Origin of the sequence: Paraburkholderia sp. GAS32, assembly GCF_050434225.1 — a bacterium.
Classification (GTDB): domain Bacteria; phylum Pseudomonadota; class Gammaproteobacteria; order Burkholderiales; family Burkholderiaceae; genus Paraburkholderia; species Paraburkholderia madseniana.
Map to the genome: position 1 here is coordinate 1 of NZ_JBNPVS010000025.1, position 57671 is coordinate 57671.

45 protein-coding genes and 1 tRNA gene (1 of these 46 running past the window's edge) are annotated in these 57671 nt (G+C 62.7%); 25 read left to right on the plus strand and 21 right to left on the minus strand.

The window, feature by feature from the left end:
* The first annotated feature begins 634 nt into the window (after positions 1 to 634).
* Genes bioA through bioB form a run of 4 tightly spaced genes read left to right on the plus strand, consistent with a single transcriptional unit; the run spans position 635 to position 5010 of the window.
* On the plus strand, positions 635 to 1984 hold the full coding sequence (gene bioA / locus P3T25_RS27120; RefSeq protein WP_429359734.1) for an adenosylmethionine--8-amino-7-oxononanoate transaminase: 1350 nt from the start codon (positions 635 to 637) through the stop codon (positions 1982 to 1984).
* On the plus strand, positions 1984 to 3168 hold the full coding sequence (gene bioF, locus P3T25_RS27125) for an 8-amino-7-oxononanoate synthase (RefSeq protein WP_171925117.1): 1185 nt from the start codon (positions 1984 to 1986) through the stop codon (positions 3166 to 3168). The genes bioA and bioF overlap by 1 nt, the downstream gene beginning before the upstream one ends.
* Positions 3165 to 3896, plus strand: a complete 732-nt coding sequence (gene bioD / locus P3T25_RS27130; RefSeq protein ID WP_429359736.1) for a dethiobiotin synthase — start codon at positions 3165 to 3167, stop codon at positions 3894 to 3896. The genes bioF and bioD overlap by 4 nt, the downstream gene beginning before the upstream one ends.
* A 34-nt stretch (positions 3897 to 3930) precedes the next feature.
* Positions 3931 to 5010: a biotin synthase BioB gene (gene bioB, locus P3T25_RS27135; protein WP_171925115.1), complete on the plus strand. Its 1080-nt coding sequence runs from the start codon at positions 3931 to 3933 to the stop codon at positions 5008 to 5010.
* A 94-nt stretch (positions 5011 to 5104) separates the two neighbouring features.
* Here the strand turns inward: bioB and P3T25_RS27140 are convergent, their stop codons facing one another.
* Together P3T25_RS27140 and P3T25_RS27145 are read right to left on the minus strand one after the other, a co-directional pair.
* A complete protein-coding gene (locus tag P3T25_RS27140) occupies positions 5105 to 6130 on the minus strand; it encodes a sulfate ABC transporter substrate-binding protein (protein WP_171925114.1) in 1026 nt (341 codons plus the stop codon).
* Between the two features lie 218 nt (positions 6131 to 6348).
* Entirely contained in the window at positions 6349 to 6951 is a 603-nt protein-coding gene (locus tag P3T25_RS27145; protein ID WP_266241916.1) for an RBBP9/YdeN family alpha/beta hydrolase, read from the minus strand.
* 292 nt (positions 6952 to 7243) lie between these two features.
* On the opposite strand from P3T25_RS27145, the gene P3T25_RS27150 reads away from it, so the two are divergent.
* The 6 genes from P3T25_RS27150 to P3T25_RS27175 all read left to right on the plus strand — a co-directional run bounded on the left by P3T25_RS27150 (position 7244) and on the right by P3T25_RS27175 (position 11524).
* Positions 7244 to 8185, plus strand: a complete 942-nt coding sequence (locus P3T25_RS27150) for a 2-hydroxyacid dehydrogenase (RefSeq protein WP_171925112.1) — start codon at positions 7244 to 7246, stop codon at positions 8183 to 8185.
* Positions 8186 to 8378: 193 nt separating this feature from the next.
* Positions 8379 to 9305, plus strand: a complete 927-nt coding sequence (locus P3T25_RS27155; RefSeq protein WP_266241917.1) for a hydroxymethylglutaryl-CoA lyase — start codon at positions 8379 to 8381, stop codon at positions 9303 to 9305.
* A 66-nt stretch (positions 9306 to 9371) separates the two neighbouring features.
* Entirely contained in the window at positions 9372 to 9893 is a 522-nt protein-coding gene (locus P3T25_RS27160; RefSeq protein WP_171925110.1) for a YbaK/EbsC family protein, read from the plus strand.
* A gap of 4 nt (positions 9894 to 9897) precedes the next feature.
* Positions 9898 to 10125: a DUF1289 domain-containing protein gene (locus tag P3T25_RS27165; RefSeq protein ID WP_154558823.1), complete on the plus strand. Its 228-nt coding sequence runs from the start codon at positions 9898 to 9900 to the stop codon at positions 10123 to 10125.
* Positions 10122 to 10607, plus strand: coding sequence for a MaoC family dehydratase (locus P3T25_RS27170; protein WP_171925109.1), 486 nt, complete (start codon positions 10122 to 10124; stop codon positions 10605 to 10607). The genes P3T25_RS27165 and P3T25_RS27170 overlap by 4 nt, the downstream gene beginning before the upstream one ends.
* Positions 10604 to 11524, plus strand: coding sequence for an MBL fold metallo-hydrolase (locus P3T25_RS27175; RefSeq protein WP_171925108.1), 921 nt, complete (start codon positions 10604 to 10606; stop codon positions 11522 to 11524). Before P3T25_RS27170 ends, P3T25_RS27175 begins: the two co-directional genes overlap by 4 nt.
* A 347-nt stretch (positions 11525 to 11871) precedes the next feature.
* Here the strand turns inward: P3T25_RS27175 and P3T25_RS27180 are convergent, their stop codons facing one another.
* The gene (locus tag P3T25_RS27180; protein WP_097391023.1) at positions 11872 to 12771 is read right to left on the minus strand and encodes a DMT family transporter; all 900 of its coding nucleotides are present in this window, start codon (positions 12769 to 12771) and stop codon (positions 11872 to 11874) included.
* 114 nt (positions 12772 to 12885) lie between these two features.
* Between P3T25_RS27180 and P3T25_RS27185 the strand changes: the two genes are divergently transcribed.
* A complete protein-coding gene (locus P3T25_RS27185; RefSeq protein WP_093644768.1) occupies positions 12886 to 13356 on the plus strand; it encodes an Lrp/AsnC family transcriptional regulator in 471 nt (156 codons plus the stop codon).
* A gap of 75 nt (positions 13357 to 13431) precedes the next feature.
* On the opposite strand, the gene P3T25_RS27190 is transcribed toward P3T25_RS27185, so the two are convergent.
* Positions 13432 to 14322, minus strand: a complete 891-nt coding sequence (locus P3T25_RS27190) for an alpha/beta fold hydrolase (protein ID WP_266241919.1) — start codon at positions 14320 to 14322, stop codon at positions 13432 to 13434.
* 323 nt (positions 14323 to 14645) lie between these two features.
* Between P3T25_RS27190 and P3T25_RS27195 the strand changes: the two genes are divergently transcribed.
* Positions 14646 to 15605 (plus strand): NAD(P)H-dependent flavin oxidoreductase, encoded by a 960-nt coding sequence (locus P3T25_RS27195; RefSeq protein ID WP_429359742.1) that lies wholly within the window; start codon positions 14646 to 14648, stop codon positions 15603 to 15605.
* Between the two features lie 136 nt (positions 15606 to 15741).
* On the opposite strand, the gene P3T25_RS27200 is transcribed toward P3T25_RS27195, so the two are convergent.
* The 4 genes from P3T25_RS27200 to P3T25_RS27215 all read right to left on the minus strand — a co-directional run bounded on the left by P3T25_RS27200 (position 15742) and on the right by P3T25_RS27215 (position 22746).
* A complete protein-coding gene (locus P3T25_RS27200) occupies positions 15742 to 19311 on the minus strand; it encodes a methylmalonyl-CoA mutase family protein (protein WP_429359744.1) in 3570 nt (1189 codons plus the stop codon).
* Between the two features lie 78 nt (positions 19312 to 19389).
* A complete protein-coding gene (locus P3T25_RS27205) occupies positions 19390 to 20328 on the minus strand; it encodes a LysR family transcriptional regulator (RefSeq protein WP_429359746.1) in 939 nt (312 codons plus the stop codon).
* 215 nt (positions 20329 to 20543) lie between these two features.
* On the minus strand, positions 20544 to 21632 hold the full coding sequence (locus tag P3T25_RS27210) for a porin (RefSeq protein ID WP_171925104.1): 1089 nt from the start codon (positions 21630 to 21632) through the stop codon (positions 20544 to 20546).
* A gap of 565 nt (positions 21633 to 22197) precedes the next feature.
* The gene (locus tag P3T25_RS27215; RefSeq protein WP_171925194.1) at positions 22198 to 22746 is read right to left on the minus strand and encodes a hypothetical protein; all 549 of its coding nucleotides are present in this window, start codon (positions 22744 to 22746) and stop codon (positions 22198 to 22200) included.
* 553 nt (positions 22747 to 23299) lie between these two features.
* Here P3T25_RS27215 and P3T25_RS27220 point away from each other — a divergent pair.
* From P3T25_RS27220 to P3T25_RS27260, 9 genes are all read left to right on the plus strand, one after another.
* Positions 23300 to 24328, plus strand: coding sequence for a bile acid:sodium symporter family protein (locus tag P3T25_RS27220; protein WP_171925103.1), 1029 nt, complete (start codon positions 23300 to 23302; stop codon positions 24326 to 24328).
* Between the two features lie 276 nt (positions 24329 to 24604).
* Complete coding sequence (locus P3T25_RS27225) at positions 24605 to 26458, plus strand: EAL domain-containing protein (RefSeq protein WP_429359749.1); 1854 nt, start codon at positions 24605 to 24607, stop codon at positions 26456 to 26458.
* Positions 26459 to 26686: 228 nt separating this feature from the next.
* Positions 26687 to 27673 (plus strand): LacI family DNA-binding transcriptional regulator, encoded by a 987-nt coding sequence (locus P3T25_RS27230; protein WP_154558835.1) that lies wholly within the window; start codon positions 26687 to 26689, stop codon positions 27671 to 27673.
* The gene (locus P3T25_RS27235) at positions 27670 to 28944 is read left to right on the plus strand and encodes an AGE family epimerase/isomerase (protein ID WP_429359751.1); all 1275 of its coding nucleotides are present in this window, start codon (positions 27670 to 27672) and stop codon (positions 28942 to 28944) included. The genes P3T25_RS27230 and P3T25_RS27235 overlap by 4 nt, the downstream gene beginning before the upstream one ends.
* Before the next feature lie 5 nt (positions 28945 to 28949).
* Positions 28950 to 29867, plus strand: coding sequence for a carbohydrate kinase family protein (locus P3T25_RS27240; protein WP_266241927.1), 918 nt, complete (start codon positions 28950 to 28952; stop codon positions 29865 to 29867).
* 134 nt (positions 29868 to 30001) lie between these two features.
* Complete coding sequence (locus P3T25_RS27245) at positions 30002 to 30232, plus strand: hypothetical protein (protein ID WP_154558838.1); 231 nt, start codon at positions 30002 to 30004, stop codon at positions 30230 to 30232.
* Positions 30233 to 30293: 61 nt separating this feature from the next.
* Positions 30294 to 30539: a hypothetical protein gene (locus P3T25_RS27250; RefSeq protein ID WP_074285658.1), complete on the plus strand. Its 246-nt coding sequence runs from the start codon at positions 30294 to 30296 to the stop codon at positions 30537 to 30539.
* 267 nt (positions 30540 to 30806) lie between these two features.
* On the plus strand, positions 30807 to 31778 hold the full coding sequence (locus P3T25_RS27255; protein ID WP_154558839.1) for an ion channel: 972 nt from the start codon (positions 30807 to 30809) through the stop codon (positions 31776 to 31778).
* 228 nt (positions 31779 to 32006) lie between these two features.
* On the plus strand, positions 32007 to 35594 hold the full coding sequence (locus P3T25_RS27260) for an indolepyruvate ferredoxin oxidoreductase family protein (RefSeq protein ID WP_429359755.1): 3588 nt from the start codon (positions 32007 to 32009) through the stop codon (positions 35592 to 35594).
* 121 nt (positions 35595 to 35715) lie between these two features.
* On the opposite strand, the gene P3T25_RS27265 is transcribed toward P3T25_RS27260, so the two are convergent.
* Both P3T25_RS27265 and P3T25_RS27270 read right to left on the minus strand, forming a co-directional pair.
* The gene (locus tag P3T25_RS27265; RefSeq protein WP_154558841.1) at positions 35716 to 36417 is read right to left on the minus strand and encodes a copper homeostasis protein CutC; all 702 of its coding nucleotides are present in this window, start codon (positions 36415 to 36417) and stop codon (positions 35716 to 35718) included.
* A gap of 111 nt (positions 36418 to 36528) precedes the next feature.
* Positions 36529 to 37797, minus strand: coding sequence for a sensor domain-containing phosphodiesterase (locus P3T25_RS27270; RefSeq protein WP_154558842.1), 1269 nt, complete (start codon positions 37795 to 37797; stop codon positions 36529 to 36531).
* A 383-nt stretch (positions 37798 to 38180) separates the two neighbouring features.
* Between P3T25_RS27270 and P3T25_RS27275 the strand changes: the two genes are divergently transcribed.
* The gene (locus P3T25_RS27275) at positions 38181 to 39836 is read left to right on the plus strand and encodes a Na+/H+ antiporter (RefSeq protein WP_171925098.1); all 1656 of its coding nucleotides are present in this window, start codon (positions 38181 to 38183) and stop codon (positions 39834 to 39836) included.
* Positions 39837 to 39927: 91 nt separating this feature from the next.
* Here the strand turns inward: P3T25_RS27275 and P3T25_RS27280 are convergent, their stop codons facing one another.
* The 7 genes from P3T25_RS27280 to P3T25_RS27310 all read right to left on the minus strand — a co-directional run bounded on the left by P3T25_RS27280 (position 39928) and on the right by P3T25_RS27310 (position 48213).
* Positions 39928 to 41235, minus strand: a complete 1308-nt coding sequence (locus tag P3T25_RS27280) for a solute carrier family 23 protein (protein WP_154558844.1) — start codon at positions 41233 to 41235, stop codon at positions 39928 to 39930.
* A 127-nt stretch (positions 41236 to 41362) separates the two neighbouring features.
* A complete protein-coding gene (locus P3T25_RS27285; protein WP_429359758.1) occupies positions 41363 to 42928 on the minus strand; it encodes a methyl-accepting chemotaxis protein in 1566 nt (521 codons plus the stop codon).
* 430 nt (positions 42929 to 43358) lie between these two features.
* Positions 43359 to 43973, minus strand: a complete 615-nt coding sequence (locus P3T25_RS27290) for a DUF2239 family protein (protein WP_429359760.1) — start codon at positions 43971 to 43973, stop codon at positions 43359 to 43361.
* 180 nt (positions 43974 to 44153) lie between these two features.
* The gene (locus P3T25_RS27295; RefSeq protein WP_429359762.1) at positions 44154 to 45665 is read right to left on the minus strand and encodes a sensor domain-containing diguanylate cyclase; all 1512 of its coding nucleotides are present in this window, start codon (positions 45663 to 45665) and stop codon (positions 44154 to 44156) included.
* Positions 45666 to 45872: 207 nt separating this feature from the next.
* Entirely contained in the window at positions 45873 to 46574 is a 702-nt protein-coding gene (locus tag P3T25_RS27300; RefSeq protein WP_266261481.1) for an NAD(P)H-binding protein, read from the minus strand.
* Positions 46575 to 46708: 134 nt separating this feature from the next.
* On the minus strand, positions 46709 to 47584 hold the full coding sequence (locus P3T25_RS27305; RefSeq protein ID WP_429359765.1) for an SDR family NAD(P)-dependent oxidoreductase: 876 nt from the start codon (positions 47582 to 47584) through the stop codon (positions 46709 to 46711).
* Between the two features lie 56 nt (positions 47585 to 47640).
* Positions 47641 to 48213, minus strand: coding sequence for a TetR/AcrR family transcriptional regulator (locus P3T25_RS27310; RefSeq protein ID WP_429359767.1), 573 nt, complete (start codon positions 48211 to 48213; stop codon positions 47641 to 47643).
* Positions 48214 to 48728: 515 nt separating this feature from the next.
* On the opposite strand from P3T25_RS27310, the gene P3T25_RS27315 reads away from it, so the two are divergent.
* Positions 48729 to 50408 (plus strand): methyl-accepting chemotaxis protein, encoded by a 1680-nt coding sequence (locus tag P3T25_RS27315; protein ID WP_429359866.1) that lies wholly within the window; start codon positions 48729 to 48731, stop codon positions 50406 to 50408.
* A 98-nt stretch (positions 50409 to 50506) separates the two neighbouring features.
* Here the strand turns inward: P3T25_RS27315 and P3T25_RS27320 are convergent, their stop codons facing one another.
* Together P3T25_RS27320 and P3T25_RS27325 are read right to left on the minus strand one after the other, a co-directional pair.
* Positions 50507 to 52717: a molybdopterin cofactor-binding domain-containing protein gene (locus tag P3T25_RS27320; RefSeq protein WP_429359769.1), complete on the minus strand. Its 2211-nt coding sequence runs from the start codon at positions 52715 to 52717 to the stop codon at positions 50507 to 50509.
* A gap of 2 nt (positions 52718 to 52719) precedes the next feature.
* The gene (locus P3T25_RS27325; protein ID WP_093644821.1) at positions 52720 to 53181 is read right to left on the minus strand and encodes a (2Fe-2S)-binding protein; all 462 of its coding nucleotides are present in this window, start codon (positions 53179 to 53181) and stop codon (positions 52720 to 52722) included.
* 186 nt (positions 53182 to 53367) lie between these two features.
* Here P3T25_RS27325 and P3T25_RS27330 point away from each other — a divergent pair, with 186 nt between their 5' ends.
* A complete protein-coding gene (locus P3T25_RS27330; protein ID WP_429359772.1) occupies positions 53368 to 54312 on the plus strand; it encodes an AraC family transcriptional regulator in 945 nt (314 codons plus the stop codon).
* A 132-nt stretch (positions 54313 to 54444) separates the two neighbouring features.
* Here the strand turns inward: P3T25_RS27330 and P3T25_RS27335 are convergent.
* Positions 54445 to 54581, minus strand: a tRNA-OTHER gene (locus P3T25_RS27335).
* Between the two features lie 89 nt (positions 54582 to 54670).
* On the opposite strand from P3T25_RS27335, the gene P3T25_RS27340 reads away from it, so the two are divergent.
* Complete coding sequence (locus P3T25_RS27340) at positions 54671 to 56035, plus strand: tyrosine-type recombinase/integrase (protein WP_429359774.1); 1365 nt, start codon at positions 54671 to 54673, stop codon at positions 56033 to 56035.
* Between the two features lie 516 nt (positions 56036 to 56551).
* Here P3T25_RS27340 and pglZ read toward each other — a convergent pair.
* A protein-coding gene (gene pglZ / locus P3T25_RS27345; protein WP_429359776.1) for a BREX-2 system phosphatase PglZ crosses the window boundary here: on the minus strand, positions 56552 to 57671 show its 3' portion. It continues 1076 nt past the right edge of the window; the window shows 1120 of its 2196 coding nt (coding positions 1077-2196); its start codon lies beyond the right edge, outside the window — the gene reads right to left on this strand; it ends in the stop codon at positions 56552 to 56554.

Sequence of the window (57671 nt, forward strand, 5' to 3'; positions counted from 1 at the left end):
CAGCACCTTAGGGTCTCGAAAGCACTTTATGGGATGCCGGTTGCGGCACGCGCAAAGCCGGGCGAAGACGGCGTATTTGAATTCTGGTTTGCCCATCATCGCATCCTCACCCTTGACCTGAGGAGCGAAAATCACTGACCATAAAGTGTCAATGATGTCCCCGCACGTCTGTCAACCATGTCCCCGGTCTATACACAGCCGGCAAAGAGAAGTAGGTGCCGCCCCGCACAGGGGCAACGCTAATAGACCACTAACAAATCAAGGAAAGGCCAACGCCCTAAGAACACAGACAAGACCGCCGAGCAGGCCAAAACCCTCGCCAAAAATCCGCCAAGCAGCCAGCAAACCCCAAATTCCCGCCCGAAGGGCCCAACTACTTTGACGTCGTCAACTCCCCCCATCAGCGGCCTTCAAACCAAAACAGAAACCACCTGCCGCGAACAGCGCCCAACCCCATCGCCGAAGGCAAAAACCACCCCTCCCCCCCTAGTGCACAGCGAGAAATAAACCGCTAATCTCGACCCCTCAAGCCTCCCCAAGGCCGCGCGCAGCGCAAGAAAAACCCCGCGCCGCGAATGAAATGGCCCTAAAAAGCCAGCCGTGCACCGGCAAAAAAAGCACCTCGGAGTACCTTTTGGAAAAGTCAGCATCCCCTGAAGACTGGATCACCCGCAGCCTGCGTGCCGTCTGGCACCCCTGCACCCAGATGAAGCACCACGAGCGACTGCCCCTAATCCCGGTCGCACGCGGTCAAGGCGCGTGGCTCTACGACCGCGCAAACAACCGTTATCTGGACGCGATCAGCTCCTGGTGGGTCAACCTGTTCGGCCATGCCAACCCGCGCATCAACGCAGCATTGAAAGACCAACTCGATACGCTCGAACACGCAATGCTCGCCGGCTGCACGCACGAGCCAGCCATCGAACTCGCGGAGCGCCTCGGTGCGCTCACCAACAACACGCTCGGTCACGCGTTCTTCGCGTCCGATGGCGCATCGGCCGTCGAAATCGCGCTGAAGATGAGCTTCCACTCGTGGCGCAATCGCGGCTTCGCGGACAAGCAGGAATTCGTCTGCATCGCCAACAGCTATCACGGCGAAACCATCGGCGCGCTCGGCGTCACCGACGTCGCGCTCTTCAAAGACGCCTACGATCCGCTCATCCGCAACGCGCATGTCGTCGCGTCGCCCGATGCGCGCCTCGCACAAGCAGGCGAAACCGCCGCCGACGTCGCGCGCCGCGCGCTCGATCAGGTTCGCTCGTTGTTCGAAGCACGCGCCACGAAAATCTCGGCGCTGATCGTCGAGCCGCTCGTGCAATGCGCAGCCGGCATGGCGATGCACGACGCGTCGTATATCGCCGGCCTGCGCGCGCTGTGCGATCAGTACAGCGTGCATCTGATCGCCGATGAAATCGCTGTCGGTTGCGGTCGCTCCGGTACGTTCTTCGCGTGCGAACAGGCCGGCATCTGGCCGGACTTCCTGTGTCTGTCGAAAGGGATCAGCGGCGGGTATCTGCCGCTCTCGATCGTGTTGTCGCGCGATGAGATCTTCGACGCCTTCTATCACGACGACATCGCCCGCGGCTTTCTGCACTCGCATTCGTACACGGGCAATCCGCTCGCATGCCGCGCGGCGCTCGCCACGCTCGATCTGTTCGCGAGCGACAACGTGCTCGCCGTCAACGCGCAGAAATCCGCCAGGCTAAAGGCCGCGCTCGCGCCGCTCGCCGAACATAAGCAAGTGCGCAATCTGCGACAGTGCGGCACGATCTTCGCGTTCGATGCAGTGATCGACGACGCTCAGCAAGCCAAAACATTCTCGCGCCGCTTCTTCGAAAACGCGTTGCAGCGCGAACTGCTGCTGCGCCCTATTTCGACCACGGTGTATCTGATGCCCCCCTACATCCTCGACGACGAAGAAATCGCGCTGCTCGCCTCGCGCGCACGCGAAACCTTCGAAGCCACGCTCGCGGAGACCCGCTAATGCATCTGCTCGACACACTCACCGAAGGCCTCAAGGAAATCGACGCGCGTGGTCTGCGCCGCCGTCGTCGTACCGCTGACACGCCGTGCGCCGCGCACATGACGGTCGACGGCCGCGCGATCATCGGCTTCGCCAGCAACGACTATCTCGGCCTCGCCGCACATCCGAAACTGATCGCCGCCATCGCTGAAGGCGCTGAGCGCTATGGCGCCGGCAGCGGCGGTTCCCATTTGCTCGGCGGCCACTCGCGCGCGCACGCGCAACTCGAAGACGATCTGGCCGAATTCGTCGGCGGCTTCGTCGACAATGCGCGCGCGCTCTACTTCAGCACCGGCTACATGGCGAATCTCGCGACGCTCACCGCGCTCGCTGGCCGCGGCACGACGCTCTTCTCCGACGCGTTGAATCACGCGTCGCTGATCGACGGCGCGCGTTTGTCCCGCGCTGATGTGCAGATCTATCCGCACTGCGATATGGCAGCCTTGAGCGCGATGCTCGATGCCTCGGACGCCGAAGTCAAAGTGATCGTCTCCGATACGGTATTCAGCATGGACGGCGACATCGCGCCCCTGCCGCGTCTGCTTGAACTTGCAGAACAGCATGGCGCATGGCTGATCGTCGACGACGCACACGGTTTCGGCGTGCTCGGTCCGCAAGGCCGTGGCGCGATTGCAGAAGCCGCGTTGCGCTCGCCGAATCTGATTTCGATCGGCACGCTCGGCAAGGCCGCGGGGGTGTCAGGCGCATTCGTCGTCGCTCACGAGACCGTGATCGAATGGCTCGTGCAGCGCGCGCGTCCGTACATCTTCACGACCGCGTCGGTGCCGGCTGCAGCGCATGCGGTGTCGGCGAGCCTGCGCATCATAGGTGGCGAAGAAGGTGATGCACGCCGTGCGCATCTGCAGAAACTGATCGAACGCACGCGCGCGATGCTGAAAGCGACACCGTGGCTGCCGGTCGATTCGCACACTGCCGTGCAGCCGCTGATCATTGGCGCGAACGATGCCACGCTCGACATCGCAGCCACGCTCGATCGTGCCGGTCTCTGGGTGCCGGCAATCCGTCCGCCGACCGTGCCCGTGGGTACGTCGCGGCTGCGCATTTCGCTTTCCGCCGCGCACTCGCAAGCGGATCTGGACCGGCTCGAAGCAGGCTTGCAACAACTCGGGGCGAAGGCGGCATGAGTAGCTCGAGTCAAAGCGCGCTGTCTCTGTTCGTCACCGGCACCGATACGGAAATCGGCAAGACGTTCGTATCCTCGGCGCTTTTGCGCGGTTTCATCCGTGAAGGCCTGCAAGCCGCCGCGATGAAGCCGATCGCCGCGGGCGCGTTCGAAGTGAACGGCGTGCTGCATAACGAAGACGCCGATCAACTCGACGCCGCGTCGAGCGTCCTGCTGCCGCCGGAGATTCGCACGCCGTATCTGTTGAAAGAACCGGCCGCGCCACACATCGCAGCTGCACTGGAAAATGTCACGTTCGATATCGATCACATCGTCGAATGCCATGCGCAGGCTTTGAAGCAAGCCGAGATCGTCGTGGTGGAAGGCGTCGGCGGTTTTCGCGTGCCGCTGACCGCCACGCAAGATACCGCCGACCTCGCCGTCGCGCTGAAGCTGCCGGTCGTGCTGGTGGTCGGCATGCGCCTCGGCTGCATCAGCCATGCGTTGCTCACCGCCGAAGCGATCGCCACGCGCGGCCTCATGCTCGCTGGCTGGGTGGCGAATCGTGTCGATCCGGACATGACGTTCCCCGACGAAAACATCGCTTCGATTCGCGAGCATCTTGCGCGTGAATACGACGCCCCCTTGCTCGGCATCGTGCCGCATTTGAGCCCGGCTTCGCCCGAGCTTGCGGCGGATCAACTCGACATCAACCGACTCCTGCAGACGCTGCGCCACGCGCAGCGCTAAAAACCCATTACATCCATCCATGAGGATTGACGACATGACGCAACTGAACATCGCTCCGACGCCAGCCGACACGGCCGCCGCCAACAATAACGCAGCAGCAGGCGCCAAGCCGGTGGCCAAGTGGCGCGTCGCCGACATCGTCGCGCTGTACGAACTGCCGTTCAACGACCTGATGTTCCGCGCGCAACAAACCCATCGCGAACACTTCGACGCCAACACCGTGCAACTGTCGACGCTGCTGTCGATCAAGACCGGCGGTTGCGAAGAAGATTGCGCGTACTGCCCGCAGTCGGTGCATCACGACACGGGGCTGCAAGCCGACAAGCTGATGCCGGTCGATGAAGTATTGGCTGCCGCCAAGGTCGCAAAGGAAAACGGCGCGACGCGCTTCTGCATGGGCGCGGCGTGGCGCAATCCGAAGGACCGACACCTCGAGCCGATCAAGGACATGATCCGCGGCGTGAAGGCGATGGGCCTCGAAACCTGCGTGACGCTCGGCATGCTGGAGACGCATCAGGCGCAAGGTCTGCGCGAAGCGGGTCTCGACTACTACAACCACAACCTCGATACGTCGCCGGAGTTCTATGGCCAGATCATTTCGACGCGCACGTATCAGGACCGTCTCGATACGCTGGAACGCGTGCGCGATGCGGGCATCAACGTATGCTGCGGCGGGATTGTCGGTTTGGGTGAATCGCGCCGTGAGCGCGCCGGCCTGATCGCGCAACTGGCGAACATGGAGCCGTATCCGGAATCGGTGCCGATCAACAACCTGGTGCAGGTGGAAGGCACGCCGCTGACCGGCACCGAAGCGATCGATCCGTTCGAGTTCGTCCGTACGATTGCAGTTGCACGTATCACGATGCCGCGCGCGATGGTGCGTCTGTCGGCAGGCCGCGAGCAGATGGACGAAGCGTTGCAGGCGCTGTGTTTCCTCGCCGGCGCGAACTCGATTTTCTACGGCGACCAGTTGCTGACTACCAGCAACCCGCAAGCCGAAGCGGACCGCAAGCTGCTCGAACGCCTCGGTATTCGCGCAGAAGCAGCGCAGCAGATGCCGTTGGATCAGAGCGGCTGCGAGCATGGCTGCGATAAGCACGCTGCGCCGAACTAAAGAACTACGTGTACGAAGCGCGTGTGGTAAATCGCGCGCACACGAAAAAGGCCACCTCGTTTCCGAGGTGGCCTTTCTACTTCCAGGCAGAGATTTACTTCTTGTCCACGATGATCTGATCGAACGTCCCGCCATCGGAGAAATGCGTTTGCTGTGCTTTCTGCCAGCTACCGAACATTTCTTCGACGGTGAAGGTCTTGATCGGCTTGAACTCGCCCGCGTGCTTCGCGAGCACGTTCTTGTCACGCGGACGCAGATGATGCTGGGCAATGATTTCCTGCGCAGCCGGCGACCAAAGATAGTCGAGATACGCCTGCGCTTCCTTGCGCGTGCCGCGCTTGTCGACCACCTTGTCGACGACCGACACCGGCGGCGCAGCCAGCAGGCTCACAGACGGATACACCGCTTCGAAATTGCCCGCGCCCACACCCGTGTCGATCAACGACACTTCGTTTTCGAACGTCACCAGCACGTCGCCGATACCGCGCTGCGTGAAGGTCGTCGTCGCACCGCGGCCGCCCGTGTCGAGAATCGGCACGTTCTTGAAGATCGCCTTTTCGAAATCGATCGCCTGCGCATCGGTGCCGCCGTGTTGCTTGCGATAACCCCATGCGGCCAGATACGCGTAGCGGCCGTTACCCGAAGTCTTCGGGTTCGCAATCACCACTTGCACGCCGGGTTTGGCGAGGTCGTCCCAGTCCTTGATGTGCTTCGGATTGCCCTTGCGTACGAGGAACACCATAGTCGTCGTGTACGGAGCGCTATCGTCCGGCAGACGCGCGCGCCAGTTGGCGGGTACCAGTTGACCCTTTTCGGCGAGCAGGTCGATGTCGTTCGGCTGGTTCATCGTCACCACGTCAGCCTGCAGTCCTTGCAGCACCGACAGCGCCTGCGCGCTCGACGCGCCATGCGACTGGCGAATCGACACGCTCTCGCCGCTCTTCTCTTTGTATGCCGTGATGAAGCCGGCGTTGATGTCCTTGTACAACTCGCGCGTCACGTCGTACGACACGTTGAGCAGCGACGTGTCTGCGTGCGCCGTCGAGATGCCGCCGAGCGCGAGCGTCATTGCCGTCATGCCGGCTGCCAGCCAGCGCGATGCCCCCGTCTTGCCTGCCATCTTGTCCCCGCCTATCGATGATGAAAACCTGTGGCCGCACAAACGTGCAGCGTGAAGCGGGATTCTAACGGATCGCTTACTGGTTCACTCGCGCTCAACTGCGCATTCAAGTCCTCCTTCGCTTCCTCGCTCAATGACGCGTTCAGTTGCGCGCCCGGGGACTCGATCGCTTGCCGGGCAGCGGTTGCCCAAACGCCAGGCGAAGCACTCGAACCCACTCAAACAAACGCGTGCTGCGCGACCTCGAAGGTCTCCTCGCGAAAACGCAGCGGTGCCGCGCAATGCACCAGCGTATCGACGAAATACTTGGCGCGCGGCCACGGGCCGAATCCCGCCGCCGTGTTGATGTGTCCTGCGTCGCCGAGATTGACGAATGCGCTACCGAAACGCTGCGCGAGATCGCGCGAACCGGCGAGCGGCATCCACGGGTCGGTTTCACTGCCGATCAGAATCGACGGCACGCCGAGACGCCGCGCGTCGAACGGTCCGGCGAAGGCGAATTTCTCCGGGCTGGCAGGCGCGACGAACAGCACGCCGACCACATCGTTCGCATACGACGCCTGCTGCAACGCGTGCGCAGTCGCAAGGCAACCAAAGCTGTGGGCGGCCAGCACGAACGGCCCGCGTTCACGGGCGAGCAGATCGTGCAGCGACTTCGCCCAGACAGCGACGTCCGGGGCGTCCCAGTCGGCCTGTTCGACGCGCAGCGAGCGCGCGAATTGCCGTTCGAGCCATGTTTGCCAGTGCGCGCCCTCGCTGCCGTGCAGGCCGGGAACGGTGACGAGCCGCGGCGGCCATGTCGATTTGGTGCATGAAAGCATGTCTGTCCCTCGCTGCCGGAATCCGGGAAATGATTGTCCCGCCGGGCGTCGCAAGGGCGAACCAAGTTTTTGTGCTTTGTTTATGGGGCAAATGCGCGGCCATGTCGCGGAGTAAAACCGCACGCCCGTGCGCAAACGCGCGCGATTCGCGGCGAAAAAGTAGAATGAAGCCTATCCGTAAAAGGAGGAGGCCCATGCCGCAAGCGTCGTCTGAAGCACCGCGGGCGTTGCAGCCGTTCTACCGGGCCTCTCCCGTCATCCGACTCGACAACGCACGCGCCTTCCGGACCGTATGAAAATCCTCTTCTACATGCCGCATTCCGACGCCGCCGCGTGGCTGCACGACTTCGCCCATGCGCTGCCGGAAGCCGATTTGCGCGAATGGCAACCGGGCGACACCGAACCAGCCGATTTCGCGGTCGTGTGGCGCCCGCCGCGTGAGATGCTGGCCGGCCGCGACAATCTGCGCGCGATCTTCAATCTCGGCGCGGGTGTCGACGCGATCCTCGGGCTCGAACACGAGCAGCCCGGCACGTTGCCGCGCGGCGCCCAGTTGATCAGGCTCGAAGATACCGGCATGGCGCTGCAAATGGCCGAGTATGTGACGCATGCGGTGCTGCGTTACCTGCGCCGTTTCGACGAATACCAGACGCTGCAAAGCGAGCGCCGCTGGGAAGTGCTCGATCCGCATCCGCGTGAGACCTTCACCGTTGGCGTGCTCGGCCTCGGCGTCCTCGGTACGCATGTCGCGCAAGCAGTCGCAGCGTTCGGCATGCCGGTGCGCGGGTATAGCCGCAGTGCGCGGCAAATCGACGGCATCACGACCTTCGCCGGTGAATCACAGTTCGATGCGTTTCTCGACGGCGTGAAAGTGCTGGTCAATCTGCTGCCGCATACGCCGGATACGGGCGACGTGCTGAACACGCGCACCTTCTCGAAGCTCGCGAAGGGCGCCTATCTGATCAACGTCGCACGCGGCGGGCATCTTGTCGAACAGGATCTGCTCGAAGCGCTGGCAAGCGGCCAGGTCGCCGCCGCGACGCTGGACGTGTTCCGCGAAGAACCGCTGCCGCCCGATCATCTGTTCTGGCAGGAGCCGCGCATCACGATTACGCCGCATATTTCCGCGCTCACCTTGCGCGAAGAGAGCGTCGCGCAAGTCGCACGGAAAATGACGGCGCTGATGCGCGGCGAAACGGTGAGCGGCGTGGTCGATATTGAACGTGGATACTAAGCGTGGATACTGAGCAAAAATATCGAGCACGGATTTTGAACACCACCGAATTCATCTGAAGGAGCGCCGCCACGCGCGGGCTCATTGCATGGGACCGGAGTAAGCGCTAAAGCGCAAACTCCGGTCGACCGCTTTGCATGGGACCGGAGTAATGCGCTAAAGCGCAAACTCCGGTCGACACAGGAGACTCATCATGGCCTTGCCCCAACGCGTCAAAATCGTCGAAGTCGGCCCGCGTGACGGACTGCAGAACGAGAAAGAATTCGTCCCCACCGGCATCAAGATCGAGTTGATCAACCGCTTGTCGGCGGCCGGCTTTCGCAACGTCGAAGCCGCGTCGTTCGTGTCGCCGAAATGGGTGCCGCAGATGGCTGACGGCGCCGACGTGATGGCCGGTATCGAGCGCCGCGTCGGCACGATCTACTCGGTGCTGACGCCGAATCTGCGCGGCTTCGAAGGTGCACTCGCTGCGCGGGCGGATGAAATCGTGATCTTCGGTGCGGCTAGCGAAGCGTTCTCGCAGAAGAACATCAATTGCAGCATCGCAGAAAGCATCGATCGGTTCGCGCCGGTCGCGCAGGCGGCGAAGGAACATGGCCTGCGGATTCGCGGCAGCGTGTCGTGTGCGCTGGGCTGTCCGTATCAAGGCGAAGTGCCGGTCGCGTCGGTAGTCGATGTGGTCGAACGTTTCGCGGCGCTCGGTTGCGACGAGATCGACATCGCGGACACGATCGGCGTCGGCACGCCGAAGCGCACGCGCGAAGTGTTCGAGGCGGTCACCAAGGTGTTTCCGCGCGAACGTCTGTCGGGGCACTTCCACGACACCTACGGTCAGGCGCTCGCGAACATCTACGCGGCGTTGCAGGAAGGCATCGAGATCTATCACGCGTCGGTAGCGGGGCTCGGCGGCTGCCCGTATGCGAAGGGTGCAACCGGCAACGTCGCGACCGAAGACGTGCTGTATCTGATGAACGGCCTCGGCATCGAGACCGGCGTCGACCTCGCGCAAGTTGTCGCGATCGGTGATTTCATTTCGACGTCGATCGGCCGGCCCAATGTCTCGCGCGCCGGCAAGGCGTTGCTTGCCAAAGCCCGCAGCGAGCAGGCCAACTGCGTTTGACGCGCGCCGCTCATTTGGCCATTCATTCCCGCACACATTTCGCCAAATCATTCAGGACCTGAAACGATGACGGATCACGCTTCCCTCGACTCCGACGATCTCGCCGCATTGCCTGACTCCGCACGCCGCGTCGCGCTGTTGTTGCGCGAACGCGGCCACGCTGGACGGATCGTAATGCTGCCGGAAACCGGCAAGACGTCCGCCGAAGCCGCGGCCGGCCTCGGCTGCTCCGTTGCGCAGATCGCCAAGTCGATCCTGTTTCGCCGCCGCGAAGACGACGCGCCGGTACTGGTGGTCGCGAGCGGCGCGAATCGCGTCGACGAAAAGAAGGTCGCGGCGCAAGTCGGCGAGATCGGCCGTGCGGATGCGAAGTTCGTCCGCGAGAAAACGGGTTATGCAATTGGCGGTGTTTGCCCGATCGGGCACGCCACCAAACCCGTCACGCTGATCGATGCCGATCTGCTGGAACTCGACAGCCTGTGGGCCGCCGCGGGTCATCCGCATGCCGTGTTCAATCTGACGGCGCAGGAACTGATTGCGTTGACGGGCGCACCGGCGATCGACGTGGCGCTGCGCGAGACAGCGTAAAGCCATGACAGCGGGCATCGATAACGAAGACGACGAGGCCGCCGTGCCGTCACCGTGCATCAGCGTGTGCAGGATGGACGCCTCGACCGGTTGGTGCGAAGGCTGCTTGCGCACGATCGACGAGATCGCCAGTTGGTCGTCGTTCGACGACGACGCGAAGCGCGCCGTCTGGGACGCAATCGAGGAACGCCACGCGGAGTTCATGGCAAAGCAGGCAAAGGCGCAGCGATGAACGCCGCGCCGCGCGTCGTAACGATCGGCGAGACGTTCAGCTCGACGCTCGAGCTATCGGCGGAATCGGTGAAGTCGTTCGCCACGCTCGTCAACGACTTCAACCCGTTGCATCACGACGACGCCTACGCCGCGCAAAGCCGCTTCGGCGGTTTGATCGCGTCCGGCACGCAACCCACCGCGTATTTCATGGCGCTACTGGCGACCTATTTCTCCACGTACGCGCAGCCGCTCGGCCTCGAGTTCGATATCAAGCTAAAGAAAGCCGTCCACGCGAACGATACGTTGACGATCAAGTGGCGCGTGCGCGACGCGTACTGGAAGCCGAGTCTGAACGGCGATCTGACGCATCTCGAAGGGAGCGTGGTGAATCAACGCGGCGACACCATGTTGATCGGCACGTCGACAATCCTGGTGATGCCGAAACCCGAACCATCGGCGAATGCGAACGCGAGCACAAACCCGGACACAAGCGCACCATGACCAACCTACCGGCATCGATCCGGGTCTTCGAACGCGGCTGGCTATCGTCGAACAATGTGCTGCTGGTCGATGACGCATGTGTCGCACTCGTCGATACCGGCTACGCGACGCACGCGCCGCAAACCCTCGCGCTCGTACAGCAAGCGCTCGGCGCGCGACCGCTCGATCTGATCGTCAACACGCATCTGCATTCAGATCACTGCGGCGGCAACGCGCTGTTGCAGTCGACGTGGCCGTGCCGTACCGCGATTCCCGCGTCCGAAGCCGACGCGGTGCGCGATTGGGACGAAAGCCGTCTGACGTTTCGCGCCACCGGCCAGACCTGCGAACGCTTCACCTTCACCGAGACGATCGCGCCCGGTGCGCAACTGCGGCTCGGCGCGCTCGATTGGCAAGTGCTCGGCGCACCTGGCCACGATCCGCATTCGTTGATGCTGTATTGCCCGGACGAACGCATCCTGATCAGTGCGGACGCACTGTGGGAAAACGGCTTTGGCGTGATCTTTCCCGAACTGGAAGGTGAAAGCGGTTTCGCCGAAGAACAGGCGGTGCTCGAAGCCATTGCGAAGCTCGACGTGCGGCTCGTGATTCCCGGCCATGGTTCGCCCTTCACGAATGTCGAGCAAGCGCTGGAACGGGCGTTTTCACGCGTTGCGTGGCTACGGGCCGATCCGGCACGTAATGCGAAGAATGCGTTGAAGGTGCTGATCGTGTTCAAGCTGCTCGAAGTCCGCGCGATGAGCTTCGACACCTTGCTGCGGATGCTCGACGATGCCGCCGCGATGCGCGCTGCCGCCACCATGTTCAAGCCGCGTGGCGAATGGCCCACATTGGTGCACGCGATCGTCGAGGAGTTGGCGGCCAAAAACGGGCCATTGGCGATCGATGGCGAGCGCATCGTCGCGCGCCAGGCTTGACGCGCACAGGGCTGGCGCGCGGGCGGCCGGCAACAGGCGGCGAGCAAGACACCAAAACCGTCGCCCCAAAAAGAAAGCCGCTCGACCATCAAGGCGAGCGGCGGAAATTCTGTCGGACGTGATCAGCGTCGATATGAATGATACGCGTGCCGGTTTTTCGATCGCATCAGTGATTTCCCTACAGAAGCTTGACACTGCCTTTTAAACCCGCATACAGACGACATTACGAAGCTTCGTAGTCGCGCGCGTTGAACGTCATTGGTCCGTCTATATGAACAATGCGACGCGCCAATTGCTCCGGAATCCGTACTATTGCCGGCTGATCCATCGGCATCCCAGCCATTCCATCAGGTCGAAGACAGGCGTTTCTGCGGCACGATCCGCCAGCCGAGATTCACGCCGGCGGCCGCGAGCAGGATCAGCACCGCACCGAGCACCTGAATCCACGCGAGCGTCTGTCCGAACGCAACCCGGTCGACGATGATCGCCACCACCGGATAGATGAAGGACAACGCGCCGGTCATCGAAGTCGGCAGCTTCTGGATCGCGCCGTAGAGCAGCACGTACATGAGCCCCGTATTGACGATACCCAGCACGATCAATTCGAGCCACTGCACACCGTTGGTCGGCAGCGCATCGAAGCGCACGAACGGCGCCAGCATCACGACACCGAGCGACACCTGGATCAGCGCGATGAGGTGCGGCGGCGTGCCCTTCAGGCGCTTCGTGATAATCGACGAGACCGCATACATCGCCGCCGCGCCCACGGCATAGGCGACACCAACCAGATACTGGCCCGGCACCGCCAACACCGCCGGCTCGACCTTCACCACGAACACGAGGCCGATAAACGCGACCACCAGCCAGGCCACCGTCGACGCGCTGACGCGCTCGCGAAACACCAGCGCGCCAAGCGCGACCAGCATGAACGGCTGCGTGTTGTAGACGGCGGTCGCCATCGAGATCGAAGCCCGTGAATAGGCCGCGAACAGCAGCACCCAGTTGATGACGATCGCCGCGCCGCCGAGCAGCGCGAGGCCGAGCATCTTCCATGAAAAGAGCTTGCGCCTGAACAGGCCTAGCACGGCGCACACGAGCGCCAGCGTCGCGCCGCCGAAAATACAGCGAAAGAACACCACATTGAACGGACTCTGCTGCGACGACACCACCAGCCAGCCGATGGTGCCGGACATCAGCATGGCCATGGTCATTTCCGCCGCGCCGCGGCGAATCTCATTTGACGCCATGTTTCGATCCTCGAATTGATTCCTGCATGAGAAGCAGTGTAATTAATCCGATCGCCCGAATACAGGGCTAAACTTAAGTCATCCTGCGAAGAAACCTAATAATCGAAGGCCGTCATGACCAAACGCCTTGCTCCCGCCACACCCGCAACGCTCGATGAAACCGACCGCGCCCTGCTCGCCGCGCTGGCGGCGGACGCCCGCCAGCCGGTCAGCGAACTGGCGCGCCGGGTTGGCCTCTCGGCGCCAAGTACGGCCGAACGCGTCCGCAGGCTCGAAGCGCAAGGCGTGATCGAGCGCTTCACCGTGCAGATCGATCCGCGCGCGCTCGGCTTCACGCTGCAGGCAATCGTGCGCGTGAAGCCCTTGCCCGGGCAGTTGCATCTGGTGGAAGACGTGATCCGGCGGATTCCGGAGTTTGTCGAATGCGACAAGGTGACGGGCGACGACTGCTTCATCTGCCGCCTCTACCTGCATTCGATCGAGCAGCTCGACGAGATTCTCTCGAAGGTGACCGAGCGCGCGGAGACCAGCACCGCCATCGTCAAGTCGACGCCGGTCGCGCGCCGCTTGCCGCCGCTAGGCTGAGCGGAACGCACGGCCGTGCCGCGTCACCTCGCGCGTGAACGAACGGCGGCAGCGTTGCGAGCCGAACGAAGCCACTTACTGCTCGACCGCCTCGAAGAACGACAGCATTTCCGCTACCAGTTCGTCCGGCGCCTCTTCAGGAATGTAATGCCCGCACGGCAATGAGCGCCCGCTCACGTCCCGCGCGACGTGACGCCATTCCGCCAGCGCGTCGAAGCACTTCTCGATCACCCCCTGCTCGCCCCACAACACACGCAGCGGACAGCCGATCTTGTGACCGCGCTCGATGTCGGCACGGTCGTGTTCGAGGTCGATGCTCGCCGACGCCCGGTAGTCCTCACACATCGCATGCACGGCGCCGGGTTGCGCCAGCGCGCTGCGATAAGCGTCAAGCGCTTCGGGCGCGAACGGCGCGAGGCCCGCGTGACGGCTGCCCATTACCGCATCGACATACGCGGCCGGGTTCGCGCCGATCAGCGTCTCTGGCAGCGGCTCTGGCTGGATCAGGAAGAACCAGTGGAAGTAGTGTGTCGCGAAGGCGCGGTCGGTGGCTTCGTACATCGCGAGCGTCGGCGCGATGTCGAGCAGCATCAACCGCTCGACGGCGTCGGGATGATCGAGCGCCATCCGGTGCGCGACGCGGGCGCCGCGATCATGGGCGCACACGAGGAATCGTTCGAAGCCGAAGTTGCGCATCACGGCGACCTGATCAGCGGCCATCGCGCGTTTGGAATACGGTGTGTGGTCAGGGTCGCTGGGCGGTTTGCCCGAGGCGCCGTAGCCACGCAGGTCGGTGGCAATGACGGTGAAGTGCTCCGCCAGTTGCGCCGCGCACCGCTGCCAGATCAGATGCGACTGCGGGTGACCGTGCAACAACAGCAGGGGCGGCCCTGCCCCGCCCCTCACTCCGAAAATATCGACGTCGCCCACGGCGACACGAAAGGGCGTGAAATCCTCGAAGGCCATAGCGGGTCTCTTGTCGTTTGGGAGTCAAACCATTGTAGAAGCGCAATGTGTCGATGCGGGGTGGGATAGCCCACGCAAGCATAGAACCTGAACACTCCTTCCAACTGTTCCAAACGGACACGATCCGGCAGCTTCGCCTATAATCGAACGATCGTTCTTAAATTTCCGGGCGGTCATGGCAAACGCGTGGCAAATGCGTGGTGGGATTGCAGCGGCAGCACGGCTGCTGTTCAGTCTCGACGCACCACAGGCCATGGGCCGCTAAACTCACTATCGCCGGGCGCTCTACACCGCACCGGTCCGTTCATCAGGAGACTCGCACCATGGCATTGCCCGCCGTCCTGCAAAAACTCGCGCTGCCCGTCGTCGCTTCGCCGATGTTCATCGTCAGCTATCCCGAACTCGTGTTAGCTCAATGTAAGGCCGGTATCGTCGGTTCGTTCCCAGCGCTGAATGCTCGCCCGGCCGAACTGCTCGACGAATGGCTGACGCAGATTCAGGCACAGCTCGCCGAGCACAAGGCGGCCAATCCCGACGCGGTCATCGGGCCGATCGCCGTCAACCAGATCGTCCACCAATCGAATACGCGGCTCGAGCACGACGTGCGTGTGTGCGTCGAACACAAGGTGCCGATTTTCATCACCAGCCTGCGCGCACCGGCGCGCGAGATCGTCGACGCGGTGCATAGCTACGGCGGCATGGTGCTGCATGACGTGATCAACCTTCGGCACGCGCAGAAGGCCCTGGAAGCGGGTGTCGACGGACTGATCCTGGTGGCGTCGGGCGCCGGCGGCCACGCGGGCACGACCTCGCCGTTCGCGCTGGTCGGCGAGGTGCGGCGCATGTTCGACGGCCCGATCGTGCTGTCCGGCTCGATCGCCAACGGCGGCTCGATTCTTGCCGCGCAGGCCATGGGCGCGGACCTCGCCTATATGGGCACGCGTTTCATCGCGACCAAAGAGGCACACGCGGTCGACAGCTATAAACAGGCGATCGTCAATTCCACGGCGTCGGACATCATCTACACGAACCTGTTCACCGGCGTGCACGGCAACTACATCCGCGAAAGTATCGTGAATGCGGGGCTGGACCCGGAGGCGCTACCGGAATCGGACAAGACCGCGATGAACTTCGGCAGCGACAAGGCGAAGGCGTGGAAGGACATCTGGGGCGCAGGCCAGGGCGTCGGTCTGATGGACGACGTGCCGAGCGTTGGTGAGCTGGTTCGGCGTTTGACGCAGGAATATGACGACGCGAAAGCGCGGTTGGGGATTGCGCGGTAAGTGGCTTGTTAAGGTGTTTTGCTGCGGCTCTCGGTTCTGGAGCCGCAGCATGTACGGTACTTACACCCAGGCGTTATGCAAGGTCCCTTGAGCGGGCCTCACATGTGGGTCGTGCGTACTGGCTCGCGCCCAAACTTCACATATTGCGGCGGTACTGCCCGCCCACTTCAAACAACGCGTGCGTGATTTGCCCGAGCGAGCAGACGCGCACGACGTCCATCAGCACCGCGAACACGTTGTCGTCGTCGATCACTGCGCGCTTCAAGCGTTCAAGCGCCGCGGGTGCGTCGTCACGGTGTTGCGCCTGAAAATCGCGCAGGCGTTTCAACTGGCTCTGTTTTTCCTCGTCGGTGGAGCGGGCGAGCGCGATCGGCTGCGGCGCTTCATGCGGATGCGCGCTCAAAAACGTGTTCACGCCGACGATCGGATACGAGCCGTCGTGCTTGCGATGCTCGTACAGCATCGACTCGTCCTGAATCCGTCCGCGCTGATAGCCCGTTTCCATCGCGCCCAGCACGCCGCCGCGCTCGGTCAGCCGATCGAATTCCGCCAGCACCGCTTCTTCCACCAGATCGGTCAACTCCTCGATCACAAAGCTGCCCTGATTCGGATTCTGATTCTTCGCCAGCCCCCATTCGCGGTTGATGATCAACTGGATCGCCACCGCGCGGCGCACCGAATCTTCGGTGGGCGTGGTGATCGCTTCGTCGAATGCATTGGTGTGCAGCGAATTGCAGTTGTCGTAGATCGCGATCAGCGCCTGCAGCGTGGTGCGGATATCGTTGAAGTCGATTTCCTGCGCGTGCAGGCTGCGGCCCGAGGTTTGCACGTGATACTTGAGCTTCTGGCTGCGTTCGTTCGCGCCGTAGCGTTCGCGCATTGCAATGGCCCAGATGCGTCGCGCGACACGGCCGAGCACCGTGTACTCCGGGTCCATGCCGTTCGAAAAGAAGAACGACAGATTCGGCGCGAAGTCGTCGATCGACATGCCGCGCGCGAGATACGCCTCGACATAGGTGAAGCCGTTCGCGAGCGTGTAGGCGAGTTGCGAGATCGGGTTCGCGCCCGCCTCGGCGATGTGATAGCCGGAGATCGACACCGAATAGAAATTGCGCACGCCGTGATCGACAAAGTACGCCTGAATATCGCCCATGACTTTCAGGCTGAACTCGGTCGAAAAGATGCACGTGTTCTGGCCTTGGTCTTCCTTCAGGATGTCGGCCTGTACGGTGCCGCGCACGTTTTCCAGCGCTGTGCGGCGAGCGGCGGCGAGTTCGCCCTCCGTGAGCGGACGACCTTGCTCCTGCACCATACGGGCGATCTGTTGATCAATCGCGACGTTGAAGAACATCGCGAGAATCGTCGGCGCCGGCCCGTTGATCGTCATCGACACCGACGTCTCTGGCGCGCACAGATCGAAGCCGTCGTAGAGCGTTTTCATGTCGTCGAGCGTCGCGACGGAGACGCCCGAGTTGCCCACCTTGCCGTAGATGTCGGGGCGCTCGTGTGGCTCTTCGCCGTAGAGCGTGACCGAATCGAAGGCTGTCGAAAGACGTTTGGCCGGCATGCCTTCGGAGAGCAATTTGAACCGGCGGTTGGTGCGGAACGGATCGCCTTCGCCGGCGAACATCCGTGTCGGGTCTTCGTTTTCGCGGCGGAACGGAAACACGCCGGCAGTGAACGGAAAGTAGCCTGGGAGATTGTCGAGCATCAGCCAGCGCAGGATTTCGCCGTGGTCGACGAATTTCGGCAGCGCGACTTTGCGGACCTCGGATCCGGATAGTGTCGTGACGGTGAGCGCGGTGCGCATTTCGCGGTCGCGTACGCGGACTATGTGTTCGTCGCCGGAATAGGCGGCCACGGTTTGCGGCCAGGCTTCGAGGAGTTTGCGTTCGCGTTCGCCGAGGTCGGCGGTGCGTTGGGCGATGAGTGTGTCGAGTTGGGTTTGGGGCGTGTTTGCGGAGTTTGCGGAGTTTGCAGAGGCATTTGAGTCTGAGCCTGCAGAGGTGGCGGTAGCGGCGTCGAAGGCTGTGCCTGTGCCTGCATCAGCTTCGGCGAGCATGCGGCGCGCTTCTGTAAGTTGCCAGCGCTCACGCGCCACCCGTGCTTGCGCGTCGGCACGCTCGCGATACGCGTGAACGGTCTGCGCGACATCCGCCAGATAGCGCACGCGTGCCGGCGGCACGATGGCGTTGCGGCCGCTCGAAAAGCGCAGGTTGTCGAGCACCGGCAGGCGGCCGCCGCCCGAGCGCAGACCGTGCCTGCGCAGCGCCTCGGCCACGTGCTGATACAGCGCGGTCACGCCGTCGTCGTTAAAGCGCGAGGCGATCGTGCCGAACACCGGCATCGCGTCGGGCGCCTTCGCGAAGTCGCCACGGTTGCGCTGCACCTGCTTCGCGACATCGCGCAACGCATCCGGCGCACCTTTACGGTCGAACTTGTTGATCGCGACGAAGCTGGCGAAGTCGAGCATGTCGATCTTTTCCAGTTGACTCGCCGCACCGAATTCCGGCGTCATCACATACAGGGATTCGTCGACGAACGGCACGATCGCCGCATTGCCCTGCCCGATCCCGGACGTTTCGACGATGATCAGATCGAAGCCCGCGGCCTTGCACAGCTTGAGCACGTCTTCCAATGAACTCGTGATTTCGCTCGATGCGTCACGCGTCGCCATCGAACGCATATAGACGCGCGCGCCGCCGCCCCAATCACCGATCGCGTTCATGCGGATGCGGTCGCCGAGCAGCGCGCCGCCGGATTTTCGACGCGACGGATCAATGGCCAGCACGGCAATCGTGAGTGCGTCGCCATAGTCGAGTCGAAAACGGCGAATCAGTTCGTCGGTGAGCGAGGATTTGCCGGCGCCGCCGGTGCCGGTGACGCCCAGGACGGGGACCGCGACCGCCTTGGCGAGGACCGATAGTATTTCCTGCTCGGCTGATTTGACGCGGCCCGCTTCGTACGCGCTGACCAGTTGCGCAAGGCGGCGGAAGGTGAAATCTGCAGGGTCTGGTTGTTCGGCGGTGTTGGCGGTGCCGATGGTGCCGTCGATCTGGCTGCCTTGGAGCCCTCCACCCGCCTGCCGCGCCTTGCCGGAAAGATCGCGCGCGTTGGCGTGATCATCAGTCCGTGTCTCGACGTGCGACGCTGCGCGCGGCTCGAAACGCGGCAGCCCACTCGCCGACAAATCGGCCACCCACTCGCCAACCGGACTCTCCCGTACGGCGGCCGCAGCGCGCGCCACCTCAGCGCAGCGCGCAATCATGTCGTCGATCATGCCTTGCAGGCCGAGCCGCTGGCCGTCATGCGGCGAGTAGATCTTCTCGACACCATAACGCTCGAGCTCGGCAATCTCGTCAGGAACGATCACGCCCCCACCGCCGCCGAATACCTTGATGCGCTCGCCGCCGCGCGCGCGCAACAGGTCGACGAGATAGCGGAAGTATTCGTTATGGCCGCCCTGATAGCTGGACACGGCGACGCCGTCGGCGTCTTCGTGCAGCGCGGCGGTGGCCACTTCATTGACGGAGCGGTTGTGGCCGAGGTGGATCACCTCTACGCCGCTCGCCTGGAGGATGCGCCGCATGATGTTGATCGATGCGTCGTGTCCGTCGAACAAGGCGGCAGCGGTGACGAAACGCAGGCGCCGACCCGCAGGCAGCTTGTGGCCACCGGCGCGCTGCGGCGTGGACAGATCGGTCATGTCTCCCCCAGATCGTTACGCGTATGGGTGCTGGCAACCAGTATAGCTAAACAGGTAGGAGCGCCTCGACCGGGCCGCCTACCGCACCGCGAGCGCTTTGATCTGCTCGAGCGAAGGCCACAGCGATTCGTTCGCGAACCGCTCGGCCAGGAAGTCGACAAACGAACGCACCTTGGCCGACAGATGCCTGCGGCTCGCGTACACGACGTGGATCGGCAACTCGCGTGGGGGCACGTCGTCCACCAGCAGCGGCACCAGACGCCCCGTGGCCAGATCGTCGCCGATCACCTCGGTGCCGAGCATCGCGATACCCGCGCCTTGCAGCACGATCACCCGCTGCGCCTCCAGGTGGTTGACGATCAGGTTGCCGGTGAGGCGCACGCGCGGCGTGCCGTTGCCGGTCGCGGTCGCGATTTCCAGGGGAGCCACGCCCGCGTATTGCAGATAGTTGTGACGCGCCAGATCGGCGACGGTCTTCGGCGTGCCGTGCCGGCGCAGATAGGCCGGCGATGCGCACAGCACCAGATGGGCGGTCGCAATCTGACGCGCGATCAGCGAAGACGACTTCAGCCCGCTCGGTGAAGCCCGGATCGCGACGTCGAAGCCTTCGTCGATCAGTTCGACCACGCGGTCGGACAGGGTTATGTCCACGGTGACCTGCGGATACTGCGCGGCGTAGTCGGCCACCGCGGCCATCACATGGCTCAAGCCGAATGCCGACAGCGACGACACCCGCAAGCGCCCTTGTGGCACGACGCTCGCCGCGCCCACCACCTGCTCGGCTTCTTCGAGTTCGCTAAGCACCTGGCTCAAGCGCTCGTAGTATTCGCGACCCGCCTCGGTCGGCGCGACCCGGCGCGTCGTGCGGTTCAGCAAACGCGCGCCGAGTTGCTGCTCAAGGTGCATCACGTGCTTGCTCGCCATTGCCGCCGACATCTCCATCCGCTCGGCCGCGCCGACAAAGCTGCCGACTTCGACCACATGGCGAAACACTTTCATGCTGACAAGGGTATCCATCTCAATCGCTCGCCTCAGGAATCAATCGGCGCCATTTTGCCGGGTTTATCAAAGACTGGGCGGCAAATCGGATGGACGCGGGCGCGAAAACGGACGCCAGAAGCAGTAAAGCCCACCTTCCGGAGAAGGTGGGCTTTACTGGTATTGCCTGGTTCGGCAGGGTTGGCATCGCGCGGTACCTGCTCGCAGGCGCCGCATGCTTTGCCCCCAGAGGCTTAGAACTTCGCGCGCAGGCCGACGCCGTACGTGTTGCCGCTCGACTGGCTGGTAATCTTGTCGTACATATAAGCCGCGTAGATATCCGTGCGCTTGGACAGCGGATAGTCGTAGCCGACTGCAGCCGTCTGGCGGGTCTGGTCGAAGCCGCCGCCGTCGCGCGAATAGGCGTACGACGCCATCACCGTGCCCGGGCCGGCCGGCACGGACACGCCACCCTGCGCCGTATTCACGTGCCAGCTCGAAATGGTTTGCTGGTTATACGTGTACATGTACTGCCCAAAGAACTTCACGAACTTCATGTCGTACGAGACGCCGGCTTGCGCCACGCTCTGGCTCTTCAGGCCCGGAACTCCCGACGTATTGAAGCTGCCGAGGTCGACCGGCACATTGTTGAAGTTCACGTACTGGTACACCGCGGTCGCCGCGAACGGGCCGTGGAAGTACAGCACCTGGCCGCTCCACTTCTTCGCGCTGTTCTGACCCGCCGTGTTGCCGAGCGCGTACATCGCCGTCGCGGACAGGCCGTTGAAGTTCGGCGATGAGTACGACACCGCGTTGTTCCAGCCCGAATCGCCTGTCACGCCCTGATCCGTCGAGTACGTCGGGAACGTGCCCAGCCCGAGGTACACGTGGGTCACCATCGGCGAGAACACGTACGAGTCGATGAACGGGTTGAACAGAATCGTCGACACGAACAGCGGCGTGGTCAGACGGCCTGCCGTCACCGTGCCGTACGGCGATTCGATACCGACGTATGCGTTACGCGAGAACATCGTGTCGCCCTGGAAGCGGCCGAACTGGCCGTTCTGCGCACGGAAGAAGCCTTCTAACGTGAAGATCGCCTTGTAGCCGTTGCCCAGATCCTCAGCCCCCTTCAAGCCCCAGTACGACGTCGACATGCCGCCACCGGACACCTGGACCGCCGTCTTGCCGCCCGGGAATTTCTGCGCGCCGACCCATTCGTCGACCTGACCGTAGAGTTGCACGCTCGATTGCGCAAAAGCAGACGATGCACTGGCCAGCAGGGCGGCACACGCGGTTGCCTTGAGGGTGGTCTTCAGCGCACTGCTGATGCTTGTTTTCATGGATTCTCCTGTCTTTGTCAAAAAAGGTGTAGCTGTGCGAAAGGGGAAGCTCGCGCGAATGATTGTTGTTGTCCGTTCGATCATCGAGCCAATCTGGGCGGGACCATCTTTGCGGACCATTTTTATGGACAAAAATATCGTGGGTTATTGCGGGTATAGCGATCTGATTAGTTTTGCCACTTATCGGCCTGATAAAGCGGTGGCCGTGTACGTCGTCACTGCATCGCCGCGGACTTTGCGGTTCCGCGCAAAGCGTTACTGACATTGCGCCCGACTGGGTGATAACGGTTCAAATGACATGCGGATGACGCGCCGCGGCGAAAACGATCAAATTTGACGACGGGAGACGGTTTGCTGCCGAATGTTTTCAAAAAAGTGTGGTGTCGAAACGTCACATTGACAGGGGCTTTTTTGGACGGCAGCGACGCGCAATACCACAGCAACCGGTTTGAAAGCCGGAGAAGCGGATTCGGCGAAGCATGGGAGGGAAAATCGGTGAGACGAGAGGTACGACGAGGAGCGGCGTTAGACCACATTGCGCGGGAGCAAGACTCCCATGCTGCCATTAGTTACGGTACGGCGAACCTTCCTGCTGACGCGGGTCGTCCCCTTGGCGCTGCACTGCACGCGGGGCGCCGCGCTCTTCGTTGTAGCGGGCGACATCGGCGCGAATCGAACCGGCGCGAACCGGCGCGTTGGGCGGCGGACGCGGCACCGCGCGCGATTCGGCGCTGACAGGCGTGATAGCGCCGGCGTACTGCATGCCGCCGCGGCTGTCGTTAGGATATCCGGCCGGCCCGGTGACACGATGCATGCCGGGGTTGTAGCCGCCAAAGCCGTTGGCGTAGTTGCCGGGGGCGAAGTTCGAACCGCCACGCGGCGAGTGCGCGTTGCTCTCGGCCATGTTGTTGCGAGCCGGTCTCGCATTGGCGGCGCCATAGTAATAGCCGCCGTTGCGCGCATCACCGCGCATTGCGTGACCCGTGGCGGCATGCGAATAACCGCCACCACCGCCGCCGTGCGGTACGCCAGGCACTTTTGCATAGGCGAACGAGCACAGCGCAGTGATAACCGCGCCCAACGCCCAGTGCTTCGTTCTCGACAACCCGTCCACCAAGTGACTCACATGCCCGAAGACCTGCCTGAAGCCCACCGTTCGAGCTGCGATGGACTTGTTCTGGGACCGGCACGAGCGCTGCGTATCTGTCGCGGCGCGGGGCATCCCGATGGCCTTTGAGCGTAATTTATGGGTGTCGGCAAAGGGTGTCGAGCCAAAAAGTGTTAGGCCTCGACCGCTGTTGTAACACCTTGTTACTGCGACGTTTTTCCGCGACAGTGTCCTTGCGCGAAAGCCTTGAAACAGCTTGCTCGAGCGGCCTTTGCAAGATCCGCTGAGGGTCCCTGAGTATGACGAATCCAAGCCGGTTTTTTGCCGGATTGTCAAAACGGCGGTGGACCAAACAGATACGGTCACCAATACTGGAACTGCCCGCCGGCCCGGGCGTGAGACCGCCGAGGCAACGATCTGATGCGCGACGCTCATTAATCGATTCGGTAAATGAATTTGCATATTCAATCGGTTTTCAACAACAATAGCCGTTTCCCATAGCCTGAGGCGGGCAGATTCGCGCGCCCTGCTTTCCGCATCACCGAATCGAGATTCCGCCATGGCTCGCCCGAAACTGCTTCCCGACAATTTCACCTTGTGCCTCGTGGGCACCGTGATCCTTGCCAGCCTCCTGCCGGTTCACGGGCAGGCCGCCGTCGGGTTCAACTGGGTGACGAACGTTGCGGTCGGCCTGCTGTTTTTCCTGCACGGCGCCAAGCTCTCACGCGAAGCGATCGTTGCGGGCGCGACGCACTGGCGTTTGCATCTGGTAGTGCTGCTCAGCACGTTCGCGCTGTTTCCGCTGCTCGGCCTCGCGCTTAAACCGCTCCTTTCGCCACTTGTCACGCCGGCGCTCTACGCGGGGGTCCTCTTCCTCTGCACGCTGCCGTCGACGGTTCAATCGTCGATCGCGTTCACGTCCATTGCCAAAGGCAACGTGCCGGCGGCCGTATGCAGCGCGTCGGCCTCGAGCCTGCTGGGCATCTTCATCACCCCCGCGCTCGTCAGCCTCGTCGTCACCAATCAGGCTGCGAGCGGCGGCGCCTCGCCGTGGCATACGGTGGGCAACATCGTTTTGCAACTGCTGGTGCCGTTCGTGGCCGGGCAGTTGCTGCGCCCGCTGATCGGCAAATGGATCGAGCGTAATCGCGGCGTACTGAAGTTCGTCGACCAGGGCTCGATCCTGCTGGTGGTGTACGGCGCGTTCAGCGAGGCCGTTGACGAAGGCCTGTGGCACCAGATCCCGCTGTCCGCACTTGGCGGCCTGCTGTTGATCAGCGTTGTGCTGCTCGCGCTCGCGCTGGGCGTGACGATCCTGGTTAGCAAGCGGCTCGGCTTCAACCGCGCCGACCAGATCACGATCATCTTCTGCGGTTCGAAGAAAAGCCTCGCCGCCGGCGTACCGATGGCCAAAGTGATTTTCGCCTCGCATGCGGTGGGCGCCGTGGTCTTGCCCCTGATGCTGTTCCACCAGATCCAGCTCATGGTGTGCGCCGCGCTCGCGCAGCGCTGGGGGGCTCGCGACACCAGCGGCGAAACCCGCGCGGCTCCGCGCGAGCGGCCCGCCGCCGCTGTCGCGCGACGTTGAATACGCGCGCAATGCAAACAGGACATTCATAAGCGCCCTCCCTGAGCGTCATTTGAAGAAAGCCGCCTCGTGCGGCTTTTTTGTTATTTCACGCTCAAACGCCGCCGCTGTCGCCTCAGCCGGATGGCATAGGCAAAGTCCTGGTCGTGGCACAACCGTCGCCAGCTGGCCCAAGGCCGCGACGCACCACCTCGGTGCAACGCGTCACTGAAACTTCACTTAACTCCAGGCTGAATGGGTCGATAAGACGAAGGTCGATCGCTACGCCTAACTGCCATGCAACCTCGTTCGCCCTCCCGATCCGCTACGCCGCGTATCGAGGAGTTGATCGCCCGGCGTGACTTGTCCGCCGTATTCCAGCCGATCATCGATTTCGACGACGGCGCGATCCTCGGCTACGAAGGTCTGATCCGTGGCCCCGCCGGCACACCGCTCGAAACGCCGTTCGCCCTGTTTTCGCAAGCGCTCGCCGAGGGCTGCGCGCTTGAACTCGAGCAGGCCGCCGCGCGCACCTGCATCAACGCGTTCGCGAAGCTCGATTTCGACGGCAAGCTGTTTCTCAATTTCAGCGCGGGAGCAATCCGTCAGTTGGCCGACGCGCACGACGACACGCTCGCGCTGCTGCGTCGTCGCGGTGTCGATCCGCAACGGATCGTGATCGAGTTGACCGAGCAAAGCACGATTCTGGATGTCGCCAGCTTCCTGCCGGTGATTTCGACGTTGCGCACGGCCGGCGCGCAGTTCGCGCTCGACGATTACGGCACCGCGAACGCCAGCATGAATCTTTGGGTGCGCCTGCAACCGGACGTCGTGAAGATCGACCGCTTCTTCATCCACGGCATCTCCAGCGACTCGCTGAAATTCGAAGCCGTGCGCGCGATGCAGCACTTCGCCAACGCAAGCGGCGCGCGGCTGGTGGCCGAAGGCATCGAAGACGAAGCAGATCTGATCGTGGTGCGCGACATGGGGATCGGCTGCGGGCAGGGGTTTTTCTTCGGCCGGCCGCATGCCCAGCCGGCCAGTAGCGTCACCGACGACGCCCGCGACGCACTGCGCGCCGGTCACATCGCCGTATTCCCGGAGACCACGCGCACAGCGAGCAGCGCGTCGCCGTCGGGCGGCATGGCATCGGCGAAGATGATGGTGCATGCGCCCGCGCTGCCGCGCCACGCGACCAACAACGACGTGCTCGAACTGTTCAACCGCCTGCCCGATCTGCATGCGGTAGCGGTGGTCGAACACGACGAGCCGGTTGCGCTCATCAACCGCCGCAGCTTTATGGACCGCTACGCGCTGCCTTACCACCGCGAGCTGTTCGGCAAGCGGCCATGCCTGCAGTTTGCGAACGCGTCGCCGGTGATCATCGAGCAATCGATGACCGTCGAACAGATGGCCAAACTTCTTGCAAGCGACGATCAGCGTTATCTCGCCGACGGCTTCGTCATCACCGACAACCACGGCAAATACGCCGGTCTCGGCACCGGCGAGAAGCTGGTGCGCGCGGTGACCGAGGTGCGCATCGAAGCCGCGCGCTATGCGAACCCACTGACCTTCTTACCGGGCAACATCCCGATCAGCTCGCACATCGCCCGCCTGTTGGGCAACGACGCGGGCTTCTACGCGTGCTACGTCGACCTGAACCACTTCAAGCCCTTCAACGATCAGTACGGCTACTGGCAAGGTGACGAGGTGTTGAAATTCGCTGCCGCCGTACTCGCCGACGTCTGCGACCCGACCCGCGATTTCCTGGGTCACGTCGGCGGCGACGACTTTCTGATCCTGTTCCAGAGCGAGGACTGGCAGGAGCGCGTACTGCGCGCGATTCACCTGTTCAACGAAGGCGCGCAGCGCTTCTACGCGCCCACCGACCGGCTGGCCGGCGGCATCCACGGTGAAGACCGGCGCGGCAATCCGACCTTCTTCAGCTTCGTGACGATGGCCATCGGCTGCGTGCGCGTCGAGTCGGACGGCGGGCCGTCGTTTTACAGCAGCGAGGAAATCGCGTCCGTCGCGGCGCTGGCGAAGCGGCGCGCGAAGCACGAGACGAGCGGCTTCGTGCTGATCGACGCGGATGAGAGCGTGGTGCTGTTACGCGGACAGGCCGACATGGCGGCGATGGCCGTCGACTGAGTGCGCTGGCGCGCCCACGCCAAAGCCAAGCCACGCCCACGCCCACGCCCACGCCCACGCCTTGTTTAGTTTATTTTACTAAACAACATAAATCAGGCCAGCAGCACTGTCTACGGGTATTTCCGGGTACGGATCACACGTTCACGAGGCTGTTTTAGCCACGTTTTACTATACAATCGGCCGAACCCAAACACCGTGCGGCCGCCCCACTTGCGGCCGCTTCATTCGATGGCCACAACCATCCGCGACGTCGCCCGCGCGGCCAGCGTGTCGATCGGCACCGTCTCACGCGCATTGAAGAATCAGCCCGGCCTTTCCGAGGCCACCCGCGAACGCGTGGTCGAAGCGGCGCGGCAGCTCGGCTATGACGCCGCCCAGTTGCGGCCGCGCATCCGCCGTCTCACCTTTCTGTTGCACCGTCAGCACAACAATTTCGCCGTCAGCCCGTTCTTTTCGCACGTGCTGCATGGCGTGGAAGACGCGTGCCGCGAACGCGGCATCGTGCCTTCCGTGCTGACCGCCGGTCCGACCGAAGACGTGATCCAGCAGATGCGTCTGCATGCGCCGGACGCGGTAGCGATCGCCGGTTTCGTGGAGCCCGAAACGCTGACCACACTGGTGGCGATGCAACGCCCGCTCGTGTTGATCGACCTGTGGGCGCCCGGCCTGCGCTCGGTGAACCTCGACAACGCCGCGGGCGCCACGCTCGCCATGCGGCATCTGTTCGAACAGCAGCGCAAGCGCGTCGCGTTCATCGGCGGCTCGCTCGCGCACTTCAGCATCGCCCAGCGCGCGCTCGGTTACAGGCGCGCGTTTTTCGAAGCGGGCTTGTTGTTCGACCCATCGCTGGAACTCACGATCGACGCAGGCCTCGATCCCGACACCGGCGCTGCACGCGCGATGCACCAGTTGCTCGACGCACCCGGCCCGCGGCCCGACGCCGTATTCGCCTACAACGACGCCGCAGCGCTCGCCGCGCTGCGTGCGTGCCTCGCGCGCGGCATCCGCGTGCCCGAGGATATTGCCATCATCGGCTTCGACGACATTCCCGCCGCCGCGCATGCCACGCCGCCCTTGTCGACCATTTCGGTCGACAAGGAAGCGCTCGGCCGGCGCGGCGTCGAGTTGCTGCTTGAAGATACACCCGCTGAACTCGAAGTCCGCTTGCCCGTCCATCTCATTGCCCGTGCCAGTACTTTGGTAAAAACGCCATGACGCAATCCGATCCGCTTCACCCCGCCAACGGCGCCGCCGCGGCGCCGCCCGTCGACAGCTTTCGCAGCCGCGATTTTCTGATCGCTCATGTGCAGGACACGCTGCACTTTTACGCGCCGAACGTGCTCGATCCGAGCGGCGGCTTCTTCCATTTCTTCCGCGACGACGGCTCCGTCTACGACAAGACCACGCGGCATCTGGTGAGCACGTGCCGCTACATCTACAACTACGCGATGGCCTATCGTCAGTTCGGCGACCCACAGCATCTCGAGTACGCGCGCCACGGTTTGCGCTTCCTGCGCGAAGCGCATTGGGACGCCGAACACGAAGGCTACGACTGGGAGCTCGAATGGCGCGACGGCAAGAAACACACGCTCGACGCAACGCGCCACTGCTACGGCCTCGCATTCGTGCTGCTCGCGTATTCGCATGCGGCGATGGCCGGCATCGAGGAAGCCAGGCCGATGATCGGCGCGACCTTCGAGTTGATGGAACACCGCTTCTGGGACGCCGCCGCCGGCCTCTATGCTGACGAGGCGACACCCGACTGGCGCGTCAGTTCGTACCGCGGCCAGAACGCGAACATGCACACCACCGAGGCGCTGCTGACCGCCCACGAGGCAACCGGGCACCTGGTCTATCTCGATCGTGCGGAACGGGTGGCGTCGAACATCACGCTGCGCCAGGCGAAGCTGTCGCAAGGACTCGTGTGGGAGCACTTTCACGCGGACTGGTCGGTCGACTGGCATTACAACGAGGAAGACAGCTCGAACATCTTCCGTCCGTGGGGCTTCCAGCCTGGGCACCAGACCGAGTGGGCCAAGCTGCTGCTGATTCTCGAGCGCTATCGTCCGTTGCCGTGGCTGCTGCCGCGCGCGATTGAGCTATTCGACGCCGCGATGACCCACGCCTGGGACGAAGACCACGGTGGCCTCTATTACGGCTTCGGCCCGGACGGCACCGTGTGCGACCACGACAAGTATTTCTGGGTCCAGGCAGAGACCTTCGCGACCGCGGCGCTGCTCGCCAAGCGCACCGGCAACGAGCGTTTCTGGGACTGGTACGACGAGATCTGGCGCTATAGCTGGGCGCATTTCGTCGATCACAAGTATGGCGCGTGGTACCGCATCCTCACGTGCGACAACCGTAAGTACAGCGACGAAAAGAGTCCCGCCGGCAAGACCGACTATCACACGATGGGCGCGTGCTACGAGGTGCTGGCGCACGCACTGCCTGACGGCGCGGCCGCTGCGTCCGAATCCGCGGAGTAAGCAAAATGAGCAACTTGAGCGCAAACACCGAATTCCCCTTCTTCGTCTCGGCCGGCGACATCCTCACCGATCTCGTGCGGACCGGCGCCTCGCAATGGCTCTCGCGTCCTGGCGGCGCCGGCTGGAACGTCGCGCGCTGCGTGGCGCGGCTCGGTTTGCCGACGGCGTGTGCCGGCTCACTGGGCGTCGATAACTTCTCCGACGAACTGTGGAACGCAAGCGTCGCCGCAGGGCTCGACATGCGCTTCATGCAGCGCGTGGAGCGCCCACCTCTGCTGGCGATCGTTCATCAAACGCATCCGCCGGCATACTTTTTCATGGGTGAAAACGGCGCCGATCTGGCGTTCGATCCGACGCGCCTGCCGGCTGGCTGGATCGGGCAGGTGAAGTGGGCGCATTTTGGCTGCATCAGCCTGGTGCGTCAGCCGCTTGGCGACACGCTTGCCGCGCTGGCCGCCGAGTTGCGCTCGCGCGGCGTGAAGATCAGTTTCGATCCGAATTACCGCAATCTGATGGAGCATGGCTACGAGCCCACATTGCGGAAGATGGCCGCGCTGGCTGATCTGATCAAGGTGTCGGACGAAGATTTGCGCATGCTGTTCAAGACGGACGACGAGGCCGGCGCACTTGCGCAGTTGCGGGCGATGAATCCCGCCGCCACCGTGCTGGTCACGCGTGGACCGGAGACGTCCATGTTGATCGACGGCGCGATGGTTGTAGAGGCCCGGCCACCACGAGTGGAAGTTATCGATACGGTTGGAGCGGGGGATGCCTCGATTGGCGGTCTGCTGTTCAGCTTGATGACCGCACCGCAGCGAGCGTGGCCGGAGCACCTGGCCTTTTCTCTGGCCGCCGGCGCCGCGGCGTGCCGCCATGCTGGCGCGCATGCACCTTCTTTGGATGAGGTTGTGGCGCTGCTGTAGTTTTTTTGCCTTGTGCGGCGCGTATTGTTGTCGACATCGGTTGCCAACAATACGCGCCGCGTAGCCGAAAAACCGAACCCCGGTCATCGTGCTAGGATGAAAAAACCCAACCCTTTGGAAGAAGGAGCGTCGCCATGGATGACATCACCTACACCAAAGGTATCTACACGGCCACCGCCTCGATAAGAGAAGTGCAAAGCGACACGTGGCAGGGCATCGTTACGCTTTCCCGCGACGAGGGCGAAGCAAGCACCGACCAGGAGACCACGGTCTACGAAGTCGAAGCCACTTCGTCCACGCCCGAGGAAGCCCTCGAGGAAGCCAAGGCGCTCGCGCACCGCATCCTCGGGGAAATCGAACTCTAGGCAACCCGGCGCTGCGTCCATCGCACAGCGCCGCTTCTAAATCAACCGGCTGGAGGCGATCATGGCTGAACAGCTCTTCCTCTACGGCGTGTACTCGATTCACGTCCGCCCTCTCGAACTCAACGGCGCACGCTGGGACGCGGAATACGAAATCCGGCATCGCGAGAAAGCCGTCAAGCCGTGGACCACCGTCGGCGGCGACAACGGCTACGCGGATGAAGCCGAAGCTATCGCAGCAGCGCACCAGCAAGGCGTCGACGACATCGAACACGGCGCCGGCATTCCAAAACCGAGGGCGTTTCCGTAGACCTTCAGCGGGCGCATTGGTAGAGGCGTGTGCGTCAAGCGAGCGGAATCGCCGCATCTCCCGCACGCTCGCCCAAAGTACCGCAGGCGGGTGTTGGAAGCGCCGCCTCGGCGCCCGTGCAACACGCCGTCGATGTGCTACCTCGACGTCTGTGCAACCTGCCGTTGAGGCACGCTCTCCAACGTCCCTTGAGCGCGCCGACAATCCCCCTCCGCGCGCTAACCGGCGTGCTACGCTTTACGCGTTCTTCCTCTCCACGGGCACGCGATGGCGACCGAATCACCAGACCATCTTTCCAGCATCGGCGACGACGAAACGCGTGCGCAGAAACCTCGTACGCGCGGCAGCCGGGAATTGCGCCTGGATGATCGCGTCGTTATCGCGCACGGCATGCCGACGCCGCTCTGGCAGGATCTCTATCACCGCGCACTCATGGTCCGCTGGCCGACGTTTTTCGTCTCGCTCGGGGTCTTGTTCCTGCTGCTCAACACCGTGTTTGCCGCGCTCTACATGCTCGGCAACGCACCGATCGCCAATCAGTTTCCGGCAGGCTTCAGCGGCGCGTTTTTCTTCAGCGTCGAAACGCTCGCGACGGTCGGCTACGGCGACATGCACCCGCAAACGGTTTACGCCCACTGGATCGCAACACTGGAGATCTTTGTCGGCATGTCCAGCATCGCGTTGGCGACCGGGCTGATCTTCGCGCGCTTCTCACGTCCGCACGCCAAGATCATGTTCGCCCGCTACGCGGTCGTATGGCCGTACGAGGGCCGCATGACGCTGATGGTGCGTGCCGCCAACGCGCGTCAAAACGTGATCGCCGAAGCGCGGGCGAAACTCCGCCTCATGCGACTGGAAACCTCCACCGAAGGTTATACGCTGCGCAAGCTCTACGACTTGACGTTGGTGCGCGACCAGCATCCCGTGTTCAAACTGGGCTGGGTCATGATGCACGTCATCGACGAAAGCAGTCCGCTATTTGGCGAGACCGCCGAAACGCTCAAGGGCCATGATGCGTCGCTGTGGCTCACGCTCGAAGGGGTCGACGAATCGACCTCGCAGACCATGCAGGCGCGCCATATGTGGCGTTGTGAGCAGATCCGCTGGCAACACCGTTTCGCCGACATCATGCGTGACGAGGGCGGCGTGAGTCACATCGATTACTCGCATTTCGACGAGGTCGTGCCGCTCGATTCAGCACCTGTCTCCGCGCCTATGGCGAAGGCGCCCGCGCCGTAAAAACAGGACTGAAACGCACCAGGGCATACCCGAACCCGTCCATCGCGCAGCAGATCCATCTCAAAACTTCATTAAAACGCGCGCCCCGTCGCGCTGTTTCGTTGAACGCCTCGCCAAGTAGAAAAAATTCACTCCAATTGGCGCTAAAAAATAGAGTCTCTTTCGCCGCGTCGCCTTTTGTGGCCCCCACCCCACGGCACGCGGATGCAAAACATTGGAGACTCACCCATGACCGCTCGCCTGCCCATCGACGGCACGCCCGCTCTCGCCGACTACAAGCTGTCCGATAACCTCACCGCCACGCGCGGCCGGATCTTCTTGACCGGCACGCAGGCGCTGGTGCGACTTGCGCTGATGCAGCGCGCCGCAGACCGCGCGCATGGCATGAACACCGCCGGCTTCATCAGCGGCTATCGTGGCTCGCCGCTCGGCATGGTCGACCAGCAGTTGTGGAAAGCGAAGAAACTGCTCACGGCGAGTGATATTCGCTTTTTGCCGGCGATCAACGAAGAACTGGGCGGCACCGCGGTGCTCGGTACGCAGCGGGTGGAATCGGACCCGGAACGCACCGTCGAAGGCGTGTTCGCGATGTGGTACGGCAAAGGCCCCGGCGTGGATCGCGCGGGCGATGCGCTGAAGCACGGCAACGCGTACGGCTCGTCGCCGCACGGCGGCGTGCTGGTGGTGGCGGGCGATGATCACGGCTGCGTATCGTCGTCGATGCCGCATCAGAGCGACTTCGCGTTGATGGCATGGCATATGCCGGTGGTGAATCCGTCGAACATTGCCGACATGCTCGAGTTCGGCCTGTACGGCTGGGCGCTGTCGCGTTTCTCGGGTGCGTGGGTCGGCTACAAGGCGATCTCGGAAACGGTCGAATCCGGTTCGACGGTGGACCTCGATGCGTTGCAAACCGAATGGACGGTTCCGCAGGATTTCGAAGCGCCCAGCGGCGGCTTGCATAACCGTTGGCCCGATCTGCCGAGTCTCACGATCGAAGCGCGGATGCACGCGAAGCTCGACGCGGTCCGTCATTTCGCGCGCACCAACAGCATCGACAAATGGATCGCGCCAAGTCCGCATGCGAATGTGGGTATCGTCACGTGCGGAAAGGCACATCTGGACTTGATGGAAACGCTGCGTCGGCTCGATCTGACGGTCGCCGATCTGGAAGCGGCCGGCGTGCGGATCTACAAGGTCGGCTTGTCGTTCCCGCTGGAAGTGACGCGCATCGACGCGTTCGTGTCCGGTTTGTCCGAAGTGCTGGTGATCGAGGAGAAAGGCCCGGTCATCGAGCAGCAGATCAAAGACTATCTGTACAACCGCACGCAAGGCACGCGGCCGATCGTGATCGGCAAGAACGCCGAAGACGGCACGCTGCTGCTGTCGTCGCTAGGTGAATTGCGGCCGTCGCGCATTCTGCCGGTGTTCGCGAACTGGCTCGCGAAGCACAAGCCGGCGCTCGATCGTCGCGAGCGCGTGGTCGATCTGGTGGCGCCGCAAATCCTTTCGAATGCGGCGGATAGCGTGAAACGTACGCCGTATTTCTGCTCGGGCTGCCCGCACAACACGTCGACCAAAGTGCCTGAAGGTTCGATCGCGCATGCGGGGATCGGCTGTCACTTCATGGCGTCGTGGATGGAGCGCGACACTACCGGTTTGATTCAGATGGGCGGCGAAGGGGTCGATTGGGCCTCGCATTCGATGTTCACGAAAACGCGCCACGTATTCCAGAATCTCGGCGACGGCACCTACTTTCACTCCGGCATTCTCGCGATCCGCCAGGCGGTGGCCGCGAACACCACCATCACCTACAAGATCCTCTATAACGATGCCGTCGCGATGACGGGCGGCCAGCCGGTCGATGGCAGCATCTCGGTGCCGCAGATCGCGCGTCAGGTGGAAGCCGAAGGCGTGTCGCGTTTCGTCGTGGTCAGCGACGAGCCGGAGAAATACGACGGCCATCATGACCTCTTCCCAAAAGGCACGACGTTCCACCATCGCAGCGAAATGGACACGGTGCAGCGCGCGTTGCGCGATATCGACGGCGTGACCGTGCTGATCTATGACCAGACCTGTGCGGCTGAAAAACGGCGTCGCAGGAAAAAAGGTGAGTTTCCCGATCCGGACAAGCGTCTCTTCATCAACGAGGAAGTTTGCGAAGGCTGCGGCGATTGCGGCGTGCAATCGAATTGCTTGTCGGTCGAGCCGCTTGAGACAGCGTTGGGGCGTAAGCGCCGCATCGATCAATCGTCGTGCAATAAAGACTATTCCTGCGTGAACGGATTCTGCCCGAGCTTCGTCACGGTGGAAGGTGGCAAGCTGAAGAAAGCCGCGGGCGCCGCGTTCGATCCGGCCGCGCTCGCTGAACGCGTCGACGCCTTGCCGATTCCCGCGACGCATCTCGATGCCGCGCCTTACGACATTCTGGTGACCGGTGTTGGCGGCACGGGTGTCGTGACGGTCGGTGCGTTGATCAGCATGGCCGCGCATCTGGAAGGCAAGAGCGCGTCGGTGCTCGACTTCATGGGCTTCGCGCAAAAGGGCGGCTCGGTGCTGTCGTTCGTGCGCTTCGCGGCGCGCGACGAGTGGCTCAATCAGGTGCGTATCGACACGCAACAGGCCGACGTGCTGCTCGCCTGCGATATGGTGGTGGGCGCGAGCGCCGATGCCTTGCAAACGGTTCGTCACGGCCGCACGCGCATCGTCGTCAACACGCATGCGATTCCGAACGCGACCTTTGTGCAGAACCCGGACGCGACGCTGCATGCCGACGCGTTGATCGACAAGATGCGCCACGCGGCCGGCGACGATCGCATGTCGACGTGCGACGCCCAGGCGCTCGCCACGCGTTTTCTCGGCGACACCATCGGCGCGAACATTCTGATGCTCGGTTATGCCTGGCAACTTGGCCTCGTGCCGGTGTCATTCGCCGCGATGATGCGCGCGATCGAATTGAACAACGTCGCGGTGCAGATGAATCAACTGGCGTTTTCGATCGGACGTGTTGCCGCGGAAGATCCCGCTGCGCTCGAATCGCTGTGGCAAGCCCGGCATCTGGCGAAGCAGACGGTGCGCGTCGATACGCTCGACGAACTGATCGCGCATCGCGAGGGTCGTCTCCAAACGTACGGTGGCGCGAGTTATGTGAAGCGTTATCGCGCGCTGGTCGATGCGGCACGCCGTGCCGAAACTACGGTCGATGCAAAGAGCGAGCGCATCACGCGTGCCGTGGCGACGACGTTCTATCGTCTGCTCGCCGTGAAAGACGAATACGAAGTGGCGCGCCTGCATACGGATGCGGCCTTCCGCGAAGCACTGGAAGCGCAATTCGAAGGTGTCGCGGGCAAGGACTTCGGCATCAAGTTCAACCTCGCGCCGCCGACGCTCACGCGTCCTCAACCGGGGGTGAATCCGACCAAGAAGACCTTCGGTCAATGGATGTGGCCGGTGCTAGGCGTAATGGCGAAATTTAGCGGCTTGCGTGGCACGATGCTCGATCCGTTCGGCCGCACGCTGGAACGCAAGATGGAGCGCGAACTCGCCGGCGATTACGAAATCACGTTGCAACGCGCGTTCGCGAAGCTCAACGCCAACAATCTGGAAGACGTCGCGAAGCTGGCCGATCTGCATGCGCGTGTACGCGGTTATGGTCACGTGAAGCTGGCGAATCTGGCGGGCGTGAAGCGCGGCGAACGCGATCTCGCGGCGCGTTTGCAGATCGAAGCAGCGACCAGCGCATCGGTGAAGAAGTCGCTGGAAGAGATGAAGGGCGCCGGGCAGTTGCGCGGGATTCCGGTGGTCGTCGCGAAGTAATTCTTTCGCTCAGTGCGTAGATGAAAAATGCCGCTTCGGGTTGAACCTCGAAGCGGCGTTTTTTTGCCTGGTGGATTTGCACCGCGTTGTGCCCAATAGCGCTGATTATCTTCCTGACGAATCAGCCACGCTTTGTGTCCAGTAGCGCCCTCACCTGCGCGACTTTCGCCGCATCGACGGGCGCAAGACCGTTGCCGCCAACGCGCACACCCGAACCGAAGTGAACCGCTTGAACTTGCGTCGCGCTCACGAAGCCGCCCACTGCATCGATGGTCAAACCGGCGCCCGCCAGCACCGTGCAATGTGAGCCGGCCGCTTGCCGTACCAGCTCACTCACGATCGACTCTGCCTGCAGCACGGAAGGTTTGCCGCCCGAGGTCAGCACATTCGTCACGGCGTCGAAACCGAGCAGCACGTCGAGCGCTTTCTGCAGATCACGCGTTTCGTCGAACGCACGATGGAAGGTGATAGCCAAGCCATCCGCCGCATCGATCGCACGTGCGAGGCCTTCGCGGTCGATCTCGCCATCCGCCGTCAGCATGCCGATCACCACGCCGTTCGCGCCCGCCGCCTTGACTGCACGCACGTCGCGCAGCATCACGGCGTAGTCGTCAGTGTCGTACACGAACGAGCGGCTATGCGGTCGCACGATCACGTTGACGGGTACGGCGCTCGCGGCAACCACCGCCTCGATCAACCCAAGGCTCGGCGTCAAACCACCCTCGCCCATCGCGGTGACAAGTTCGAGACGGTTCGCACCGGCCTGCACGGCAAGCCGGGCGTCGGCAACGGTCGTGGCGATAACTTCGAGTAGGACTGACATAAGCGCGGCTGTGGGTCGTTAAAAACGACATGATCTCAGAACCGCCGCGCGCCCCGCCAATCTGGGCCATGTGGGACGCCGCTCACCCTCCGGAGCGAAGCATCCGAACCGTTATTCTTCGACCCAATCGATATCGCCGCACAGCACGCACGTCTGATCACCCACGCGCGTCGCCACCGACAGCGTCACACACGGCAGCGCCTCGTTGATCGACAGATACGGACGCGTCACATGCACGCGTTCCGGCGCGTTGATCGCCGCACGGAAATACGGACGACGCAGCCAGTTCGCCCCTTGCGCGTCGGCAAGCGGCAAAAAGCGCGTCTCATGCGCCGCGCGATCGGCGCGCAACACGACGTTGCGGCCCGCCTGCTTGCCCTTCGCATCGAGCAGGAAACAGCGCGCGGCATGGTCGAGCGCGAGGAAATTCCAGCACACTTCCTCGAGCGGTTCACCGGCGGCGAGCCGTTCCGCAGCGCGTTCGAACGCCCGCAGGTACGGTGTAAGCCGGCTCGCATTGCGGCGCTCACGCGCTTCGGCCTGGTCACGATAGCGGTCGGTGACTTCGCTGATGCAAGTCGTGGCGTGCGCCGCGTCGGCCGCCCCTGGATTCGGCCGGCCGAAGAAAAACCCCTGTACGAAGTCCGCATCGCAGGCGAGCGCCATCTGCGCTTCGTGTTCCGTTTCTACACCTTCGATCAGCACGAGCTTGCCCGCTTCGTGCAGCAGCGCCACCAGCCCCGGCAGGATCGTCGCCATATCCGCACGATGCGCGGCGTGCGACAGCATGATGCGGTCGAGCTTCACGATGTCGGGATTCAACTGCCAGATCCGTTCGACGTTGGAATGGCCCGCGCCGAAATCGTCGAGCGCAATCAGGAAACCACGCTCGCGGAATTGGCGCACGGCGTCGGCGAGACGTTCGAGATCTTCGGCGCGTTGTTCGAGCACCTCAAGCACGATCCGCCGGGGCGACAGATCGAGTCGCTTGAGGTTGGCCAGCAAGGCGGCGGCGAGATACGGGTCGGTGAGCGCGCCGGGATGGACGTTCAGGAACAGCCATTCGCGCTCGGCGCCAAGTACCTTGAAGTTCTCCAGATGCAGGGTCTGGGCGAGCCGGTCGACTTGCAGCACGTCGCCCAGACGCGCCGCCTCGCCGAATACGTCAAGCGGCGACACAGGCCGGTCGAGCGCATCGTGCGCGCGCAGCAGCCCCTCGTAGCCCACTGCCCGCATATGCGACAGGCTGAAAATGGGTTGAAACACGCTGGTCAACGTCAGCTCGCCGTGCTGCACCGAAAAACGTTCGAGCCCCGACGTCACCTCGACATCGAAGCCATGCGGCGCGCTGGCCGTCCTTTCCTGTTGCGCAATCGTCATGCAATCCTCTCACGCGAGAGCCGGGCCGGTCCGAACGCGGAAGCGAACAACCTCGGCACCGTTTCTCAAAATGTGCGTCATCGATATTCCTTAAGCAAGCTCCATGCGCACGCTGGCGCACATTCGAATGAAATTTGCATGAAAGATTGCACCGATGAACGAGCCGATGCGCCGCGCGGGGGCGCAGCGCGCACCGTTAAGGTGCATTACCTTACCTGGACGCTTGCCGACCGGGCTCGCGGGACCTTGTCGGGTTAACAATGGTGTGCTGCAGCGTCGGGCTAAACTTCGGCCTTGTGCCTCACGCACGCCTCGCGATCGATACGCGGCGGCATCGTCGACGATCGCAGAGGAAGCACCGCTATATCTCCAGAAATAGACCGATGGATATTGTCTTTACCGTACTGATTCTTTTGCTCGCCGTCGCAGCATCCGGCATCGTGACGCGGATGCTGCGGGTCGCCTTGCCGCTGCCGCTGGTCCAGATCGCGATCGGCGCCTTGCTCGCATGGCCGAGGCTCGGGCTGCACGTCACCTTCGATCCGGAAATTTTCATGATGCTGTTCATTCCGCCGCTGCTGTTCGCGGATGGATGGCGAATCCCGAAGCGCGAATTGTTCATGGCGCGCCGCTCCATCCTGATGCTCGCGCTCGGCCTGGTTTTCATGACGGTGCTGGCAGTCGGCTACTTCATCCATGCGCTGGTGCCGTCGATCTCGCTACCGGTCGCGTTCGCGCTTGCCGCGGTGCTGTCGCCGACCGATGCGGTGGCGCTGACCGGTATCGCCGGCAAGGGCAAGATTCCTGGGCGGTTGATGCATATCCTCGAAGGTGAGGCGTTGATGAACGACGCGTCGGGCCTTGTCGCGCTGAAGTTCGCGATTGCCGCGGCGCTGACGGGAGTGTTTTCGCTGCGCGACGCGTCGATCAGCTTCGTGATCATCGCGGTGGGCGGTCTCGCGACGGGCGCGGCGGTGAGCTGGCTGTTCAGCTTTGTGTCCGCACATTTTCTGAGTCTTAACGAAGAAGGCGATCCGGCACCCGGTGTGGTGATGACGCTGCTGATTCCGTTCGCCGCGTATCTGATCGCCGAGCGCTTCGAGTTCTCGGGCATTCTTTCCGCGGTCTCGGCCGGCATGATGATGAACTACGCGAACATCGCGAACGCCGGGCCGGTGTCGTCGCGCGTGCGCGGGAACAGCACGTGGACGATGATCGAATTCGTCTTCAACGGCATGGTGTTCATTCTGTTGGGGCTGCAGTTTCCGCACATTCTCGGCCGCGCGCTGCTCGACGCGCACGAGACCAGCGATGTGGAGGTGTGGCGCTTGATCGGCTACATCGCCGCGGTGGCGGCGGCGCTCTACGCACTGCGCTTCGTGTGGGTGTGGTTGCTGCGCTGGTTCGCGAGCCGCGGCGCGGCGAAGCACGGCATGGCGAGTGCCGTGCCGGGGTTGCGCACGGTAACCGTGACGACGGTGGCCGGCGTGCGTGGCGCGGTGACGCTGGCGGGCGTGTTGTCGTTGCCCGAGGTCTTGCCGGGTGGTACGCCGTTGCCGGGGCGGGACCTGGCGATTTTCATTGCCTCGGGCGTGATTCTGCTGTCGCTGCTGGTGGCCGTCGTGGCGTTGCCGCTGTTGTTGAGCGGCTGGCGGCGGGGTAAGGATCCGCATGCGGCGGAGGAGGCGATGGCGCGCACGATGGCGGCGCAAGCCGCGATTCGCGCAGTTGACGAAGTGCACGAAAGAGACTGCGCGGATCTGGATGAGTCGGCATCGGCATACGCGGCGGATGTCACCGCGCGAGTCATGGACATTTATCGACGACGGCTCGCCACATTGGAAGAAGAACAGGAGCCGCGTGAACTGGCGCGCCGTGCCGATGCGCTGGAATTCCGGATGAAGTTGGCGGCGATGCGAGCCGAGCGGAAGGTGCTGCTTGCGCTGCGCAATAGTCAGGAAATCAATGACGAGACTTTGAACAAGCTCATGCGCGAGGTGGATCTATCGGAGACGGCGCTGACCGTGCGGAAGCGATAGAGGTAGCAGTCAGCGTTACGACGCGGCGATGGCCTTTCTCTTGATCGCTTGATCTCTCAATCACAAGAGAAAAGGCCGTCGCCCAGGTCAATCAGGCCACCGGTCCCTGCGCCGGCTTCCTTCTCAGAAGCGCGTACAAAATGATCGCGCCGAAGGTCGCGGTACCGATCCCGCCGAGCCCGAACCCACCGAGCTTCAACGAAAAATCCCCAGCGCCAAGCACGAGCGTTACCGCCGCCACGATCAGATTCCGGTTGTCGGAGAAATCGACTTTATTCACGACCCAGATGCGCGCGCCAGTTACCGCGATCAGGCCGAACACAACAATCGACACGCCCCCCAGCACCGGCCCCGGAATGGTCTGAATCACCGCACCGAACTTCGGCGAAAAGCCCAAGACCAGCGCAATCACCGCGGCAATCACAAACACCAGCGTCGAATAGATTTTGGTCACGGCCATCACGCCGATGTTCTCGGCATACGTCGTCACCCCCGTGCCGCCGGCAAAGCCAGACAGAATCGTCGCGAGTCCGTCGCCGATAAATGCACGGCCGACATAACCGTCGAGGTTCTGACCGGTCATCGCGCTCACCGCCTTGATGTGCCCAAGATTCTCAGCAACAAGAATCACCGCAATCGGCGCAAGCAAGGTCATCGCCTGCATGTTGAAAACCGGCGCGGTGAACTGCGGCATACCGAACCATGCAGCGTTCGCCACAATCGCAAAGTCGATCGGCTTGCCCATGCCGAGACCATTCGTGACGATCGCGTAAATCACGTACGCCATCAGCAAACCGACCAGAATCAGCAAACGCTGCAGCATGCCGCGCGCAAACACCGCGACCGCGCCGACGCACAGCACCGTCACCAGCGCCATCCACGAGTCGAAGTTGCTCCCGCTCACGCCATGCACCGCGATCGGCGCGAGATTCAAGCCGATCACGCAGACAATCGCGCCCGTCACCACCGGCGGCATCAGCGTTTCAATCCATCGGGTGCCGACCGCCGACACGATCAGGCCAATGATCGCGTACACCACCCCGCACGCGATGATCCCGCCCAACGCCACCGGAATGTTCATGTTCGGACCGTGGCCGCCATACCCCGTCACCGCGATCACCAGGCCGATGAATGAGAAACTCGAACCGAGATAGCTCGGTACGCGCCCACCCACAAGGACGAAGAACAACAACGTGCCGATCCCCGACATGAAGATGCACAGGTTCGGATCGAAGCCCATCAGCAACGGCGCAAGCACGGTGGACCCGAACATCGCGACAACGTGCTGAATACCCATTGCAAACATCTGCGGCCACGCGAGACGCTCGTCGGTGCCGACAATGCGACCCTCGGCAGCGTTCGGCTGGGCGCGCCAGCGTGGGAAATAGGAATCGGCCATGGCGGGGGTTCTCCTCTGTCGGCGTTGTAGTGGACGGCGCCGCGAAACCGCGCCATCTGGGAATTACGCGCGAGTGTACGGAGAGGCACCAGGCCTGGCAAGGGCGGCAAAAAGCGCGCAATGAGCGCTACGCGCGCCGCGCGTCCAGCGAGAACACCGTCACCGCCGCTTGCAACTGCCTGGCCTGATCCGCCATCGACGCCGCCGCGGCCGCCGCCTGCTCGACCAGCGCCGCGTTTTGCTGGGTCACGTCGTCCATCTGCGCGACCGCGCGGTTCACTTCCTCGATGCCGGTGCTCTGCTCCTGCGACGCCGACGAAATCTCACCCATGATGTCGGTCACACGCTTCACCGCATGCGTGACTTCCGCCATCGTCTGACCGGCCCGCTCGGCCAGTTCGGCACCGCTGCCCACACGCGCCGTCGAGCTCTCGATCAGTTCCTTGATCTCCTTGGCGGACACCGCGCTGCGCTGCGCGAGTGAACGCACTTCGCCTGCCACCACCGCGAAGCCGCGGCCCTGCTCACCGGCTCGCGCCGCTTCTACAGCGGCGTTCAGCGCGAGAATGTTGGTCTGGAACGCGATCCCTTCGATCACCGCTATGATGTCCGTCATGCGCTTCGAGCCGGCCGCCAACTGGCGCATCGTTTCGACCACATCGCCGACCAGGCCGCTGCCGCGCGCCGCCACTTCCGACGCGCCATGCGCGACACCACCCGCCTGCTGCGCGTTCTCGGCATTCATCGTCACCGTCGACGTCAATTCCTCCATGCTCGACGCGGTTTCCTGCAATGCGGCAGCCTGCTCTTCCGTGCGTTGCGACAGATCAGTGTTGCCCTGCGCGATCTCGCCCGAGGCCATCAGGATCGATTCGCTCGACTCGCTGATGCCCGAGACAATGCCCGCCAGCCGCTCACGCATATTGCTCAGCGCAAACAACATGCTGTGGGTATCGCCCGCACGGGTGTCGACGCGCACGCTCAGGTCGCCATCGGCGATGCGGTTGGCGATGTGCATCGCGTAATCGGGTTCGCCGCCGAGCTGACGCGCAAGGCGTCGTGCAATCACCGTTGCGAGCAAGGTGCCCACCGCGATCGCGCCCAGCACCAGCGCGAGCATCACAATCCGCATGTGCTGATAGTTGGCTCCCGCCTCGTGCTGCGCTTCGTTGGCTTGCTGACGGCGATAGTCGATCAGCGCCGTGATGCGATCGCGCAGCGCCTCGCTCGACGCAATCGCGCGGCGCACGAGTTCGTTGTTGTCGACGCCGGCCGGAATCGGTTCGAGACCGATCTGCTGATGCACGATGCCCTCCCACACTGCCGACTTGCGCAGCACCTCGTCGAACATCTCCTGACCCTTGGCTGTAGCGATGGTCGCGCGATACAGATCGTAGGCGCCGTGCATCTCCTTGAGCGACGCGACGATGCTGTCCTTCAACTTTTGACGGCCGGCATCGTCGGCGGCGTAGCCGAGATTCGCGGCGGCAAGATCGGAATCGATCTTGTGACGGTTCGCCTCTTCCATCCAGTAGAGGCCGTTCATGTGCTGGTCGCAGATGGCGTCGGTAATGGCATGCATCGACGACAACGTCTTTAGCGAAGTCCCGCCGATCACGACGCAGAACCCGATCACAACGGCAAACGCCAACAGCAGCTTCCTGAATACGGTCATGCGATCGAACCACTTCATCTCACCATCCTTCATAAGTCCTAAGGGGACGCTCGCGTCGCTGCGCCATGGCAAAACATTTCGCCATTTTTCAGATACGTGGCGACGCTCCCACCTCTTTTACGGCGTGCGTAACAGAGACTTGATGCGATAAATGGTGGGCATAACCGGGACAGGATGATGTAAGGAATGCCTGGCGCGCGGGTCCGGATCGCTACGTCGACGCGCTTTGCATGTCGGCGCAATGATTGGGATTTGTCTGATATATGGGGATGAGCCGAGCTTTTAGACTTTGTCTGTTGCGTTCACCCCCATGAGCGCACGTGATGTTGATGTAACTCTCCGACTTTCCGCTCACGCTCCCCGGCGTGAGCGGCTTTTTTTTTGTCCCTATGTTTCGTTGGTCGGCGCACTCGCCAGTGCGTCCGGTGCGTTCGATACGCGGTTGAATTTATGGATGCGTAACGAGCGCACCTTGAGCAAGCCGCAGCGTGTGATCGCGCACATCCTCCGGCCATGCCGCGACGATCCCGTCAAAGCGCGTCCGATCGTCGGCATAGAGCGCGCGCGTCGCATCTTCGTAATCAGGCAGATTGCCGGCGATCGCGGTCATGAAGCGATACACCGCTTCTTGCGCTGCGCGTTTGCGGTCCTTGTCCTCGCCCGCAAGCCGCGCCGCGTCGACCAGTTTGCGCAGCGCGACCGAAGCGCCACCCGATTGCCCATTGAGCCAATCCCAATGACGCGGCAGTAACGTCACCTCTCTCGCCACCACACCGAGCTTGGGCCGGCCGCGGCTGCGCGGGGTGTCGTCTTCCCCGGCGTCAGCGGTTGGTGCGGGTTGTTCGCCGGGCGCCCCGCTTGCCAGCCGCGCCAGAATCTCTTCTGGCGTACCGCGCAAATCAAACTCGACCGGGCGACTCGTGACGTCGTCGAAAACCAGCACGGGCGCCTGTTCACCGCGCGCCAGCACTTCGCGTATGGCGAGCGCCACTTCGGACAAGGAGCCCGAGGCGATGCGGCGGTGCCCCTCGAAGGCGGTGCAGGTTACAGGGTGGGGGCTCATGACAAACTCCAGAAAGATGAATTTGTCGAATTATACCCGGGTATAAATTAAGCGCAACATATTACCCGGGTGAAATTATTCAGAGCAGCGCACGCGATAGGTTCTGCGCCAATCAGCGCTGGCCCGCTGCTCGAACTCGGCGCGGCCCACTAACCGGCACGCCTGTGAAATCGTCTTGCCTCATTGCGCCGGCGACGCCACGGCACTCCGCCGATCCGCCCGCGCCGCCACCGGGTAGCAAAGCACGCGGTTGCGGCCGGCGTCCTTGGCCTCGTAGAGCGCCTCGTCCGCGGCGTTGACGAGTGCGCGGCTCGTCGCGAATACCTGGCGGCCGGTGCAGGCAATGCCGATGCTGATGGTCAGCACATGGTGCGAGCTCGCGACGTGGCGAAGTTCGAGCGCCTGAACCGCGGCGCGAATTTTCTCGGCGATGGCCGTCGCCCCGGTTTCGTCGGTATCCGGCAAGAGCACAGCGAATTCTTCGCCACCATAGCGCGCAGCGGTATCGCCCGGGCGCCGCACGTTCTGCGCGATGCAGCGCGCGACGGCGACGAGCGCATCGTCGCCGGCCGAGTGGCCGTATAGATCGTTGAAGCCCTTGAATGTATCGACGTCGATCAGCAGCATCGACAACGGCCATTCGTTACGTTGCGCGCGGCGCCACTCCTCTTCCGCATGTTCCTCGAACGTGCGGCGATTGTTCAGGCCGGTCAGCCCGTCGGTACGCGCGAGCACGCGCAACTCTTCTTCGGCCGCGCGGCGCTGCCGCAGTTGCTGCGAGAACAGGAGAGCGAGCGCAATGATCACCACGTCGAGCGCCGCGATCAGCGTACCGATGATCCACGCGCGACGCCGCCACTCCACATAGATATCGCGCGTGGAGAGTGCCACGTCGAGAATCAGCGGATACATATCGATATGGCGGAACGCGTACCAGCGCTCGACACCGTCGATCGCCGCCGTGCCGAAGAAGTCCCCGCTCGGCTGCAGAAGGAAGCGTGAGTAGTTCGCGGTGCCGGTCAGGCTCCGGCCGATAATTTTCGGATCGTAGGGGCGCCGCATCAGCATCGTGCCGTCGTTCAGCATCAGCGCCATCGACCCGCCCGCGCCGAGATTCATGCCGGCGAACAGGTGTCTGAAGTAAGTGAGCCGCATCGTGCCGACCACCACGCCGCCGAAGCTGCCGTCCGGCCGCGAGATGCGCCGGCTCAGCGCAATGCTCACGTCCTTACCGTGTACCTTGGGTATGAACGGATGGCTGACATACAGGCCGACATTGGGAGAGTCGCGCTGAACGCGGAAGTATTCACGCTCGGCGAGATTGAACGCGCGCGGAGGCGTGGATTGCGAATCGAAGACGATGTTGCCGGCCGTGTCGAGTACGAGAATCGAACCCAGGTCTTTTGCGCTGGCTGAGCCGTCGAACAGCACCATCTGGCGGATCGCCGGCGGCAAGTCCAGCACGCCGGGTTGTTTCAAGCCTTCAATGACGGCCCGCAGCGACAGATCGTAGATCTCGAGATTGCGCGACACGTCGCGTTCGACCAGCAGCGAAACGTTGAAGACCGAATCCTGCGCGCGCCGCAACGCGTCATCGCGCATCTGCGCCAATACCCACACCGCGATCGCGAGGATCGCGCTGGCCAGCACGATACTGATGGCAATCACGATGTTCGGTCGGCGCGTCACCATGAGCGTTTCATTCGAGCATGCGCTGACCTACACGCGTGGAGGAGTTGGCCGCGTCCGGAAGGCGCGCCCGTGAAACGGTAGCCTACCAGACGCTGAGGCGCGTCGAATGAGGGAAAAGACAGGTTTTTGGCGGACTAAACGAAATTTTTCGACTACGGCACGCCGCGGGCCACGGGGCGGCGCGCGGACGTCACCCCAGCCGGGCGCTCAGCCCGCGTGCAGATCGAGCGCCGGCTCGGATGCGGCGCGGCTGAGCGCACGGAGATCGGCAACCTCGAGCACCGCTTTGGCGGCGCCATGGCGCGCGACCTCCAACATCGCCAGGCCGATGTCTTCGGTGCTCAGAATGTGGTTGGGAAACAGCGCGCGCAGCGTCGACAGAAGCGGCCTCGCCACCGTATAGAACAACCGGTACGAGCGAGTTTTCGAAACAGCGCCGTTCAGCGGCTCGATCACGCCGGGGCGGAACAGGTAGACGGCCTTGAACGGCAGCCGTAGCAGCGCATTCTCCGTCCTGCCCTTGACCCGCGCCCACATGGTCCGGCCGTGTTCAGTGCTGTCGGTGCCCGCACCTGACACGTAGACGAAAGTCATCTGCGGATTCAGACGGGCAAGCGTCTGCGCAGCGGCCAACGTCAGGTCGTAGGTAAGGCGCGCATACTCGGCCTCCTGCATGCCTGCCGACGAGACGCCCAGACAGAAAAAGCACGCATCGAAACCCTTCAGCGACTCTTCCACCGCCCGGTAGTCCATCAGGTCCGGCTGAATCAGCTCGTTCAGACGCGGATCGAGCTGGCCGGTGCGGGTGCGGCCAACCGTCTGGACTACCTCGACATCAGGCGCGCGCAGGCATTCGCGCAATACGCCCTGCCCGACCATGCCGGTCGCGCCGAATATCAGAACCTTCATGATGTGTGCTCCATGATCGCGCCCGGCCAGCGCGCATTGGTCAAACCTTCGGATATGTCCCACAAGCGGGCGGTGACCGCTTTGTCCTGAGCGTGGCGGGCGATCTGAGCGTCGCCCGTCCGCCGCATGCGCGCTCAGGCTTTCGCCGATGCACCCGGAAAGGCCGGCAGCGGTGTTGGCGCGGAGAAATCGATGGCCGCGCTGACTGCTCGCCATGCTTCGGCGGCTGCAGCGCGCGCCTTGTCAGCTTCGCCGGCGAAATGCAACGCGTCACTGCCCAGCAAGAGATGCGCCGGCAACGAATCGTGATACGCGAGCTTCAACACCACTTGCGCAACCTTTGCGGGATCGCCGGTTTCCTGGCCGACGTACTGGGACAGCATATCCGTGACGGCGCCGACCGACGGCACATAGTCCGGCAGCAATTCCGGCGCCTCACCCATCGCCCCCGTACCCCACTCCGTTTTCATGCCGCCTGGTTCGAGCGCAGTGACGTGGACGCCGAACGGCGCGAGTTCCTGGCTGATCACCTCAGTGAATCCGCCGACCGCCCACTTCGCGGCCTGATACGCGCTCAAACCCGCGATCCCGACACGGCCACCCACCGACGAAATCTGGATCACGTGGCCGGATCGCTGCTTCCGCAGCACCGGAAGCGCCGCACGCGTGACGTTAACCACACCATAGAAGTTGGTGTCGATCTGCGCACGAAAATCGTCTTCGGTAGTTTGCTCGAACGGCGCCAGATGACCGAAGCCCGCGTTGTTGACGACCACATCGAGCCGGCCGAAAGCATCGACTGCGGCCTGCACCGCCTCGCGCGCCGCGGCCGGATCCGTGACATCCAGCGCAACCGCGCGAACCTGCTCGCCGTAGCGCGTCAGCAGATCGGCCAACTGACGCGGATCGCGTGCCGTAGCAACCACCCGCTCACCGGCACGCAACGCCGCTTCGACAATGTCGCGCCCAAGCCCGCGGGCACTTCCCGTAACCAACCAGACCTTCGACATAATGCGCTCCTTACATTTAATTGAGCACGTACGCGCTCATTAATAAGACAAAAAATTTAGTTCTGGGCAATCGCGTGCCAGAACGCCTCAAAACCGGCCTTGCGATAACGGTCGGTATTGGCCGGTTCGCGAGCGATGAAATCCATGGTGGTTTCGGCCAACGCCGCCATGATTGCCGACAGGAAAGCCGGCGGATGATCACGCAACGCGCCGCTCGCCACGCTTGCCTGAATCATTGCGTTGATGTCTGCGAAGGACTCCATGCCAGTTGCACGCGTGCAGTCGGTCAGACGCTCCGACACGGACAGTTGTGCCATTGCCCGGCGTTTTTGCGGTTGCGCCACGCCCCAGTCGACAAACCTGTTCCACACGTGCTGGACGCGCACGCACACGCTGGCTTGCGTCGGATAGGTCGTCATCATCACTTCGCGCAGCTCCGCCTTGATGTCCAGGTAGAGCTGGTTCAGCAGCTCGTCCTTGTTGTCGAAGTACGTGAACAGCGTTCCTTCAGCCACGCCCGCGACTTTTGCGATGCGCGCGGTGGGCGCGGCCAAACCCTGCTCGGCAATCACCTCAGTTGCAGCGCCAAGGATGGCGTTGCGTTTGTCTTCGCTTTTCGGACGGGCCATACGGTTCGCTTCGACTACAAACAATTAATGAGTGATTGCTCAATCATATCCGCAGGTGATCACTTGTTCAAGCCATTTTCTATTGCCTGATGCTGGCCAGCAGGTCATTGGCTCGGACACACGCCGGAAAATGAAATGAATATGTAAGATTAAAGTTTTCATCATGCGCCTAAAGATATTCAAATCAACAGAAAATGATGCGTTCTTCGCGCATCGTACGCAAGCTTAGTAGAGAAATACCCGAGATTTCTTAAGTCTGTAAGAATCCGATCCGATAACCAGTAAATGGGATACCGATTTATTGCCGGACGTTCGACGCACTCGTGGGATGCGTCTTAGGGAAGGCACGAGGGGTAAACCGCGCGGGGCTGCCACGATGGTCGGCAGTCAGATAGACGCTCCCATGCCCGGACCTGAGAGTCCATTGCGAACACTTCAACGTTTCGTTATTGGAGAAAAAAATCGTGACACTCAAGAACCTCACCATCAAGACCAAACTCATTGCCGGCTTCGGCATGCTGTCTCTCATTGTCGTCGCGGTTTCCGGCCTTTCCCTGAAGGCGCTGAGCGATTCGACCGAGGGGTTTTCCAACTTCGTCCACGGCATCAACGCACGCGCCGATATGGCGGTGCAGGTTCGAACCGCCGTGGACCGCCGAGCGATCGCGGCACGCAACCTTGTGCTCGTGAGCAAACCCGAGGATCTCGAAGTAGAGAAAGCCGACGTGACGCGCGCTCACGAAGACGTGCAAACCGACCTGAAAAAGCTCAACGACATGATCGCTAGCGCGACCGATACGTCGGAGAAAGCACGCAGTCTCGTCGCCGAGATCAATCGGGTCGAAGCGGCTTATGGTCCGGTTGCCCTCAACATCGTCAATCTCGCGCTCACCAACAAGCGGGACGAAGCGATCGTCGAGATGGACGAGCATTGCCGGCCGCTGCTCGCCGCGCTGATTCGCGCGACCAACGCGTACGCTGACTACACGCGCTCACGCCAGGAACAACTGGTCAACGAGTACACGGCGCATTACGAAAACCAGCGCAATCTGCTGATCGCGATCTGCCTTATCGCGCTGGGGCTCGCCGTCGGCGCATGCGTGGTGATCACGCGTGCAGTGACGGGGCCGCTGCGTTTTGCGATCGACGTCGCGCGTACGGTGTCGGAAGGCGATCTGCGCACGCGCATCACGGTCGAGGGCAGCGACGAAACCAGCAAACTGCTGACCGCCCTGCGCGAGATGAATGAACGGCTAACGGTGACCGTCGGACGAGTGCGCGACAGCAGCACCAGCATCGCCGGCGCGGCACGTCAGATCGCGGCGGGCAATATGGACCTGAGCCAGCGTACCGAGCAGCAGGCTGCTTCGTTGCAGGAAACCGCTTCCAGCATGGAAGAACTCACCTCCACGGTTAAGCAGAACGCGGACAACGCGCAGCAAGGCAGCATGCTGGCTGCGAATGCATCGTCGGTGGCACAAAAGGGTAGCGAGGTCGTCGGGCAGGTGGTGAACACGATGCACGACATCAGCGACAGCTCGACGAAGATCGCGGACATCACGGGCATCATCGAAGGCATAGCGTTCCAGACGAACATCCTCGCGCTGAACGCGGCGGTCGAAGCCGCGCGTGCGGGCGAACAGGGGCGGGGTTTCGCGGTAGTGGCGAGCGAAGTCAGAAGCCTGGCTCAACGTTCGTCGAGTGCTGCCAAGGAGATCAAGGACCTGATCGCCACCTCCGTGGACAAGATCCGCGACGGGTCCGCGCTTGCCGGCGAGGCGGGCAAGACGATGACTGAAGTGACTCAGGCAGTCGCACGAGTCACGGACATCATGTCGGAGATCGCAGCGGCCTCGACCGAACAAAGCCGTGGGATCGAGCAGGTCAATCTTGCGATTACGCAGATGGACAACGTCACGCAGCAGAATGCGGCTTTGGTGGAAGAGGCTGCAGCGGCTTCGCGGTCGATGGAAGACCAGGGGGAACAGTTGACTGACGCCGTGGCGTTTTTTCAGGTGAAGGATGCGGCGGCTGCGGTAGCCGCGGCTCCTGCTCCTGCTCGGCGGGAGGCGCCGCGGCGCGAGGTGGCGGCTGCTGTTGCGGTTGCTCCGAAACGCGTTGCACGGGCTACGGCCGTTGCGCCGGTTAATGCACTTGCTACTGCGGCTGTAGATGACGGGTGGGATAAGTTCTGATCGGATCGTTCTGATTCAGGAAAGCGCCACGCTCCCGCATGACAAGCACGCGGGAGCGCAGTTAATCACGACGCTGCGCGTCGTCTTAGGTCAGCCCGTCAGGCAGTCTTTTCCGAAGCGGCAGGGAACGGCAGCGAGTGAATCCGCCTGCCGGTGGCCGCGAAGATCGCGTTCGCCACCGCCGGCCCGACCGGTGCGACACCCGGCTCGCCGACACCCGTCGGCGCTTCGCCCGACTGAACGATATGCACCTCGACCTTGGGCATCTCCGCGAACCGCAGCACCTGGTAGCCGTCGAAGTTGTTCTGCTCGACCTTGCCGTCCTTCAGCGTGATCGCGCTGTGCAACGCCGCGCCGAGACCGAAGCCGATGCCGCCTTCCATCTGTGCGGCGATGACGTCGGGATTGATCGGCGTGCCGCAATCCACTGCACAGACGACGCGCTCCACTTTCACGTTACCGTCCTTGTCGACGGAGACTTCCGCGACTTGCGCGACGAACGTCTTGAACGCCTCGGCTACCGCGATGCCGCGCCCGCGGCCTTTCGGCAACGGTTTAGCCGGGTCCCAGCCCGCTTTCTGCGCAGCGAGTTCGAGCACGCCCCGCATGCGCGGTTCATGCGCAAGCAGATCGCGGCGGAAGACGAACGGGTCCTTTCTCGCGGCGTGCGCGGCCTCGTCGATGAACGCCTCGACCGCGAATGCCGTATGCGAGCTGCCGACCACCCGCCACCACAACACGGGCACGCCGGTCTGCGTGGTCGTCAGTTCAACCGAGATGTTCGGAATCGCGTAGGCCACGTTAGCGGCCCCCTCGACGGACGTCCCGTCGATCCCGTTCTTGACCATCACGCTGGCGAACGGCGTGCCGGCAAGAATCGACTGACCGACGATGCGATGCCGCCAGCCGACGAGCTTGCCGTCCGCGCTCAGGCCCGCGTCGAGCTTGTGGAAGTACATCGGCCGGTAGAGGCCGCCGTGGATGTCGTCCTCGCGGGTCCACTGCAGCTTGACCGCCGTGCCGTTCGCGCCCAGCGCCTTCGCGATCGACACGGCCTCGACGATATAGTCCGACTGGGTGTTCGCGCGTCTGCCGAAGCTTCCACCCGCATACAGCGTGTGGATCTTTACCTGCTGCGGATCGAGCCCCGCCGTATGTGCGGCGTTGGCCTGGTCGATGGTCTGAAACTGGTCGCCGGCCCAGATTTCGCAACTGTCAGCGGTGAGTTTGACAACCGCGTCGAGCGGTTCCATCGGCGCGTGAGCGAGATACGGGAACGCATAGCTGGCGGAGATTTTCTTCACCGCGCCTGCGAGCGCCTTCGTCGCATCACCGTCTTTTCGGGCGGACATGCCGGGCTGCCCGGCGAGCTGCCGGTATTCAGCCATGATCGCGTCCGAGCTGCGCTTTTCGGCCTTTGAATCGTCCCATTCGACCTTCAACGCATCGCGGCCCTGCTTCGCCGCCCAGAACCCCTTCGCGACCACCGCGACGCCGCCCGGCACCTGCACGACCGAGACGACGCCGGGCACCGCTTTCGCGGCCGACGCATCGAACGACTTGACCGTCGCGCCGAAGAGCGGCGGACGCTGCAGCAGTGCGACCAGCATGCCTGGGAACGTCACGTCGAGCGTGAACTGCGCGGTGCCGTTGGTTTTCGGCGGCACGTCGACGCGCGGCAGTTGGTGGCCAATCAAACGAAAATCCTTCGGCGACTTGAGCGTGACCGTATCCGGCACCGGCAAGCGGGCCGCGGCCGACGCAAGCGATCCGTAGGTCGCGGTCCGGTTCGTGGCCGCGTGATGAACACTGCCGTCGCGCGTCGTCAGCTCGGACGCGGGCGCCTGCCACTGTGCGGCGGCGGCGGAGACCAGCATCGCGCGCGCTTTCGCGCCAGCTTCGCGCAATTGCATCCACGAGTTGGCCATCGCCGAACTGCCGCCCGTGCCCTGGATCGTACCGAACGCGAGATTCGCATAGCGCTTCGCATCGGCGGGCGCGCTTTCGACACGCACGTCCTGCCAGTTCGCATCCAGCTCTTCCGCGACGATCGTCGCGATGCCGGTGTACGCGCCCTGGCCCATCTCGACATGCTTCGCGATGACCGTGACGCTGTTGTCGGGCGCGACGCGCAGGAACGCATTGGGCGCGAACGTCGCCTCGGGCATTGTCGCGGCGAGCGCGCGGCGGCCCGTGCCCGCCCATTCGAAGCCGATGGTGAGACCGACTGCCGCGAAGGCGCCGGCTGCTTTCAGGAAGGTTCGGCGCGACGGGCGTACCGCATCCGTGAGATCGAGATCGGTCGTCATGGTCAGGCCTTCAGGGTGGCAGCGGCTTCGTGGATGGCCGCGCGAATGCGGGTATAGGTCGCACAGCGGCAGATGTTGCCGTTCATCGCGGCGTCGATGTCGGCGTCAGTGGGCGTGGCGTTATGTTCGAGCAAGGCTGTCGCGGACATGATCTGTCCGGACTGACAGTACCCGCACTGCGGCACCTGAAGCTTGACCCATGCGGCCTGAATGGCTTTTGCGGGCCGGCTTTCAATGCCTTCGATAGTCGTGATGCGCTTGCCCGCGATAGCCGCAAGCGGCAGCACGCACGAGCGGGTGGCCTCGCCTTCCAGATGAACCGTGCATGCGCCGCATTGCGCCATGCCGCAGCCGAACTTCGTGCCGTGCAGGCCCGCGTCCTCGCGGATCGCCCAGAGGAGCGGCGTGGTGGGATCGGCATCGAGCGTAACGTTCTTGCCGTTGAGGACAAACGATGTGGACATGGAACCTCTCCGTGGGGAAAGCCCGGACTTGGCGCCGGGTGTACGCGGCAGTGTGTACCGACTGCCGGCTGTTGCGCTTACACAATCCTGCAAATTTATTGAACAATGCTGCAAATCCAGCAGGCCAGCCGCACTTGCCCGGCAGCGGTTGGGTATGCTCGATTCCGTCCACGGAGTTCCATGCGCATGAAACAGCATTCCTCCCGGCCCGATCCTTCAGCGGCACGCGAAACCGCGCGCCGCGAACTCGCCGCGCTCATCAGCCGCTTCGCGCCGACGGACGGCACCCATCAGACGGCGATCCCCTCGCTCACGTTCTATCGCTACTCGCAGCCCGTGGATCTCGGTTGCGGCGTGACGAACTCCGCATTCGTGTTCGCGGCGCAGGGCGCCAAGCGGGTCATGGTCGCGGGGCAGGCGTACGTCTACGATCATCTGCATTGCCTCGTGACATCCGTCGATCTGCCAGTGATGTCGCAGGTGACGCGGGCGTCGCCCGACGCGCCTTATCTGTGTGTGAAGTTCACGCTCGATCCGCAGCGGATCGTCGAACTGGCGACGCAACTGCGTCTGCCTGAACCGGATGCCGCGTCGTCAGGCGAAGGCATCGCTGTGGCCACGCTGTCGGCACCGGTTTTCGATGCTGCGCTGCGACTTGTACGATTGCTCGATACTCCGGGTGACATTCCGGTACTCGCACCGCTCATCGAAAAGGAATTGCTCTACCGGCTGATGACGAGCGAGCAAGGGAAACGGCTGCGGCAGGTCGCGGTGAACGGGAGTCAGACGTACCGGATCGCGCGGGCAATCGAGTGGATCCAGAATCACTACACCGAGCTTTTGCGGATGGAGACGCTGGCACAGGCGGTGAACATGAGCGTGTCGTCGCTCCATCATCACTTCAAGAACGTCACGACACTGACTCCGCTGCAGTATCAGAAGCAACTGCGGCTGCACGAGGCGCGCAGATTACTGCTCCGGCATAGCGGAGATGTCGGGTCGGTCGCGATCCGGGTCGGGTATGACAGCCCTTCGCAGTTCAGTCGCGAATATAGCCGGCACTTCGGCGCGCCGCCGCTTCGCGACATCGCGCAGTTGAGGCGTTTGGATGGGGTGGAGTTTCGGGAGTAGGGGCAAGTCGCATGCGCGACATCTCCCTTTGAAGGCGATGGAGGCGATTGGACTTCGTTAGAAACAGAAAACCCCGCGAGCCTTTCGGCTGCGGGGTTTCCGGACAATCTCGGACAACTTTGGATGTGATCTTGGTGGGAGGAGGAGGATCGAACTCCCGACCTTCGCATTGCGAATACGAACAAGTCGACGTTTCTTGAAATAGATCCGCGTTGATAAAATCTCATAAGCTATTGTATTAAAACGATTATCATCTTGCTTACCTTCCCATCGACGTTGACCCACATACCTTCATTGCCGCATAATCCGGTTACATGGCGGTTACATGAGATTGCCGGCTTAAGAACAAGGAGGTTACGTGGCGAAGGTAAACTTCACTGCGACTCGGGTAGAGGCGCATCGCTGCGAACAGGGTAAGTCGCAGTCGTTTCTTTGGGACAGCAAGACTCCCGGGCTCGGCTTGCGAGCCACACCTAGCGGAGCCAAGGCTTACATTTTCCAAGGCAAGATCCATGGTTCGACCGTGCGGGTTACGATCGGTGATCCGAGGAGCTGGACGATCGACCGGGCTCAGGAGCGAGCGCGCAGTCTCCAGACGCTTATTGATGGCGGCGTTGATCCGCGCGAGCAAGAGGCAGCGCAGAAGGCCGCGCATGAGGCTCGGCAGGCAGCGAAGCGTCGCCAGGACGTAACTGTCGGCGAGGCGTGGGAGCATTACTTGGAGCATCTGCGAACAAAGATCTCCCCCAAAACCAAAAAGCCGCGGTCGGAGAGATACATCCTTGACCATGTCAACCTCTCGTCGCCTGGCGGAGGTATTGCGAAACGCGGCGGCAAAGAAAAAGTGCGTGGACCATTGGCTCCGCTCTTGCCGCGCAGGTTGACCGAGATCACGGCAACATCCATGTCCGAGTGGCTCGAGGCCGAAATACCCCGGGGACCGACGAACGCCGGCCATGCCTTTGGGCTTTTCAAGGCGTTCATTCGGTGGTGCGACACTCATGAGACGTACGCGAACATCATCCCCCAGGACGCTTATGCTTCGCCTAAGGTCAAGGGCATTCTGCCTCGTAGCGCCGCGAAGGATGACTGTCTGCAACGCGAGCAGCTGTCTGTTTGGTTTAGCGCGGTACGATGCATCGCGAATCCAGTCATTAGCGCATACCTACAAGGCCTTCTGATCACCGGAGCGCGCCGGGAGGAGCTAGCCGCATTGCGCTGGGGAGACGTGGACTTCCGGTGGCGGAGCCTGACGATGAACGACAAAGTCGAAGGTACCGGCGGTCGGACTATTCCGCTCACTCCGTACTTAGCGAGCCTATTGTTGAACCTTCAGCGACTGAACGAAATCCCTCCCAATAAACGCCAGATCGCACGTCTTGCGCGAAGGGGCGAGCAGTGGGAGCCGTCCGAGTGGGTGTTCGCCAGCAAGACCGCGGCGGATGGGAAGATTGCTGAGCCGCGTCATGCACATAATCGCGCGTTGGCGCCGACAGGTTTGCCGCATATCTCGCTCCACGGTCTGCGTCGATCATTCGGTACGCTGTCCGAGTGGGTCGAGGTTCCTGTCGGCGTCGTCGCTCAAATCCAAGGGCATAAGCCGTCGGCAATCGCCGAGAAGCATTATCGACGGCGCCCCCTCGATCTGTTGCGGATGTGGCATGACAAGATCGAAGCTTGGATGCTCGAGCAAGCGCAGATAAAGTTTGCGCCGCGGAAGTGATGCCATGGGGACCGTTCGCCTGTTTGCCAGCGGCCGGCCGTGACAGGGAAGACTAACGCAAGACGTATGGGATCGAAGTCGTCTGCAACCGTCGTCGCCCAATAGCGCCAGGTGTTACGCCCGTGGGTTGAACTCTGCAGCCTAAGCGGCAGCTTCCAGGATCACGCGAACATCTGGGCATGTACGCTCCTCATCAAGAGGTGCTCCCTTGGATCGTTCGGCGTGCCTGCAAAAAGGAGGATCGAACTCCCGACCGCAATAAAGTTAACCATCGACCGAACCGCGATGAAAAGATGCCCCCAAAAGTGCCCCCAACCTTGACTCCCTGCCCCAACTTATCCACCAATTCGGTCAACAACCTCGGGCACATATTCCACATGCCGCCCGCGTCATGGCGTTGTCAACGGGGCGAAATACAATCAACCATGCCCCCAAAGCAACCCATTGCGTAGACCGGTTCATTGAACCAGTTCTATTCGTACCATGCTTGCCGTCCTATCCCTAAATCCGGCTCGATCACGCCTGCCACCAGTCGGGCGTCGCTTCGTCTCGGATGCTCCAGCCACCTACAGCTTTGGTTCCGTAGCGGTACGTGGCGATCGGAACCAGCGCCTCCGCCGGCGCGCAGCCACCGTGGTAGCCGTTCCGTTTGGTCGCGTATCGCAACTTGCTGTTCCAGGCCAGGACGATTTCGTCCATGCCACTGGCGGCCTTGACTCGATTACCCTTTAAGGAAATCTCGCCCGGGTAGGACTCCAGACTCGGCTCGCGCCAACGGGCGTTGGGGCTCGTCCCCTGCATGACCGTATCTTGGTCGAGCACGTGGCCGTGATCGCTTGTGAACATCACAGCGCGGTCGGATGAACGCGCTTCTGCCAGCAGTGCATCCAAGCCCTTGAACTGCGCAATATCCCAACGCAGCCGCAGTTGGTCAGACTTCATTAAATGATCGTCCACTGCATTGATCACAACGGCGACGACTCGTTGCCGGGTGTCACTCAGGGCAGTTCTGAGATCGTCGGAAAGGGCGACGCCAGAACTGTCGAGCAGATCTCTCTTGTGAAAAATCGCCGGCGGCTTGCCCGCGACAGACGAGGCAACGAGCGCAGGATAGGCGCTGAACGCCGCGCGTTCCGTCGATGCCGATCCAGCGCAAGGGGTGCCACAAAGCAGAGACGTCCTGGAGGCTTCTGTTGTCGACGGCAACATAGCCAGCAAGGTCGAACAGGCCCCTTCTGCGCGTTCGAACTGGACCCAACCCTGCTCCTTTAGACTGTGATGCAGCTCCAGAAAAACGGGGATACTCATTCCGTCCACAACGATGAGCAAGCTACGCCCGGCCACCGCGACCGGCGCGACGCATTTGTCGAGGGCGTCCTCAATTGGAATCAAGGACGTGCCGTTGGGTTGATCGGCCGCCAGCGACTCAGCGAAACGTCGGTCAAACAAGTCTCTGCGAGTTCGAGCATTTTCTCGGAGCAGGCCATAGGCGTTCGCCAAGTCTGCAGAGTCGTCGCCTTCCAGGAGCACGGTTTGCGCCCAGTCCACCCAGGCGATCTCGTTCCGATACTGCTCAGACAGCGGGTTCAAGGACGACGGGAAAGCACTCGCGGTTTGCGTCAGCCAACTCACCAGG

What these genes read in the sequence shown, in the direction of transcription:
- P3T25_RS27305 (WP_429359765.1), bottom strand. Translation starts at nt 47,584, where the DNA reads ATGTCGAAGGTCTGGTTGGTTACGGGAAGTGCCCGCGGGCTTGGGCGC.
- P3T25_RS27190 (WP_266241919.1), bottom strand. Translation starts at nt 14,322, where the DNA reads ATGGCCTTCGAGGATTTCACGCCCTTTCGTGTCGCCGTGGGCGACGTC.
- P3T25_RS27285 (WP_429359758.1), bottom strand. Translation starts at nt 42,928, where the DNA reads ATGAAGTGGTTCGATCGCATGACCGTATTCAGGAAGCTGCTGTTGGCG.
- P3T25_RS27210 (WP_171925104.1), bottom strand. Translation starts at nt 21,632, where the DNA reads ATGAAAACAAGCATCAGCAGTGCGCTGAAGACCACCCTCAAGGCAACC.
- P3T25_RS27140 (WP_171925114.1), bottom strand. Translation starts at nt 6,130, where the DNA reads ATGGCAGGCAAGACGGGGGCATCGCGCTGGCTGGCAGCCGGCATGACG.
- P3T25_RS27235 (WP_429359751.1), top strand. Translation starts at nt 27,670, where the DNA reads ATGACGCAATCCGATCCGCTTCACCCCGCCAACGGCGCCGCCGCGGCG.
- bioD (WP_429359736.1), top strand. Translation starts at nt 3,165, where the DNA reads ATGAGTAGCTCGAGTCAAAGCGCGCTGTCTCTGTTCGTCACCGGCACC.
- bioB (WP_171925115.1), top strand. Translation starts at nt 3,931, where the DNA reads ATGACGCAACTGAACATCGCTCCGACGCCAGCCGACACGGCCGCCGCC.
- P3T25_RS27225 (WP_429359749.1), top strand. Translation starts at nt 24,605, where the DNA reads ATGCAACCTCGTTCGCCCTCCCGATCCGCTACGCCGCGTATCGAGGAG.
- P3T25_RS27155 (WP_266241917.1), top strand. Translation starts at nt 8,379, where the DNA reads ATGGCCTTGCCCCAACGCGTCAAAATCGTCGAAGTCGGCCCGCGTGAC.
- P3T25_RS27260 (WP_429359755.1), top strand. Translation starts at nt 32,007, where the DNA reads ATGACCGCTCGCCTGCCCATCGACGGCACGCCCGCTCTCGCCGACTAC.
- P3T25_RS27195 (WP_429359742.1), top strand. Translation starts at nt 14,646, where the DNA reads ATGGCATTGCCCGCCGTCCTGCAAAAACTCGCGCTGCCCGTCGTCGCT.
- P3T25_RS27240 (WP_266241927.1), top strand. Translation starts at nt 28,950, where the DNA reads ATGAGCAACTTGAGCGCAAACACCGAATTCCCCTTCTTCGTCTCGGCC.
- P3T25_RS27160 (WP_171925110.1), top strand. Translation starts at nt 9,372, where the DNA reads ATGACGGATCACGCTTCCCTCGACTCCGACGATCTCGCCGCATTGCCT.
- P3T25_RS27250 (WP_074285658.1), top strand. Translation starts at nt 30,294, where the DNA reads ATGGCTGAACAGCTCTTCCTCTACGGCGTGTACTCGATTCACGTCCGC.
- P3T25_RS27280 (WP_154558844.1), bottom strand. Translation starts at nt 41,235, where the DNA reads ATGGCCGATTCCTATTTCCCACGCTGGCGCGCCCAGCCGAACGCTGCC.
- P3T25_RS27275 (WP_171925098.1), top strand. Translation starts at nt 38,181, where the DNA reads ATGGATATTGTCTTTACCGTACTGATTCTTTTGCTCGCCGTCGCAGCA.
- P3T25_RS27200 (WP_429359744.1), bottom strand. Translation starts at nt 19,311, where the DNA reads ATGACCGATCTGTCCACGCCGCAGCGCGCCGGTGGCCACAAGCTGCCT.
- P3T25_RS27330 (WP_429359772.1), top strand. Translation starts at nt 53,368, where the DNA reads ATGAAACAGCATTCCTCCCGGCCCGATCCTTCAGCGGCACGCGAAACC.
- P3T25_RS27180 (WP_097391023.1), bottom strand. Translation starts at nt 12,771, where the DNA reads ATGGCGTCAAATGAGATTCGCCGCGGCGCGGCGGAAATGACCATGGCC.
- P3T25_RS27270 (WP_154558842.1), bottom strand. Translation starts at nt 37,797, where the DNA reads ATGACGATTGCGCAACAGGAAAGGACGGCCAGCGCGCCGCATGGCTTC.
- P3T25_RS27315 (WP_429359866.1), top strand. Translation starts at nt 48,729, where the DNA reads ATGCTGTCTCTCATTGTCGTCGCGGTTTCCGGCCTTTCCCTGAAGGCG.
- P3T25_RS27290 (WP_429359760.1), bottom strand. Translation starts at nt 43,973, where the DNA reads ATGAGCCCCCACCCTGTAACCTGCACCGCCTTCGAGGGGCACCGCCGC.
- P3T25_RS27205 (WP_429359746.1), bottom strand. Translation starts at nt 20,328, where the DNA reads ATGGATACCCTTGTCAGCATGAAAGTGTTTCGCCATGTGGTCGAAGTC.
- P3T25_RS27255 (WP_154558839.1), top strand. Translation starts at nt 30,807, where the DNA reads ATGGCGACCGAATCACCAGACCATCTTTCCAGCATCGGCGACGACGAA.
- bioF (WP_171925117.1), top strand. Translation starts at nt 1,984, where the DNA reads ATGCATCTGCTCGACACACTCACCGAAGGCCTCAAGGAAATCGACGCG.
- P3T25_RS27245 (WP_154558838.1), top strand. Translation starts at nt 30,002, where the DNA reads ATGGATGACATCACCTACACCAAAGGTATCTACACGGCCACCGCCTCG.
- P3T25_RS27145 (WP_266241916.1), bottom strand. Translation starts at nt 6,951, where the DNA reads ATGCTTTCATGCACCAAATCGACATGGCCGCCGCGGCTCGTCACCGTT.
- P3T25_RS27310 (WP_429359767.1), bottom strand. Translation starts at nt 48,213, where the DNA reads ATGGCCCGTCCGAAAAGCGAAGACAAACGCAACGCCATCCTTGGCGCT.
- P3T25_RS27325 (WP_093644821.1), bottom strand. Translation starts at nt 53,181, where the DNA reads ATGTCCACATCGTTTGTCCTCAACGGCAAGAACGTTACGCTCGATGCC.
- P3T25_RS27230 (WP_154558835.1), top strand. Translation starts at nt 26,687, where the DNA reads ATGGCCACAACCATCCGCGACGTCGCCCGCGCGGCCAGCGTGTCGATC.
- P3T25_RS27175 (WP_171925108.1), top strand. Translation starts at nt 10,604, where the DNA reads ATGACCAACCTACCGGCATCGATCCGGGTCTTCGAACGCGGCTGGCTA.
- P3T25_RS27165 (WP_154558823.1), top strand. Translation starts at nt 9,898, where the DNA reads ATGACAGCGGGCATCGATAACGAAGACGACGAGGCCGCCGTGCCGTCA.
- P3T25_RS27185 (WP_093644768.1), top strand. Translation starts at nt 12,886, where the DNA reads ATGACCAAACGCCTTGCTCCCGCCACACCCGCAACGCTCGATGAAACC.
- P3T25_RS27295 (WP_429359762.1), bottom strand. Translation starts at nt 45,665, where the DNA reads ATGGTGACGCGCCGACCGAACATCGTGATTGCCATCAGTATCGTGCTG.
- P3T25_RS27320 (WP_429359769.1), bottom strand. Translation starts at nt 52,717, where the DNA reads ATGACGACCGATCTCGATCTCACGGATGCGGTACGCCCGTCGCGCCGA.
- P3T25_RS27170 (WP_171925109.1), top strand. Translation starts at nt 10,122, where the DNA reads ATGAACGCCGCGCCGCGCGTCGTAACGATCGGCGAGACGTTCAGCTCG.
- P3T25_RS27220 (WP_171925103.1), top strand. Translation starts at nt 23,300, where the DNA reads ATGGCTCGCCCGAAACTGCTTCCCGACAATTTCACCTTGTGCCTCGTG.
- P3T25_RS27150 (WP_171925112.1), top strand. Translation starts at nt 7,244, where the DNA reads ATGAAAATCCTCTTCTACATGCCGCATTCCGACGCCGCCGCGTGGCTG.
- P3T25_RS27300 (WP_266261481.1), bottom strand. Translation starts at nt 46,574, where the DNA reads ATGAAGGTTCTGATATTCGGCGCGACCGGCATGGTCGGGCAGGGCGTA.
- P3T25_RS27265 (WP_154558841.1), bottom strand. Translation starts at nt 36,417, where the DNA reads ATGTCAGTCCTACTCGAAGTTATCGCCACGACCGTTGCCGACGCCCGG.